This window comes from Clostridium sp. Marseille-QA1073 (assembly GCF_054863625.1).
The window spans coordinates 57,672-105,954 of record NZ_JBSVQM010000015.1; the positions used below are offsets into that span (position 1 = coordinate 57,672).

Here is a 48,283-nt window from a genome sequence, read left to right on the forward strand (position 1 = left end):
GAAGATTGATGACAAATATAAATGGAATTTGGAGGATATTTATAAAGATGTACAAGCGTGGGAAAAGGATATTGAGAAAGTAAGAAAAGAATATTTCCCTAAATATAAAGAATACGAAGGTAAGTTAAAAGATCCTAATAAGCTGCTTGAATTTTTAAAAATGGATGAAGAAGCATCAATTGTTTTAAGTAAAATATATTGGTATGCTGGTTTTAGAGGAGATTTAAATCAAGGAGACAATGAGGCAACAGAACTGATTTCTAAAGCAGATAGTATTGTTGCAGAATATGATCAACTGGTAACCTTTTTTACACCTGAATTGTTATCACAAGATGAAGCTTCATTAAAAAGTCTTATAGCAAATCCAAAATTAAAAAATTATGCTCATTTTATAGAATCTTTAATAAGGCAAAAAGAACATGCCCTTTCAAAAGAAGAGGAAGATATATTAGCAAATGCATCAGAATTTGTAGGTAGTCCACAAGAGATTTTTAACAAATTGAGAATGGCAGATATGAGAAAAGCAATTATAAAAGATAAAAACGGAAAAGACATGGAATTAACTTCAGGAGTATATTCAAATATACTTGATGGAAAAGATAGAGAGCTAAGAAAGAAAGCATTTGAAGCTAATGGTAAAGTAACAGAAGAGCTTCAAAATACTTTTGCTTCTATTTATCTAGCTTCTGTAAAAAAGGATATTTTCTTAGCTAAATCTAGAAAATATAACTCCACTCTTGAAGCATCTCTTGCTAAGGATAATATTCCAAGGGAAGTTTATGATAATTTAATTACAGCAGTTAATAACAATATGGAACCACTTCATAAATATGTAGAATTAAAAAGAAAAATTACAAATCTTGATAAGATACATGCATATGATTTATATGTTCCACTAGTTGATAATTATAAATTAACAATACCTTATGAAGATGCTAAAAAGATGGTTTTAGAAGGACTAAAACCACTTGGAGAAGAATATTTATCTATAGTTAAGAAAGGCTTTGATAATAGATGGTTAGATGTTTATGAATCAAAAAGTAAGAGAACAGGTGGGTATAATCTAGGACTTTATGGTGTACACCCATTTGTACTTTTAAATTATACTGACTCTTTAGATGACATGTTAACAGTAGGACATGAAATGGGGCATGCGGTAAACTCTGTTTATGCAGGAAAAGCTCAATCATATATGAATGCACATACACCTATATTTAATGCGGAAGTAGCTTCAACAACTAATGAATTGATGATAATTAAAAATTTAATAAAAAATGCTAAGAATGATGATGAAAAGCTATATTTATTAAATCAATTAATTGAAAATATAAAAGGTACAGTATATACTCAAGTAATGTTTGCGGAATTTGAAAAAACAGTACATGAAAAGTTAGAAGCAGGAGAACCATTATCAGCTAAATCTCTAAGACAAATATATGGAGAATTAATAAAAAAATACTATGGTAATAGTTTTGCTCCAGATGAGTTAGGAAATTTAGGATGGGCAAAAATAACACATTTCTACAACAACTTCTATGTTTATAAATATGCTACTTCTATGGCAGCTTCTAATGAAATTGTTAAAAATATACTTGATGGAAAAGATAAGGATGCAGTTAATAAGTACTTAGAATTCTTAAAGACTGGATCTTCAGAATATCCTGTTGATGCACTAAAGAAAGCAGGAGTCGACCTAACAAAAACAACTTCAATAGATAATTTATTAGCTGAGTTTGGACAGTATGTAGACGAAATGGAAACTATCCTTAAAAAGCAAGGAAAAATAAAATAATTAAGATAATATATTAGCATAATTATAAAGTTATAAAACCTCTATGGAACAATAAATAAAAGTCCTTAGAGGTTTTTTTATTCTATGTTAGGGACGGTTCATTATATTTGTATTTGTATAAAATAAGTTATCATTGAATTGTAATGAACCGTCCCTTATACACGCCAATTTAAAAAGATGGATGGGTAGGTTTAATTGTGTTGCAACCAAGCATATCAGTAACTATCTTAAATGGTTCAAATGGATAAATACCTTTAGCACAGAAAAAGAAATTGTAAGGACTAAAAACTGGAAAGTTCATAGTAATATACCACATAGTTACACTATGGTAAAGGAATTTAAGACAAGGCAACCTATATTTGTATAAACATCATTTAATTTACATTTTTACTGGAATTATATTGAAATTTCTATGTATAACAAGAATATAAAGTAAAGAACAATGGTATTATGTGGCGAAAGACTAAATAATATTTTAACGTAAAAATTTATGATATAATTAGGCGAAAATATGATGATAATCCGAAGCATTAAAACTAAAGTTTAGAAAGGTGGAATTAAGATGTCAAATAAAATAAAAGCATATTGTCAACATGAGGAAGAGGAAGATAATGAGCAATTCCTAAGGAATTTTGAATATAAAGGAGAAGAAATATTCGCCTGTGATGCTTGCGAAACTGAAATATCAGAAGAGGAATATAAGCGTAATGACGGCATATGTGATGAGTGTAACGCTGATATATATGAGTCTTAGTTACTTTACATTCCAAATAAATTACCTATTAAAAACATTTAAGGGCAGTCCATTGGACTGCCCTTAGTTTATGTATAACATTAAAATAATGTGCAAGTGGAAGGTTAGGAAGTCCAACTTATCTGCATAGTGGAGTTACGCAAGTGCTACTGTACCCAAGCACATCTTAGCATTATACCAATTAATATGTTAGGGGACGGTTCATTATATTTATATAAAATAAGTTATCGTCAAATTGTAATGAACCGTCCCTTAAGTATTGAAAGACATTTTATGTTTTTCACATCGTTGATAAATATATTTTGCCAATAAGTTTTTCAAATTTTTATTTTTTCTTAACCGTAAATTAAGGTTAAAGCTTATAATGGTCTATTTTAATTGCATTAACATTTATATATTAGTAAATTTATACTTGTCCATAAAAAGATGCTTTAATTATATAATATAAGAAATATATAAGAAGTTAAAAATTATTACCACATAAATAAATATATTTATACACATAATAAAGAAAGAAGAGGTTTATATATAAACTATCTTTTAAAGGATAAATTTTAAAAAGAGGAGAGATGAAATTATGAAAAATAAACCAGATGATAGAAGAGATAATGTAGATAGAATTCAATATAACATTAGTAATACTATTGAAAACATTCATCGTGCAGATGAAATGATTGAAAAAACAGATGATGAAAATACGAAAAAAACATTAAGTGAAAAAAATCAGAGAAGAGAAGCAGCTCTTGATTCTATGAGAGAAGAAATTAAAGATGAAGCAATGGATAAACAAAACGGATATAAATAAAAATATTTTTTTATAGTTTATATTATTTAATATTATACATATAGAACGAGTACAAATTTAATATATCTAAAGTAGTAAATTATAGAAACAAAAGTATCATTTTTTTAGTGATACTTTTGCTTTTTTTTATCTATGTACAAATTTATTAATTATCTTTATTAGAAATTTTAGAAAGTGCAGTTGTAGTTCTATAAAAATTTTCAAGTATATTTATGAGATTTAAATTGGGAACTAACCTAGCAAGAATAGAACTAGCTAACATATTATCAATGTGAATTATAATAATAAATATTATGAGAGTTATAAAATGCTTATGTTTAAGGGACGGTTCATTATATTTGTATTTGTAAATTATAAGGTACTTAAATAATTTTAAATTATAAAGTAAATTATTGCTAAATTGTAATGAACCGTCCCTTACATTTAAACTATATCAAAATCCTTTACTAAGCTTGTAATTCTCCATTTTCCATCTTCTTTTGAAACTTCAAGGGTAGCATTCCAAATGTAGATATCTTTAGCAGAAGTTGTAGCTTCAAAAACTATTTTATATTTAAATTTAGAAGGGAAGATTTCCTCTTTTTCTATTTTATGGTCTTTAACCCATGGACTTGAAAACCCAGTTACCCATGAACCACGATCTTCTATTAATTTTTTAAATTCATTTTTTAGAACTTTGCTATAAGTAGCATATTGAAATACTCCATTTCTGTTCTTTATACCTTTTGCCCAAAGTTCAGCTATCTCATCTGCAGCTTTAGGATCATATAAATCTGCAAATTCTTCAAACATTTTACACCTAGCTTTTAACTCAATTTTATTTGTATCATATAGTCTTAGTCTATGTTCTTCTTTGTCATAGAAAGTATTAATATTAAAGTCCCTCATCAATGCTCTATCATTGATATAAATTTTATTATCTTTAATTAAGTAATCTCCATTATTAGGTACTTCCTTATCATTAACTAATACTGTAAAAGAGGATTTTGCATAAATTATGCTGGTAATAAAGAATGTTAAAAATAATGTAATAAATAATATCTTCTTATTCATTTAACTTCTCCTCAATAAAATAATCTTTAAAGCTATTTTGTGTATTAAGCTAGAAATATATAAATTTATTTTATGCTTTTAATAGATTTGCAAATTAAATAAGGAACTTAGATTATTAAAAAATTATTTTATGTAGATATGTTAAGAGTATAAGATTGGATTAAATATTAGAAAATTATGAAAATAATGATATAACTTGAATACATGTAGAACAACTTATCCGTGATTTATTTTGTAAGGAAGAATATAACTATAGTGATTTATAAAAAGGAGTAATGAAAATGAATATTTTAATTCTTGGGGCAAGTGGATTTTTAGGTGGACATATTTATAAAAAAATAAAATCTCAATTAGATTTTAATGTACTGGGAACTTGTTATGGATCAAATAATTGTGGTGACTTAATAAAACTTGATATAACTAATGAGGAAGAAGTTAAGGCATGTGAAAAAAAATAATAGACCAAAGATATTAGGATATTTTTCATCAGACAAGGAGTTAGGTTCTGCTCATAGTGGAGCTATGGGCAGGTTCTGATGACGCAGTATGATGGAAAATAGGCTAATATACTGGTTTATTATTTTTTTGAATGTGCCTCAAGACATAATATATAAATTTAAACCAGATATTGTTTTATGGAGCTTAATGAGTAGAGAAAGTGAAAAATATTTAATAGAAATGGGCCTGAATAATATCTTAAAATACTTATTACATAAGCAGAAGTTAATTTTTATTTCAACAAATGCTGTTTTTAATGGAAAAGGTAATTACAATGAAGAAGATAACCCGAAATATAAAAATAGTGATGAGTCATTAGCACTATATTTAAATGCAAAAATAGATGGTGAGAAAATAATTAAGCATCATGACAATTATATTATCATAAGACCAGGCGCTATTTATGGACAAGATATAAATGGAAATTGGGATAAACGGATATCTGATTTAATTAATAAATTAGAAGAAAAACAAGAAGTTGTAAGAACAGAAAATTTATATAATACTTTTGTAAAAGTAGATGAGTTAGCAGAAGCTATATTAGAATTGATAAAATGTGATTATAAAGGAATTATTCATTTAGGGCCAGAGAAGAAGGAAAGTTATTATAATTATTATAGAAAAATGGCTGCACATTTAAATTTAGATACTAGCTTAATTAAAGGGATTTTATTGATGAAGATTATGCTGCTAAAAATAACCGCTCATTAGATTTATCAATAAATACATCTAAGTGCAGAAAACTATTAGGAAATATGTTTAGTAATATATAGGGATGGTTCATTACTTTTTACAAATTAGAAGATTTTAAAATCTTAATGAACCGTTCCTTATATTTAGTCCTAGAAAGTATTCATAATTTGAGTATTTTCTAGGGCTATTATTTTTTGCTATATAAAATTATATTTCTTTATAAATTCTTTAAACTTTAGTTTTATTATAAGCTTGTATGAATTGAAGGAGGAAATATAGATGAAAGATAAAAAGTTACAAATAATTAATTTAAATAAAAAAATTAAAGGAAGGACTATTATAAGTGATTTGTCTTTTGAAGTTGAAAGTGGAGATATATGTGGATTTCTTGGATCAAATGGTTCGGGAAAAACTACTACAATTAGGATGATTACAGGACTTATTTCTCCTAATAGTGGAGAAATATTAATATCAGATAAAGATGTAAATAAAAATCGTAAAGAGGCTCTTTTAAAACTTGGTGCTATTGTTGAATCTCCTATATTTTTCCCATATATGTCAGGAAGAAAAAATCTTCAAAATCTTGCTAGACTAAATCCAAATATGGATGGCAAAAGTCAATTAAATAAAGTGGAAGAAGTTTTAGAAGTTGTAGGACTAAAGGATAGAGCAAATGATAAGGTTAAGACCTATTCTCTTGGAATGAAGCAGAGGCTAGGAATTGCTCAAGCACTTTTAAATAACCCTGAAGTGATAATTTTAGACGAGCCTGCAAATGGATTAGACCCCATAGGAATGAGGGATTTAAGAAATTTGATTATAAGATTGCAGAAGGAAAGAGGAATTACCTTCCTTATTTCTAGTCATCTTTTAGATGAGCTTCAACAAATGTGTAATAGATTAGTTGTTATAAAGAATGGTAAATTAATATGGCAAGGATTTACAAGTGAGTTATTGGAAAAAGCTAAAGGAAGTAACAGGCTAGAAGATGCATTTATAGAGCTTGTTATAAATAAAGAAGGTGAATAAAAATGAAAGCTTTATTTATAAGTGAGTTAGAAAGACTATGGTCTAAAAAAAGCACGTGGTTGATTTTTATTGCTATTCCATTAGTACTATATGCTTCCTCAAAATATTATTTAAGTCATAATTTATCTGTGCCAGAAATTAGTCCAGAATTTACTTCCTTTGCAAATTTTCCTTCTGCTGCAATACAAGAACAACTTATAGTATTCTTTAACATTGTAGTTGTTTTACTTTTAGTTTTATCAGTAACAGAAGAATATAGAAGTGGACAAATTAGAATGGTCATGATTAGAACAAGATCTTTTACACAATTATTTTTTGCCAAGTTTCTTGCGGTTGCTACTATAATATTGTTACTTCTTATAACATATTATCTTTTAAGCATACCAATAGGATATATATTTATGCCTAAATTAGAAAAGGTTCAAATATTTTATTATAATGGATTATCCACTATAAAGGAGTCATTCTTATACGGGATAAAATATTATGCTATGTCATATTTAACATTAATTGCAATGGTATCAATTATAATGTTTATTGCAGTAATAAGTAAAACTGTTACTGCTGGAGTAGGTATTAGTATGGCTTTCCTATTAGCATCAATGATATATCCACAAATTTTACTTATGTTTTCACCTAATATGACTGAGAGATTGTTTAAGTTTCAACTTTTATCTCTAACTCATATACAACATATGGGAATTGCTATTATGCTGGGGGAACATCCTACTTTTGTATTATATGGATTCATTGTATTAATAACTTACACATTAATTTTTACAATATTATCTTCTGCAATTTTTGCTAAATCAGATAGATATATATAGCTTAGGAGGGGTTTTATGAGACAATTGATTATAAGTGAAATGGAACGAGTTTGGAGTCGTTCAAAAACAAAGACTTTATTAATTATTTTTATACTATTATCTATGTTGTGGAGTATAGCAATGGGAAGTTGGAATGTAGGTTTTTATGATAGCAATATAACTATGCCATTAAATTCTTTAAATTTTTCAGTATTTATTTTAAGAGACATTCATCCACTATTAATGTTTGTGATTTTACCAATGCTTTATACTGATTGCTTTAATGCTGAATATACTTCAGGTAGTTACCGTAATGTGATGACTAGACCTTATAAGAAGACAGAGTTTATATTAGCTAAATTAATAGCTCAGGCTTTTATAACCTTTGTTTTTTTAATGATACTTTTTATAATATCAAGTCTTTTCGGGAAATTTTTCTTAGACACAGTAGAAACAACTAAGTTTTTTAATATTACAAAGGATTTTAATTCAATTGAAGCCTTTATTTATAGCTTTAAATTTTATACTATAGAATTTCTTATATTATTTACTATTTTATCTATTAGCAGTTTAATCTGTGGAATTATCGAAAATTCTGTGCTATCATTTTTAGCAATTATAGCAGTGCTTTTAGGTTCACTATATATATCAGACAGTTTTGTATTCTTTTTAAGCAGTTCAAAGATGATTTTTGATGTATTAGCCAATATTGCACCTATGAGTTTTTTCACTATACTATTTTTTACAACTATAATAGGAATAGGTGGAACAACTACATTATGGAGGCATAAAGATTGGTTATTTTAGAATATAATGTATATTTTAAGCTATAAAAATATTTATTAAAAATATAGAGTATAATATTAACCAATATTTTGCTTATAATACGTATTTGTTATAATAATATAAATATGTATACAAGTATTGAGGTGAAAGTTATGGTAAAGATGATTCAGGCCAAGACTCTTCTTTCAACTATTAAAGAGGATAAACTATTTGGGCTTAAATATAATATGAATCTTTATAGAGGCTGCCAGCATGGATGTATTTATTGTGATTCTAGAAGTAATTGCTATGGCATTGAAAATTTCTCAGAGATACAGATGAAAGAAAATGCTTTAGAACTGCTTGAAAGTGAACTGAGAAAGAAGAAGGTTAAAGGTACAATTGGTACAGGAAGTATGAATGATCCTTATATGCCTGTAGAAAAGAAACTTCTGCTTACTAGAAGAGCTTTGGAGATTATAAATATTTATGGTTTTCCAGTGCATATCCTAACTAAAAGCAATTTAGTGGAAAGAGATATAGATATTTTAAAGAAAATAAACAAGACCTATTGTGCAGTTTCAATTACCATAACTACTGCAGAAGATAGTCTATCATCATTAATTGAACCAGGTGCACCTAAATCTTCTGACAGGTTTAAAACTATAAGAAAGCTTTCAGAAGAGGGGATTTATACAGGAATATTAATGATGCCGATACTTCCTTTTATAAATGATACTGAAGAAAATATAAGACAAATAGTTGAAAAGGGAAAAGTAGCAGGTGCTAAATATATTTTACCTTTTATGGGAATGACATTAAGAGAAGGACAAAGAGAATATTATTATAGAGAATTAGATAAACATTTTCCTACTATGAAAGAAAAATATATTAGAAATTATGGATATGAATATAATTGTTCGTCTCCTAATTCAAAAAGATTATATAATATTCTTTATGAATTATGCAAAAAAGAAGGTATACCTACAAATATGAATTTTTATAAGGCTGATGAATATGAACAATTGCGATTGTGGTAATAAAACTATATTTTTAGAATATATATAGAATAAGCAATAATGCATTTATGAGTAAATGTAAAGTTTTTATGTTTATATAAATTTTGAAAAAATGTAATTAACTGTTGAAATGTTAATTTTTATATGATACAATATTCAAAATTGTGAGAGTGTATCTAGGGTTCCGGTGCTGATAGGATACTATTTTGCATGGCTGGACCAAGCGGTACAGGAGTTATTTCTACACTTTTGGGATAAAAGCCCAGAGGATGAGTCTCTATAGGACTTATTCTTTGGGCTTTTTTTTATTAAAATAATTTAAATAAAGGGGGAGGCTTATGACGGTAATAAGCGTTAATAATTTATGCAAATCATTCAAAATCAAAACAAAAGAACCAGGATTTAAAGGAAGTATTAAGTCTATGATTTCACCTAGGTATAAAGAGATAGAGGCAGTTAGAGATGTATCTTTTAATGTAGAAAAAGGAGAAATTTTAGCTTTTATTGGCCCTAATGGAGCAGGAAAATCTACTACAATAAAAATGCTTACAGGAATACTTTATCCAACTGAAGGAAATATGAAAATATTAGGACTAGATCCTTCCACTGAGAGGAAGAAGTTATCTTATAAAATAGGTACTGTATTTGGGCAAAAGTCGCAGCTATGGTTTCATCTACCACCTATAGATAGCTTTAATCTCTTAGGAAAAATTTATGATATGGAGGAAGTAAGCACTAAGAAAAGGATAAATTTTTTAAAAGAAATTTTTGAGATAGGTGAACTTATGGATATACCTGTTAGAAAGTTATCTCTTGGTCAAAGGATACGGTGTGAGATAGCAGCGTCTTTAATTCATAATCCAGAGATAATATTTTTAGACGAACCTACTATAGGATTGGATGTTATAGTTAAACAAAATATTAGAGATCTTATTTTAAGGATAAATAGAGAAGAAAAAAGAACTATATTTTTAACTTCACATGATGCAGGTGACATAGAACAACTCTGCAAAAGAGCTATAGTAATAAATCATGGTCAAGTGGTTTTAGATGAATCCATTAAAAATCTTAAATATAACTATCTCAATAAAAAAATTATAGAGGTAAAGTTTAAAGAAGAAGTTCATATAGATAAAAACAAATTTAAGGTTTTAAAAAGTAATGGATATGGAGTAAAGATAGAAATAGACACTTTGAAAGAAAATATAGAAGAAGTTTTAACGGAAATTATAAAGTACGGAAGCATTTTAGATATAAATATTCTAGAACCACCTATGGAGGAAATTATATCTTATATATATAAGGAAAGTAAGGTAGGTGATTGTAGTGAGTAAAATCAATAAATATATTCATATATTTAAGATAAGTCTTAGTAATAATTTAGTATATTTTTGGAATTTTATAATTAGAAATTTATTCTTTGTTTTCATAATATATATATTTTTAATGCTTTGGGGAAATATTTATGGACAAAAAGGAGATATAATATCAGGACTAACTTTAAATAAAATCATATGGTATTTAATAGTTACAGAAACTATAACCTTATCTCGATCGAATTTTCATATCCAAATTAGTGAAGATGTCAAAAGTGGGGCTATAGCTTATGGAATAAATAAACCTTATAACTATGTATTATATTGTTTTTTTAACTCACTAGGAGAAATAGCAGTAAAGCTAGGTTGTAATATGATTTTAGGAATAATTATTGGTATATGTTTTGTAGGATTTCTAGAAGGCTTTAATATAGTATATTTGCCATTAATACTACTTTCTATTTTAATAGGATCAACCATCAATTTTTTCATATATATTATTTTAGCACTAACTTCCTTTTGGATTGAGGAGAACAAGCCATTTTTTTGGATATACTCAAAGCTTACATTTACCTTAGGAGGAATGTTAGTACCACTTGATTTATTTCCTAACTGGCTTAAAAATATATCAAGTTATTTACCCTTTGCCTATGTGACATATGTACCTGGAAAGCTAGCAGTAGATTTTTCACTTAAGAAATTCTATGAGGGCTTTAGAATACAAGTTTTATATTTAATTATATTTGTAATACTAGCTTTAGTTATATATAGAAAGGGGGCAGAGAAATTAAATGTTAATGGAGGTTAAAAATATTATAAAACTAATAAGAGCATATTTTAAATTTAACCTATCTTCAGCTATGGAGTATAAAGTAAGTTTTATTATACAGGTGTTAGGTATGATAATAAATAATGCTTCGTTTATATTTTTCTGGTGGATATTATTTAATAATGTAGGCACTATAGGAGGATATGGTTTTAGTGATACACTAATGCTTTTTGCCATTATGTCCACATCTTTTGGAATAGCTTTTATTTTATTTGGAAATATTGGAGAACTTACAAAAATGATTGTAAATGGAGAGCTAGATTCATATTTGATCCAACCTAAGGATACTTTAATGAATATACTATGCTCTAAAAGTGTAATATCAGCCTTTGGTGATGTTATTTATGGAATAATTCTATTTATATTTGTAGGTAATTTTGATTTAATTAACATAGCTTTATTCTTATTTTTTTCTTGTATTTCAGCTATTATACTTTCAAGTGTTATAGTTATTGTAAACTCTTTAAGTTTCTATATAGGCAATGCTGAAGGTCTATCAGCACTTATGTTAGAATTTATGGTAAATTTTAGCTCATACCCGAAGGGGATATTTAAAGGTGCTACAAAATATATAATATATACCATAGTACCAGCAGCCTTTACTGCTCACATACCGATAGCTTTAATAAAATCTTTTAATATATTAGATTTTTCTATATTGATTAGTGTTACAGTTATTTGGGTATTGTCTGCATATAAGATATTTTATAAAGGCCTTAAAAAATATGAATCAGGAAACCTAATTATAGCTAAGTCATAATTTATGAAGATTAGAACAATTGTTTAAATGATTGTGTAATAAAATGAGTAAATTATAATCTATTTTGTCAAATTTTATTTAAAATTGTTATATTGATTAAGTATATATGATATAATAAGGGTAGATAAAAGGTATCAGGCCTTTACGGTTATTTAATAGTTGTTAGAAAATAGTGGGAGAATTTTGTGATACGACCCACTATTTTCTTTTGCTTTCAGAATTTCCTTCTATATCAACAGAAAGTTCAGCTTCTATTTTTCCATTTTGCAAATCTGTATTCATTTTAGTTCTAGTACCTGTTTTAAGTGTTTCATACTTATAAACAAAGCAACCAACAATGGATACTACGCTTATAATAACCAAAGCCAAGGTAATGATTCCAATTATTGCCAAGATTGTATAATCGGTCATCATATCGCCTCCTATGCCCTAAAGGCCCAATACCATCTACCCATATTAAAGCAGCACAGGAAGTTTGAATACTGAAACAACTATAAAATAAATCTCTATTAAACAAGAGGGGACTTGTTTAATTGAGTTTAAATCATTATAACATATTTTGGAATTTAAGTGAATGTAATTTTTCCGTGAATTTAAAGCAATTAAAAAAATTTTACAAGAAGATAAAAAATATATAAATTTTCACTTTATTTAAGACAAATATTTTTTATTTTATAATAAATATAATGTAATCTATAAATAGAATAAGATGAAACTACGCGAAAAATGTCAGTTTTTTTATTTCATAAGAAAATATAAAAGCTAGTAATAAATAAGGTTAGAAAAATATGTTTAAAATAACTCCAAATTTTTTAGTGGTAATTAAAAATAGACATAAATTTTTAAGGTTTATCATATATAAATGATATCTAGAGTATTAGCTTGAATAGATTATTGTATTATATTACAATTAATACAATATAAAGCAAAGAAAGTTAACTATATTAAAAATGCTATTTGGGGGATTGATATGAAAATTTTAAGAAGAATAGGAATAGTAATTCTATGTATAATCCTATTGTTTATAGCCTTTAGAATACCATATCATATAGCTAATACGCCTAAGTACGCTATATATAAGTATTTTCAAAGTTTAACAAATAAAGATTTAGAAGCTTATAATAATGTTAATTTTCATAGTGGAAATAATGAAGAAAAAGATGATATTTTCATATACGATGCTAAATATATATTACTTCATGCCAAAAAAATAAATGTACCAGATTTAGGATTGCAAGAAGAACTGCGTGAACTTAGAAAAATGGATAAGGTATTTGAAAATTATAATAAAGAGGATATTTTAATATATAAAGTATCTGTTCTTACAGATCCTCCGATAACAGATTTTCCGCCTGGATTAATTTTAATTCGGAATAAAGCTGACGATAGTAAACCTAAATGGCTGGTACTACATGATACTATATTTACAAATTATGATAATTTTAAAAAGTAATTAAATAGGGACGGTTTATTAATATCTTTCAATTTGATATATTAATGAACCGTCCCCATTTTGATTTAAAATTTATATTTAATTATTTAATTGATTCCTTAAGTGTATGCCATGCAAGTACCGCACATTTTACTCTTGCAGGCATGTTTGAAATATTTTGAAAGGCTATTGCATCTTCTAATATTTCAAGTTCTTCTTCAGATTTTATTTCTCTTTTTATCATTCCTATAAAAGTTTCTACTAAATTTAATGCCTCTTCCTTTGATTTTCCCTTTATAAGATCAATCATTATGGAAGTAGAAGCTTGGGAGATGGCACATCCACTGCCTGTAAAGGCTGCATCTTTTATAATGTCTCCATCAAATTTCAATTCTAGAGAAATCTCATCTCCACAACTTGGATTGTGTCCAAGTTCCTTAGTATCAGGATTTACTAAATTTCTTTTATTATGAGAGCTTTGATTATGCTCCATTATGAGCTCTGTATATATATCATTAAGATGCATAGCCTAACCACCTCCTTACATTTTTTAAAGCTTCAATAAATATATCTACTTCTTCAAAGGTATTATAAAAATAAAAGCTAGCTCTGGAAGTTGAGTTTACTCCTAAATACTTCATTAAAGGTTGAGCGCAATGGTGACCTGCTCTAACTGCAACACCATAACTATCTAAAATTGTAGCTACGTCATGAGGATGAATATCTTTTATTCCAAAGGATATAACTGAACTCCTATCTTTCATAGTTTGGGGACCGTAAATAGTTATGAAAGGTAGTTCTTTCATTTTTTCTAATGCGTAACTAGTTAATTCTTCTTCTATCTTTTTTATATTATCAAAGCCTATATTTTCTAAATAATCAATGGCCGCAGCAAGTCCAACTGCTCCTTCAACATTTTGAGTTCCTGCTTCTAACTTGTATGGAAGTTCTGCAAAGGTAGCCCTATCTTCCCAAACATACTCTATCATGTCTCCGCCAAATAAAAATGGAGGCATTTTATCTAAAATATGCTCTTTTCCATATAATACTCCAATGCCCATTGGAGCCAGCATTTTATGGCCTGAAAATACCATGAAATCTGCATCTATAGCTTTTACATCTACCTTCATATGAGGTACACTTTGAGATCCATCTAAAATAACTAATGCACCTTTTGAGTGAGCATAACTAATAATTTCATCTACAGGATTTATAGTACCTAGTGCATTTGAAATATGAGTTATACCCACAATTTTAGTTTTTTCAGAAATCTTTGATTTAACCTCTTCCATGGAAAGCTTACCTTCATTGTCAATATACATATATTTGAGTATTGCACCTTTGGCTTTTGCTACTTGTTGCCAAGGGAGTATATTACTATGATGCTCTGCAATGGATAGAACTATTTCATCACCTTCATTTATAAAATTCATACCATAGGAATAGGCTATTAGATTAAGGGCTTCTGTAGCATTTTTAGTAAATATAATTTCACTACTTTTTGAAGCACTAATAAAATTTTTTACCTTTACTCTTGAACTTTCATAGGCGTCTGTAGCAAAAACACTTAGAGCATGAGCACCTCTATGAGGATTTGCATTATATTTTTCATAATATTTATCTATAGCTTCAATGACTTGTTTTGGTTTATGTGTTGTTGCAGCATTATCTAGATACACTAAAGGCTTTCCATTTACACTTTCTAAAAGTATTGGGAAATCTTTTCTTAATTGTTCAAATTTACCCATTTATAAGCCTCCTTTGAATTTCTGTATCAATTTCTTCTTTTATTTCTTCAACTGGAATTAGATCTATAATAGGTCTAAAGTTAGCTTCAATTATAAGCTTTTTAGCCTCTTTTTCACTAAAGCCTCTGCTCATTAAGTAATAAAGTTTATTTTCATCGATTTTTCCTGCGCTAGCAGCATGCATTCCTTCTACATCATCCTCGTCACAAAGTAGTAATGGAATAGCATCTGATTTTACAGTAGAATCTAGAAGGGTTACATATTCTTCTTCAGAACCCTTAGATCGAGCAGAACCTTTTTTAAAGTTTAGAGTTCCTCTAAATATTTTTTTAGAATTATCCATTAATACACCTTTACATATAATGTTGCTATTTGTTCTCATTGCTTTATGTAGAATTTCATAGCTCAAATCAATAACTCTATTTCCATCTCCAAGGTAGATAGAATTTACATTAGTTTCTCCAGAGGTATCTTTTAACTCTGAAATAAAATTAGTAACACTGAATTTGCTGCCTAAGTTAATCTCTATAAAATTAACTTTTGCTCCATATTCACAAATAGCTACGTTTGAATCAAAATTATGACTATCATCATTTAGAGTTTGAATTTTTATTAAGTTAACTTCTGAACCCTTTTTGGCTAAAACTCTTGTAACTCCATTATGAAAAACAGCTTCATTACCTTTATATTGAATAATTATATTTACTTTAGAATCTTCCTCAGCAATAATCAAATTATTATCTATTAAATTATTTTTATCAATTATATGCTCAACTCTAATTGGTTCTTTTTCTTGCCCATTAGCTTTAATAACCATAGAAGAATTATAATTGTTTAAAGCATAATCCTTAACTTCTTTAGATACTCCATAATTTATGGCCTCAAATCCAAAGTCTTCTAAAAGCTCTTTAGCATTGGGGGTAGTGTCTATGAAAATAGCTTTCGGCGATATTATATTTACCTTATTGTATTCTCCAACTGTAGGTAGGGAATAAGTATCAAGTGAGATATCATTAACTTTAAGCCATCTCCAAGTAATGACTGGAAGTGTATTTAAGTTTTTAAATTTAAGTTTCATTTAATTTCCCTCCTAACCTATTGTTCCTTCAAGCTCAAGCTTGATTAAATTATTCATTTCCACAGCATATTCAAGAGGAAGCTCTTTAGATATTGGTTCAACAAATCCACGAACTATCATTGCTTTAGCTTCCGCTTCACTTATACCTCTGCTCATTAGATAGAATATAGCTTCATCACTAATCCTTCCAATTTTAGCTTCATGTCCTAAATCTACTTCATCATTCATAATATCCATAACTGGAACAGTGTCTGATTTAGATATATTGTCAAGCATTAAAGATTCACAAGAAACTGTTGATTTAGAGTGGTGTGCATTAGGTGATATTTTTACAGCACCTCTATATACAGCTATTCCTCCATCCTTTGAAATGGATTTTGTACTTATATTAGAAGATGTATATGGAGCTGCATGAATTACCTTAGCACCTGTATCTAGTTCTTGACCTTTACCTGCAAAAGTAATACCTGTAAATTCGCATTTTGCTCTTTCGCCTTTTAATACACTCATAGGGTAAAGCATAGAAATCCTTGAACCAAAGGAACCTGATACCCATTCAATAGTTCCATCTTTTTCTACTATTGCTCTTTTAGTATTTAAGTTATACATATTTCTTGACCAGTTTTCAATAGTGCTATATCTAAGTTTTGCACCTTCTTTTACAAATAGCTCAACACAACCAGCATGAAGATTATTTACTGAATATTTAGGAGCGGAACAACCTTCTATAAAGTGAAGATTAGCGTCTTTTTCAACAATTATTAGAGTATGTTCAAATTGTCCCGCACCTGGTGCATTTAATCTAAAATAAGATTGAAGTGGAATGTCTACATTAACACCTTCTGGAACGTAAACAAATGAACCGCCAGACCATACAGCACCATGTAGGGCAGCAAATTTATGATCTGATGGGGGAACACATTTCATAAAATATTCTTTAACAATATCTTCATACTCTTTAATAGCTGATTCCATATCAGTGTAAACAACACCTTGTTTTACTAAATCTTCCTTTATACTATGGTAAACTACTTCAGAGTCATATTGTGCTCCAACACCTGCTAGAGAAGCCTTTTCAGCTTCTGGTATTCCTAGAAGATCAAAGGTCATTTTAATATCCTTTGGTACTTCATCCCAGCTTGCCTTCATATCTGTATCTGGTTTTACATATGTTACAATATTCTCAATATCTAGACCAGAAATATCTGGTCCCCATGTAGGAACATCTAATTGATTATAAATTTCTAAAGATTTTAATCTAAATTCAGTCATCCATTCTGGTTCATTTTTTTCTGATGAAATAGAACGAATAATATCTTCAGTTAGTCCACTATCTACTTTATAGCTATATCTAACTTCATTTTTTATATCATATATACCTCTGTCTACATCTTCAACATAGGTTTTATTTCTTTTTTCCAAGCCATCTCACCACCTATTCTATTTATAAGCCTCATAACCATTTGATTGAATTTCATCTATAAGCTCTATTCCACCGGTTTTAACAATTTTACCATCAACTAATATGTGAACAAAATCTGGTTTTAGATGCTCTAAAATATTATTGTGGTGAGTTATTATTAGAATAGATCTATCACCATTTACAAGCATTTTAACACCCTCAGATACAACCTTAACAGCATCCACATCTAATCCTGAGTCAGTTTCATCAAGAATTGCTAGTTTAGGCTCAAGGATTGCCATTTGCAGAATTTCATTTTTTTTCTTTTCACCGCCAGAAAATCCAACATTTAAATATCTACTTGCATAAGATTCATCCATTTTTAACATTGCCATTTTTTCTCTTAGGTCTTTTCTAAAACTCATCATTTTAAGAACTGTACCTGAAACAGCGGCCCTTGAAGTTCTTAAAAAATTTTCAACGGTAATTCCAGGAATCTCTTCTGGATATTGAAAGGATAAGAATATTCCTTTTTTAGCTTTCTCATCTGGGCCAAGTTCATTTATAATTTCCCCTTCAAATTCTATTATTCCTTCAGAAATTTTATATTTTGGATGGCTCATCAATGTGTTAGCAAGGGTAGATTTACCAGCACCATTAGGTCCCATAATTACATGAATCTCACCCTTATTTATTTCTAAGTCTAAGCCTTTTAAAATTTCTTTATCTTCAACTTTGCTGTGTAAATTATTTATTTTAAGTAATTTCTCTGACATTTTTATATCTCCTTTAAATTATATCAGAGTTAAATACTCTGAATTAATATATATTTATATCATACTACTTTGCTCGGAATTAGTCAAAAGCTTTTTAACATATTTTATTACATAAAAATATTAATAAAAATTAGGCTTATAAAGCTATATAAAAGGATAAATTAATAGTAAGCTTTTCGAACTATGGCGGCTTTTATAATGAAATTAAATACATATTTAAATGAAGTTTTACAAAAGTTACTAATTTAATGTTAAAATAGGTCTATATAAAAATGATTTTTCGGAGGTGTTTAATTATGAAAGAAGAAATGTTAAAAAAATATGCGAGATTGGCAGTTAAAACAGGAGTTAACATACAAGAAAATCAAACACTTGTAATAATGTCACCAATAGAGTGTGCTCCTTTTACTAGAATGATTTCTGAAGTTGCTTATAAAGAAGGGGCAAGAGAAGTTATAATTCATTGGTCTGATGAAATATCAGCAAAAATTAGGTACATGAATGCCAGCACTGAGGTTTTAAGTGAAGTAGCGCCTTGGCAGGTGGATTCTTTAATTCATTATGCAAAGGATGGTGCTGCATTTTTAAGCATATCTGCATCAGATCCAGAGCTTATGAAAGAAGTGCCAACTGAAAAAATTTCTACTTCAATGAAAGCAAGACAAATAGCATTAAAAGAATTTAATAAGAGATTGATGACTAATGAAAACCCATGGTCAATCGTTTCAATTCCTACAAGGGCATGGGCTAAAAAGGTATTTCCAAACCTTTCAGAGGAAGAGGCTGTGGAAAAGCTTTGGGAGGCAATATTTAAAATAGTTAGAGTGGATAAGGAAGATCCAGTGGAAGCTTGGAATGAACATAAAAATAATCTTAAAGTAAAAATGGATTTTTTAAACTCAAAGAACTTTAAATCTATTTATTTTAAGAACTCATTAGGAACAGATTTAAAAATGGAGCTTCCAGAAAATCATATTTGGGTTGGAGGAGCAGAGAAAAGTTCTGAGGGAATTGAATTCATAGCTAATATGCCGACAGAAGAAATATTCTCAATGCCGAAAAGAGATGGAGTAAATGGTGTTGTATTTAGTTCAAAACCATTAAACTATGCTGGGAATCTTATAGAAAACTTCTCTTTAACTTTTAAAGATGGAAAAATAGTAGATTTTACAGCTGAAAGAGGATATGAGTCATTAAAAAGTTTAATTGAAACTGATGAAGGTTCTCACTATTTAGGTGAAGTTGCGCTTGTACCTTTTGATTCTCCTATTTCAAACTCAGGAATAATTTTCTTTAATACATTATATGATGAAAATGCTTCTTGCCACTTTGCTATAGGAAGAGCTTATAGTCTATGTGTTAAAGATGGAGATAAAATGACTGAAGAAGAGTTATTAAAGGCTGGAGCAAATAATTCTTTAACTCACGTAGACTTTATGCTAGGTACAGAGGATTTAGATATAGTGGGAACTACTTATGATGGAGAGTCAGTTCAAATATTTAAAAATGGAAACTGGGCATTTTAAATAGGAGTTTATTATTTATATTGATATATAATGCAATAAATATCTATATAGATATTTGGCATTAATACAGTAAAAATGGTCAAGATAGAAGTAGGTTAAGATTTATTTCATCTTGGCTTTTTTCTATTGAATTAAAGAATTTAAAATATGATATAATTTATTTACAGTGGAATAAAGGAGTGAGATTAGTGGAAGTAAATTTTGAAAATATTTACGCTCGTATTCAGAGAAAAGTTTTAAGTGTTAAATGGATTAATAAAGTAAATTTAGATAAGATTATTATAGATTCTCATATAAAATCCGATTATTTTGTGATAAAGCTAAAAGAAATGATTTTTAAAAAGGATTATACAGCAAAGTCTACATTGGTATTATTAAAACCATTGATCTTAGAATTATCCTCTAAAAATATATTAGAAAATTCAGAAAATGAACTACTTTTATACCTATATGAATACTCACTATCAAAAGTTTTTCCCGAAGCAGTAAATATTGAATTAAATCATAACTTGGATCCTATTTGTAATCTTTATTTTAGAGTTCTTAGAATAATTTCAGTCTTTGAAAAACACTGTAATGGAGAAAATTTTATTTCTAAATATCCTATGGAATTTTTAAAAGATGAAGAATTAGAATTTCTTGAATATAGTGACGAGTACTTAAGATTTGTTAAAGCCTTTGAGGATTCCTATATTTATGAAATGATGAAGATAAATGGAGAGATAACAGGATTTAATACTTTAGAACATATTTCTGGAGTTCATTACTTAGCTATGCACATTGCAAGACAAGTTAAACATCAGGGACTTAAGGTAGATTTAGGAAGAGTTTCTGGAAGTGCTGCTGGTCATGATATAGGAAAGTATGGGTGCAAGAAAAATGAAATGAAAAGGGTTCCTTATTTACATTATTATTATTCTGATATTTGGTTTAAAAAGCACGATATAAACTATATAAGAAATATCGCTATCAATCATTCAACTTGGGATCTTGAGTTTGAAAATCTTTCTCTTGAAAGTCTTATTTTAATATATTCAGACTTTAGAGTTAAAAATAGACAAATAAACAATAAAAATGAAATGCACATATTCTCTCTTAAGGAATCTTTTGATGTAATTTTAAGTAAGCTTGATAATGTAGATGAAACCAAGGAAAAGCGTTATAGAAGAGTTTATTCAAAACTTAGAGATTTTGAGAAGTTCTTACAATCAATTAATGTTGAAACTGAAGTCAAAGATATAAATTTAAAGGGTATGAAGAAGATAAAAGAGCCTTTATATTCTCTTAATCAGGGTGAGGAAATCGTTGATAATTTAAAATATATGGCCATAAATCACAATATAAATCTAATGTATATTTTAAGAGATGAGCATTCATTAAATACTATTATTGAAGAAGCTAGAAGCGAAAAAAATTGGAAGAGTTTAAGAGAATACATAAGAATATTTGAGGAGTATTCTACCTATTTAACTCAAAATCAAAAAATCCAGACTATAAATTTCTTATATGAAAATCTTGTTCATCCTGAAGATGATATAAGACGTCACTCTGCTGAAATTATTGGTAAGCTTATTGCTATATTAGATGAAGAATATAGAAAGGAATTACCAGAAGGTGCGGTAGATGATTTTTTTAATATTAATAGTAAAGATGTATTAAGGAAGTATATAGATAAAATATTATTCCCAAGTCATAAAATTATATCAAGTCATAGATATTGGATTGGGTATAGCTTAAGTACATTAATAAAATCTCTATTTGAGAATTGTGGAGAGAATAAAAAAGAAGAATATAAAGAAGTAGTTCTAAGCTATTATGAAACTTTTAAATATAAAAATTCAGATAATTTATTATTTCTAATTGAGAGTGCTAATTATATTCCAATAGATAAAGAGGATAAGCTTTTAGATAAATTATATATTTTTATATTTACTATGTTAAAAAAGAGAAATATAACATTAAGACTTTCCACTTTAGGTTTATGTATTAATTTAATGGAAAATTTAAATGATGAATCGATATTTGTAATTCACTTAAAAGACTATTTATATTCTGTTAGTGCTAAAAGCAGCCATGGTGCTGAAATCTTATTAAGATATCGACTTTCACAAAAATTAAACTTAAAAGATTTAGAATACAACTTAAAAGAAAATTTACAAGTTCAAAAGAAAAATATACAAGAAATTTATTTGAGCAATTTAAAATCTGCTACTGAATGGAGTGTAAAAAAGTATCAGATAGAATTAATTCTGGAATTTGTAAAAAGTCATAAAGAAATCAATGCATTGCAGGCATCAATACATTTTTGTAATTTGCTTAAGGTGAGTGCTGTAGAAGAAGTTAGAGTTAGTGCTGGAAAAGCAATTGTTGAAATAATGAATTTTTTATCCTTTTCTGAAAGAAATGAAGTTGCTATAGAACTTTTAAGGTCACTAGAAATAGAAGGCCATAAGATAACTGAATATATACCAAGATATTTAGGGCAAGTTCTTCTTTATATACCGCCAAAAGAATTTGATGAGATAATTGATGATTTAGCCTTTAAGGTTAAAATAGCAAAGCCTTCAGTAAAGACTTTAATGCTAAAAACTATAGGAGTAGTTTTAGAGTATTATAAATGTTATGATAAAAGATTTAATGAACCAGAAAAAATATTAGATAAGAGAAGAAACACACTTCTTAGCATTCTTTTAAATGGGCTTGGTGACTATATAAATGAGGTTAAAAGAAGTGCCTTTACCACCATTGGAAAGGTTATTTTTGGTTCTAAGATTTTATCCTTGAAAGAAAAGAAGAATTATTTTGATCTTTTAGCTAAAAAGATATTGACTCTTGTTATAAATGATGAGAAGGAAGATTTATTTTTTCTTTCAAATGCAGCAGGATTAGCTCATATATATAGATTTATTGCTGATTATAATTTTTTTATTGGGAAGTTTAATATGGAGATACCAAGGAAAATTGCATTTTTCCCAGGAACATTTGATCCATTTTCCCTCAGTCATAAAGAAATTGCAAAGACAATTAGGAATTTAGGATATGAAGTTTATCTTTCAGTAGATGAATTTTCTTGGTCTAAAAAAACTTTACCCCATTTATTAAGAAGAAATATTCTTAATATGTCCATTGCTAGTGAGTTTGGAATATTTGTATATCCAGAAAGTGAACCTATAAACCTATCTAATAAAGAAGATATTCAAAGTCTTAAAGATAATTTTAAAGAGCAAGAAGTTTTTATAGTAGTTGGAGCAGATGTAATTACTAATGCTTCTAGTTATAAATTGCCTTATAATAAAGGATCCATTCATGATTTTTCTCACATAGTTATTGAGAGAAATAAAAATAATAATTTGTCAGAATATTTAATGGAGATAAAGGGAAATGTCCATATTATTAATTTGCCAAGTAAATATACAGATATAAGTTCAACACAAATTAGAAATTATATTGACAGTAATAGAGATATATCAAGTCTTGTAGATCCGCTAGCTCAACAATATATTTATGATAATGGATTTTATCAAAGAGAGCCATTAGAGAAAGCCACTTTAAATTTATTATCTCTTGAAACAGAAATAATAGAATATAAGGATGAAGAGATTATAAATGCCTTATGTAACATAGCTAATAATGAATTAAGGAAAAAAATTGAAGAACTTTTCTCAAAACCTTCTGGTAGAATAGTAATTTTAAAAGATTGTAATAAGAATGAAATACACGGTTTTTCGTTAATACACTGGGCTCGTTCAAGTATGCTCTACGGTGACATAAAAGATATGGAGATAGCTCAGTATATGAGAGAAGAAAGTCAAGGAAGAATAATTTTATTAGATGGATTTTACATTAAAAATCATGAAAAAAATAAAAATTTACTTTCAATATTGATAACTGAAACTTTAGCTTTTGCTTGTAGTCGCGATTATGAATATGCTCTTTATAGGCAGTGTGAAAAAGATAATCTATCTACTACAATTAAGGATACTTTAGCTCTATATGGATTTAAAGAAATTTTTGATTCTGTTCATCTTGTAAATATGAGTTCACCTTGTGTTTTAAATTTTGATATAGAAAATCTAATAAAAGAGCCTTTTAGAAGTAATAATAAAATAAAAACTGCAATTAATGAAAGTAGAATTAAACTTCAGCAGGCAATATGTAACCTTTTTCCGGGGAACTTAGTGCTTTCTTTTGATTCCAATATGGTTCATCAAGGACTTATAAAAAAGATTTGCAAAGAAAATAAAGTATCAGAATATGAAACAAATCCAAGATCACTAGGAAGTGCAATGTGCGTACCTTATGGGGATATATTAGATAGATATATAATTCCTAACACAGTGACTAAGTCACTTCACACGGAAAAATACTTTAACCCTGATATGAAATCATTTAAGATTGGAGAATTTCCACATTATCTTAGCTTAGAAAATCAGATTAAAATGCTAAAGTCCTTTAATAGACCAATCATATTAGTAGATAACCTCCTTCATAAAGGATATAGAATGAAAGCTATTGAGCCTATATTTAAAAAAGAAAAAATAAATATACAAAAAATTATAGTTGCTATATTATCTGGTCGTGGTAAAGATCTTTTAGATTATCAAGGAGGAGAGGTAGATTGTTTATACTTCATCCCTAGATTAAAAATTTGGTTCAATGAAAATGCATTATATCCGTTCATAGGTGGTGATGCAATTTGGAGAGGGGAATTTCCAGGTAGAAATCTTCTTCCATCAATCAATTTAATTATGCCATATACTTCGCCTAAGTTTATAAGAGGTGCTAATAATAAGGAACGTTATAAATTATCTAAGGTATGTATAGAAAACTCTATAAATATACTTAAAGCTTTAGAAGATGAATATCATTATATAAATGAAAGAAATTTAACACTTTTGTCTTTAGGGCAAGTATTTACTATACCAAGATCTGTAGATAGAGGACTGGATATAAATTATGACTTAAATCACAAACCTTCACATTATTTAGAAAATGACCTTGAGAGTTTAAAGAGATTTGAAGATATGTATATATAGGGAGATGATATGATGAAGTACTATAAATATAAAGACTTATTGCTTATAAGTGAGGAGACTTTATCAAACAAATTTACTAACATAACTGAGGAAGAAGGATTAAATTTAAATAGAAGGGCTTATTATCTTGGAAAAAGGCCGCTTAACAGCTTTCGAAGTTATTTTAAAGTATCTTCAATAAAGGAATTATATAATGAAGATTTAAATGTAATTATAAAAGAAAAAGAAGAAGAAAATAAATTGTGTAAAATATTAAGCAATCTTTCCTTCATAAATTTAAATGTTGATAATTGGGAGGAAATTATAGAAGATAAGCCATCTAAAAAATATAAAATAAATATTGTTGGATTAGGTGATGTTGGAGGAACACTTCTTACAGGATTAAGGCTTTTAGGAGCAGATGTAGCTGAGAATATAGGTATATATGATTTAGATAAAAATAAAGTAGATAGATGGTACTTTGAAGCTAACCAAATATATGATACTAATAACATGGATATGCCAAAGATAATTAAAATAAATGAAGATGAGCTTTTTAATTGTGATTTATTTATATTTTGTGTATCTGTTTTTGTACCTGAAGTTGGTGATGAAAAGAAAGATGTTAGAATGGTTCAATTTGAAGGAAATAAAAAAGTGATAAGTATTTATAGTAAAATGGCACGAGAGGCTAATTTTAAAGGGGATTTTGCAGTGGTGTCAGATCCTGTAGATTTACTTTGTAAAGTAGTATTTAATGAAAGTAATAAAAATGAAAATGGGGATTTTGACTTTAAAGGGCTTAGTTCTCATCAAATAAGAGGTTATGGTCTTGGAGTTATGAATGGGAGAGCAGCTTTTTATGCTGATGAATTTAATATAGATTATGAGAGTGAAGGAAGAGCTTTTGGACCACATGGAGAAGGATTAATCATTGCAAATAGCATAGAAAATTATGATGAGAATATTTCAGATTTTCTTACAGAAAAAACTAAAACTGCAAACTTAGAGGTGAGAGCTTCAGGGTTTAAACCTTATATTGCTCCAGCATTATCTTCTGGAGCAGTGAGTATTCTTGCATATATGAGAGGACAATGGCATTATAGTACTTCTTTTTTAGGTGGTGTTTTTATGGGAATTAAAAATAGAACTACTGAGAGTGGCATAGAACTTGAGAGATACAATATGCCTGAAGAACTTTTAAATAAATTAAAACAAACCTATAATTATTTAAATGCTCTATATAATTAATCCAAGAAAAAAGACTTCTAAGATGCTTCAGGATATGATTTCTCAGTTTACCCATGAGAGCCACAAAATTATTCAAGATGAATTAGTAAATTTAAATAATAAAAAGATATTATTAGCAATAGACGTTGATGAAACACTTTCTGATATAAGTATGTTAAAATTTATGAAAAAACTCATGAAAAAAGATAAAAATGCATTTGCAGATTCTCACTGTGGAATTATTTGTGCATCTACTTCAGAACTTGGCACAAAAGATACCTGTCAAGATATAATATTTCTTGCAAATTCTATGGGGGCAATTTTTATAGGGCATCCAATGGTAGAAGCTACTAAGAACCTTATAAATTTTTCCACATGGCAAAAGGTTCTTAGTATACCTCTTCGTGATATACTTTTAGAAAGATGTAAAAACTTAAATGAGAGACTTAGAAAGTTTGAGTTTAAGAAATATGAAGAGTTAGATATAACAGTTTTATATTCAACTCCTAATAAAATTTCTAACTCTTTAGATTTATGGAAGATAGTAAAATCAAACCTTGATTCTACAATAAATATTAAAGAGATATTAATAGAAAATGGGTCAATACAGGATTGTAAAGGCTGTGGATATAAGGTATGTACTCACTATGGAAAAGATAATAAATGCTTTTATGGTGGACCTATGATAAGTGATGTATTGCCTGCTATAGAGAAATCTAACGTAATAGTTTGGATTTGTCCTAATTACAATGATGCTATAGCTGCAAATTTAACAGCAGTAATGAATAGATTAACAGTACTTTATAATAAAAAGCCTTTTCATGACAAGGTTATATTTGGAATAGTAGTATCAGGAAATTCTGGAGGAGATTCTGTAGCAAAGCAACTAATAGGAGCATTAAATTTAAATAAAGGTTTCATGCTTCCGCCAAAGGCATTCTTACTAGCAACAGCTAATGACCCTAAATCAATATTCAATTATAAAGATGTGGATAAACTTGCTAAGAAATTTAGTGAAGAAATAAAAAGAATTATTGATAAATAGTTATATTACAAGGGGGATAAGTATGTATAAAATATTTACCTCATGATGCTAATACTCTAATTTGTAGATTATATGAATAGCAATCATGAGGTATTTTTTGAATAAAACATTACTTTTAAAATAATTAATGAATATATTTCTTTATTTTTATATATTAAATCATTAGAATATCGTAGCAATTTATCATTTTTAACTAGTTATTTTATCTTGTATTATACAAAATAGTCGATCTTATAATAGCAGCCTTCTCAGATATACTATTTATGGTGATTTTTAAACTATCATAAAAATCTTTTATAGTTACAAGTAACAAATCATTTTTAGCTAATTTAATATTTTCAGCATCATTTATAATTATATTGCAATCACCATCTGCAGCATAAAAACTTTCTAATAAAATTTCATCTTCCTCTTTAGGAATTAAATTATTTTTAGGAACAGAATAGGTATTATTATTTGATAAGAGTATAGAATTTACATAACCTTTGGAGTTTTCCCTAAGCATCAAATTAAAATCTCTTACTTTTCCAAAGCTCTTAGTTTCCCATTCACCACTAAAATTATGTACTTCAAAAGGCTTTAAATTTATAATTTTATTGTTTTCATGTTGAAGCTTTAAAGGATTATCTAAAGAGAGAATAAATCTAGATGTATTAGGTAAATAAGTAAAAGTAGATTCTTCTAATTCAACCTTTGCAGAGCTTAAACGCCATTTAAAATTTAAACTTTTATAATCAGAAGTAATAGGATGTATAGCAAGTTCTGTAGTGGTTCCACCTGACCAGTTAGAAGTTTTATAATCTTCATTATGAATAAGTTCTATGGAATAAGACATTTATATTAACCCCCCATGATTTTAAATATGTTCATAGTTTAATTTGACTATTTTACAATATTATACATCAAATCATAATTCAATATAATCTCAACAGTAAATAAAGTAAGTCATAAAAATAAAGTATATAGATAAATACAATAAATTTTATATGAAAATAATATGAGAATGAGCTAAATTATTGACACATAATAATTTTATGAATACTATATAACTATATTAGTAAATCATGATATGGTTATATAGTATTGGACTTAAGGAGGATATTATATGGAAAATCAAGTGAAAATATTTAAAGCATTAGCTCATCCTATAAGATTAAAAATAATTACAAAGCTAGTTCAAGGTGAGCTTTGTGTTTGTAAGCTCAATGAAGATGTGGATTTTAGTCAATCTAATTTATCTCAACATCTTAGAATATTAAAAGAAGCCAATATCTTAAATGCCCGAAAAGATGGTATGTGGATTTATTATAGTATTAAAAATAATAAAATTTTAGACATTTTAAATATTGCTAAATCTATGAATAATTCTTAAAGTTTAAAGATAAGTTGGAGGTAGATTAAATTGAGTAAAATAAATAGTGATGATATAAGAAAAAGCGTTCGAGAAAGTTATAAAAAATTTGCAATTGAAGATAAGAAATCAGAAAGCTGCTGTAGTGGACTTAATCTGAAAAAATCTGTATTAACTATATCTAAAAATATTGGATATACTAAAGAAGATATATTAGCTGTACCAGAAGGTTCCAATATGGGACTTGGTTGTGGAAATCCACAAACAATAGCTCAGTTAAAAGATGGAGAAGTAGTTTTAGACCTTGGAAGTGGCGGAGGCTTTGACTGTTTCTTAGCTGCTAATAAAGTAGGAGTAAATGGCCATGTTATAGGTGTAGATATGACACCAGAAATGATTACTAAAGCTCGCTTTAATGCTAGAAAAGATAGATATAAAAATGTAGAATTTAGGCTTGGAGAAATTGAAAATTTACCTGTTGCAGATAATACAGTAGATGTTATAATCTCTAATTGTGTTATAAACTTATCCACTGATAAACAAAGAGTATATAATGAAGCTTATCGTGTATTAAAAAAAGGTGGAAGGATTGCTATTTCTGATGTAGTGCTTATGAGGGAGCTTACAGAAGAAATGAAAAGTGATGAAAAACTCTATTGTGGATGAGTGACCGGTGCTTCTTCAGTTGAAGAATTAGAAATATATTTGAAAAATGCAGGTTTTAGAGATATTAATATTAAAGTTAAAGAAGTATCTAAAGAGTATGCAGAAAAATGGGGACATGGATTGAAAGTAGGAGAGTATATTATGTCTGGTGAAATTAAAGCAGTTAAATAATAGGATCTTATTTAATAATTTGTATTCTAAAAAAATACGCTAGTGTTTTTAGATGTTTAAATGTTCAATGCAATTCATAATAAATTCTTTATTACTAATGATAAATTTTATTTATTTCTTTAACATAAAATCTTTTCTCTAGGGCAATCTAAGAAGAAAAGGTGGTTTTTATGAGTAGAGATAATAATTTTAGAGATGATAAGAAAAATATGAAAGCAATAGGGCATTATACTAAAAATGCAATAGAAGAATTTGAAGAAAATATTGTAAGTCAGACAAATTTTTTAGAAAAAGTAAAAGAAAATACTGAAAAGAAGAATTAAGAAAAGTTATTTTAGGTTTATGAAAGTGTTAATTAAGCTTGACTTTCTATAGCCAATCACATTGAAAGTTAAAAGAGAGTGGGAATTTTTTTCATTCTCTTTTATTGATTTAAAATCAAAATTTCTATTTGCTGTAATTAAATAGAACATACATAAATAAAATTATAGTAAAATAATTCTATTTATGATACTATGATGTAATACCTTTTTACATTAGATATATAGAGGAGGTCAATAAAAATGAATTTTAGTGTTAAAAAACCTAATGAAGTGGATATTGAGAAAACATATAATTTCTTTAAAGAATTGGAGATATTGCATAGTAGTAAATTACCTAATATATTTAGAAGACCAGATGAGGTAGAACATATAAAAGAGTATGTTAATAATGCTCTTAATAATCCTAATCAAATATTTTTTATAGCAGAAATAGAGGGAGAACCTATAGGATTAATAGAAACAATTATCATTAAGGATGGTATAAATCCTGTACATGTAGATAGAGAGTATGCAATAATAGATAAATTAATAGTAAAAGATGAATATAGAAAGTTTGGTGTTGCTACATCATTAATAGATACCACTGAAAGTTATTTAAAAGAAAAAGGAATTAAAGAAGTAGAAATCTATGTTTGGGACTTTAATAAAAATGCCTTTAATTTATACCAAAATAAAGGATTTACAACTCTTTGTAGAAGAATGATAAAAGAGATATAGCCTTTAAAAGCGCACTTATGAAGAATATATATTAAAATTACTATAAAGATTAATAAAAAATAAATTGGAGGACTTATGGAAAGAGATTGGACAAATATAGGGTATTTATTAAATGGGAATGCAAAGCAGCAACAATCTTATAATATACTTATGAATGCTAATATTTTTCGTATATTAAAAGAATATACTCCAATTTTAGTTGGAACAATTCCATTAGAAATAGATATTGAAAAAAGTGATCTTGACATTATATGTGAAGTCCATAATTTTTATGAGTTTAAAAAGTTAATTAAAAACTCATTTCAAAAATATGAAAATTTTAATATTAATAAGATTAACGAAAATCAAGTTATAGTAGCAAATTTTTTTATTAAAGAGTTTGAAATAGAGATATATGGACAATCTATACCAACAAAAAAACAATATGGATATAGGCACATGATTATAGAAGATAAAATTTTAAAGCTTGGTGGAGATAAGTTAAAGAAAGAAATTATAAATTTAAAGAGAAATGGTATGAAGACAGAACCTGCCTTTGCTAAGTATTTAAATTTAAATGGAAATCCATATGAAGAATTATTAAAACTAGAAAATATGAGTAATAGAGATATAGAATTGCTTTTATCATAATAATATTATAAATTAACAGTTAATTATAGAGAAATAATAAAGTGTGGGATAAGCAATGCAGTATTGTTTTAGTATATAAAAGTATGAAAAACCATAGCTTTAAATAAAATGTACCCTATAGAGTAGACAATTTTAAAATCTCTACCCGATAGGGTTTTTATACTTTTGGATTATAACAAAGTTTCAATTCCTAATACTATTCATATTTTGGAGTTGTCATTCTTCTAATAAATTCATCCAAGTCATAAAAATCACTCATATATACTCTTGGAATTGAAAATAAATCATCATCTCCAGAAGCCCATCCACTATCAGTAGAAAAGCCCATTTTGTAACCTATTTCTCTTGTAATATTTTTTGTATCATCATTATAAGATCCATATGGATAAGCTACATACTCAACTTTTTCGTTTAATAAATTATTTAAACGGTTTTTAGATTGTTGTAACTCTTCTCTTTGTTTTTCTTTTGGTAGCTTAGCTAAGTCTAAATGATTTGCAGTATGGCTTTCTATATTGATTTTATTTTTTTCCAACTCTTTTAATTGCGATTCTGTTAAAAAATTTGGATTACCAACAAAATCTGAAACCATAAATATTGTTGTATCAAAGTCAAATTCATTAATTATTGGCATAGCATTTGTATAATTATCTATATACCCGTCATCAAAAGTTATAACTACAGATTTTTCAGGGACTGGGGTATTATATTTTATATAATTATAGAATTCTTCCATTGTTAAGGAGGTATAATTATTATCTTTTAACCATTGTAAGTGACTTCTAAAAAGTTCTGGATCCATCATAAGTTCATTTTCACCACTTTTTTGTATGGAATGATAATAGAGTACAGGAACTCCTACTGAATTATCTTTAAGAGGCAATCCATCAAATTTATTACTCTTGTTATCTTCTTTAAGTTGAACTTCTATATTTTGATTTTCTGATTGTGTTATCTTCTCATCTTCATTAGTTGAAGTTACTACACTTTCTTTAGTAGTTTTTTCATTAAGGTAAAATCCTGTTCCTGCTAAAAAAGCTATAATAGTAACAATCAATAAGGTGAAAAATTTTCTTCTAGTATTCATTTCTACCTCCATATTTGTATTAAGTACCCTTAAAAATAATTAGTTAATACGCTAGTCTATTTTATATGAAACTTTGATCATAGAACTTATATATAATCTCTATTAGGAATACCTAAATTTGTATCTAACACAAAATATTACACTTATCTTTGACTAATTATTTTAATGTACATACTTTAGTATAGGTAAATAAGTTGCAGCTACTCTTAATTTATTTAATTTTACACTTTTAGAAAAAAGTTTAAATATGATATGACTATCAATTATAATCTAGATATTAATTAAAATTTAAAAAGGTATTGTAAATGATTTTTATAATATGATTATTTTATTTGAAACTTCAATAATAAAAATATTATAACATATTATTTCGTGCTATAGATTAATTATATGTAAGATAAAATATGGAAAATTTTTATTATATGAAGGATTAAAATAACTCATTAACGAATTTTAGTTAAGAATAGATATTAAGGCATTTTCAAAAAAAGTAACAGGTCAGCATTTAATTTTTTTCAACTGCCTTACATAGTTATAAAATTAAAACTACAATTTTAGGGGGAAGGGCAATGTGTGTAGAACCTATAATATCCGTTAAGGATTTAAAAAAACATTATGGAAGTAAACAGGTTTTAAAAGGGATTAGTTTAGACATTTACCCTGGACAACTTATTGGATACATTGGTCCCAATGGTGCAGGTAAAAGTACTACTATTAAAACTTTTCTTGGAATTATAGAAGATTATGAAGGTGAAGTAAAAATATTTGGTGAGAATATTTCATCTGATAATAAAGAATATAAAAGAAGAATAGGATATGTACCAGAGGTTGGAGAAATTTATGATAATCTCACTGCTAGAGAATATTTAACTTTTATTGGAGAGTTATATGGACTAAATTATGAAATAGCAGATAAAAGAGCAAATAAACTTATGAAGATTTTTGGCATAGGTGATAATTATGATAGTAGAATTGCCTCTTTTTCAAAGGGAATGAGGCAAAAAGTTATGATAATTAGTAGTCTTTTACATGATCCAGATATTTTATTTTTAGATGAACCATTAAGTGGACTTGATGCTAATAGCGTTATTGTGATGAAGGAGATATTAGCACAGTTAATAAAAGAAGGAAAAACCATATTTTATTCATCTCATATAATGGACGTAGTTGAAAAGATAAGTAATAGAATTATTATTATTATTAATGGTGAGGTAGTAGCCGATGGTTCCTTTGATGAATTAAAAAAACAAAGTGAAGAGGGATCACTAGAAAAGATATTTAATGATTTGACTGGATTCAATTCTCAAGAGCAATTAGCAAAAGACTTTATTGCTACACTTAAGGAGGTGTAGTATATGAGGGAACCTTTCCAATTAAAAATAATAGATAAATTAGGTGGAATATTTGAAAGGTTAGGATACGACTACAGTGTTGTTAGAAAGATACTTAAAATAAAACTTATTATGGATAAAAGAAATGTTCCAACTATAATACAAAATCAAAATAAGAAAGAGAAAAAAGAAGGCAATAATTTTAAGACTCAAATGATAACGTATTTAATATTCGGATTTTTTACAGGATTATTGTTAATATTAGATATACCACTATATGTATCTATGAATATGATCTTTGGAATAACTATATTTATAATAGCACTAAGTATGATGAGTGATTTCTCATCGATTCTTTTAGATGTAAAAGATAAAAATATACTTTTACCAAAGCCAATTAAAAGCAAGGATTTAAATTTAGCAAAAGTGCTGCATATAACTATTTATCTGATTACTTTAAGTGTTTGCTTTACAGGAGTAACAATAGTTATAGGAACAATTAAATATGGAGTATTATTTTTATTAACTTTTCTTTTAGTTATGCCACTTTTAGTCGGATTTATAATATTTCTTACATCTTTAATGTATTTATTGATTCTACATTTCTATGATGGGGAAAAACTAAAGGATATTATTAATTATTGTCAAATTATGTTAACCACTATTATGGTTATTTTTTATCAATTATCTGGAAGAGTTTTTAATTTAATGGAGATAATCAATTTAAATTACACTCCAAAACTTTGGCACTATATTTTACCGTCAATGTGGTTTTCTGCTCCATTTGAACTTTTTGTTGGTAAAAATGATAATCCTAGTTTTACCATTTTTACAATACTATTAATAGTGATATCTATTGTATCACTAATCTTATATTTAAAGGTTATTTCGCCATATTTTGAAAAAAATCTTCAAAAATTAAATAATAACTCCTCAAAAAAAGCATCCTTAAGAAAAGGGAAAAGACAAAGAGCTTTAGTAAATATATTGTGTAGAGATAAAATTGAAAGAGCATTTTTAAAATTTGATTTAAATATGCTAAATAGTGAAAGAAAAATAAAACTTACAGTTTATCCCAATATTGCTTTGGGGCTAATACTGCCAGTTTCAATATTGTTAGCTCAAATTTTAAATAAAGGATCTTTTAGCGATGCTATGAGACAGGCAAGCAATAGTAAGACATATCTTTTAATATATGTTACTATTACAATGCTTAGTACTATAATTTCACTAGTACATTTTAGTGAAAAATATGAAGGTGCATGGATTTATAAGGTAGTACCACTAGACTCACCGAGACCAATAATCAAGGGGATATTTAAAGCTATAATATTAAAATATATATTGCCTTTATTTATTGCTATTACAATAATTTTTACCTTCATTTTTGGAATTGAAGTTATACCACATATGATTATAGCCTTTATAAACTATATTTTAATTATGATTGTAGTTTATAAAAGAAACGCTAATCTTCAAATACCTTTTAGTAAAAGAAGTCAAACTGTTAGCAATAGTGGAGGACTTTCAACGTTATTTATTATAATGGGAGTTACAGGATTATTAGCTTTTATTCACTACAGAGCATCTTTAATAAATTATGGCATTTTTATTTATACTATAATAATTATTGTAATAACATATCTACTTGGAAAAAATACTGTTAATGTAAAATGGGATTATACAAAAAAGAATGAAATAAAAGATTCATAAGTAAATAATTAATAACATATTAAAAAGCATCAGAAATTTCTGATGCTTTTATTATTATTTAGCTTTTTTAAAATTAAATTTTTTCCTAAAGATTATTATTACAATTATAATTAATGCAATAACAGCACAGGCAGTACTATATTGTTTCATTAAAGATTCAATAACTATCCAATTTTCACCGACGAAATAGCCTAATGTTATTAGTACTGTATTCCAAAGTGTTATTCCAACTAATGAATATAAAATAAAAATTATAGAATTAAGCTTTGTTGCTCCTGCTATAAAAGAAACATAGGTACGGGTTAAAGGAAGTAATCTTGCAAATAAAACAGCAAGTTTTCCATGTTTTTCAAACCATTTATTTAAGGCAATTGTACTTTTTTTAATTTTGGGGAGTTTTTTTGTTAATGATAAGATCAGTGGATTGCCTCCATAATATCCTATTAAATAACAAATAATTGATCCAAAAATTCCAGCTACAACACTAACTAATATCACTCCTAAATAACTAAAGGAGTTTTGAGAAGCAAGTATTCCTATAAAAGGTAATATAACTTCACTAGGAATGGGAATACAGGCATACTCTAAAGTTACACCTAGGGCAATTCCTATATATCCCCATTGTTCTATTAAATCTATTAGTTTAGATACAAAAGTACTTAAGAACTCCACTTTTATTTATACCTCCTAAGTAAGAAATATTACATTTTATCTACTAGATTTTTATTGAAAGAATAAGAATTTGTTGTAGATTTTCCATCAATAAATAGCTTTGATAATTGAACTAGTAGAAGTGGGATAAATGCAAGAATATAAACTAGTATGTATTCATTAAGTCCAAGTTTACTTAGTTCAAAGATTCTTCTTAATGGTTCAAATGCCAGCACTACATTAAGTAAAATTAATCCAGATAAAAAGGCAAACCAACTATATTTATTGGTAAATACTCCAACTTTAAATATAGAATTCTTAGATCTACAATTAAAGCCATGAAATAATCTTGCAATACATAAAGTTAAAAATGCCATAGTGCTTGCTAGTTGTTTATTTCCACGATTTAATCCAATATGGAAAGCAATCATGGTACAAATTGCAATTATTAACCCTTCAGTTAAAAATTCTTTTAGAAAGGCTTTAGATAAAATAGGAGCATTTATATCTCTAGGTTTTTCATTTAATACATTATTATTTTGTGGTTCAAGGCCTAATGCTATAGCAGGTAAACTATCTGTTAAAAGATTTATGAATAATAGATGGACTGCAGCAAAAGGCATTGGTAGAGCAGCTAGTGAAGCATATAAAACTGAAAGAATTCCAGCTGCATTTCCTGAGATTAAAAATTTTATAGAATTTTTAATATTGGTATATATATTTCTACCATTTGAAATAGCTTTTACAATAGTGGAAAAATTATCGTCAGTTAATACCATAGATGCAGCATCTTTAGCTACTTCAGTTCCAGTAATGCCCATTGCAACACCTATATCTGCCTGTTTTAAAGCTGGAGCATCATTAACCCCATCTCCAGTCATAGCTACAACATTGCCTTTTTCTTGCCAAGCTCTTACAATTCTAATCTTATGCTCTGGAGATACCCTAGCATAAACAGAAATTTTATCAACTTTTTCTTTTAATTCTTCATCACTTAATTTATCTAATTCAACACCTTCAATAGCTTCACAATCTTTTTGTAAAATTCCTATCTTTTTAGCAATTGCAGATGCAGTTATTTTATGATCACCTGTAATCATTACTGGCTTTATACCAGCTTGAATACAATCTTCTACAGCTTTTTTTGATTCCTCTCTAGGTGGATCAATCATTGAAATTAATCCAAGGAAAGTAAGATTATTTTCATCATCTAAACTAATATCATTTGAGCTATCAATTTCTTTATAGCAAAATGCCAAAACTCTAAGACCTTCATTAGAGAAATCTTTATTTACTTTTTCTATTTTAATTTTATCATGATTTGTTAATTTTTTAATGCCATCTTTTGTTTCTATATTTATAGTACGATTTAAAAGTACATCTAAAGCTCCCTTTGTAAGCATAAAGGTCTTACCATTAACTTTATGTACTGTACTCATCAATTTTCTTTCAGAGTCAAAAGGAATTTCACAAAGTCTAGGATAATTCTTTCTAACATCTAATTCCTTTAGCGAATAAGCTTTACCTAAATCTGTTAAGGCAATTTCTGTTGGATCACCTATACCATTTTCATCATTTGAAATTGCGTCATTACATAATAAGCTTGACAATAATAACTTATTATGAAGTTCTTCTTTTAAGTCCATATTTTTAGATGATATTATTTCTTCATTTGTATAAATTTTGCTAATTGTCATCCTATTCTGTGTAAGGGTACCAGTTTTGTCAGAGCAAATTATGGATACACATCCTAAGCTTTCTACCGCTTGAAGTTTTCTAATTATGGCATTTTCACTAGCCATTTTTTGAGTTCCAAGAGCAAGTACTATTGTTACAATAGAACTTAGTGCTTCAGGAATTGCTGCCACAGCTAAAGAAACCGCAAACATTAAAGAATCAACGATTTCATAGCCTCTATACATATTTAATAAAAAAACAACAGCACAGATAACTAATATGCAGCTTGCTAGTTTTTTACCAAAATTATCAAGACTTATTTGTAGAGGTGTTCTTTTTTCTTTTGTATTATCTAAAAGTGTAGCAATTTTTCCGAGTTCAGTAGACATACCTATGGATGTTACTAATACCATTGCTCTACCATAGGTTACTAAACTACCAGCAAAAACCATGTTTTTCTGATCACCAATTGGTATATTATCTTCAGTTATAATATCTATATTTTTAATAACACTTTCTGATTCACCAGTTAATGAACTTTCATTAATTTGAATACTATAATTTTCGATAATACGCCCATCAGCACTTATATAATCTCCAGCCTCTAAGAATAAAATATCCCCAGGAACAACTTCCCGAGATGGACTCTCCATTTTGTTACCTTCTCTTAAAACTCTTGCCATTGGAGCAGATAATGCCTTTAAACTATTTAAAGATTGCTCAGCTTTTATATATTGAACTGTACCTAAAACTGCATTAATTGTTATTACAGCAAAAATAACAATTGTACTTTCAACATTTCCTATAGACATTGAGATTAACGCAGCTGCAACTAATATTAGTACTAATAAATCTTTAAATTGTTCAAGAAATATTTGTAGAATTGACTTTTTCTTACCTTCAGTTAGTTCATTATAGCCATATTCAGACCGTTTTTTTTCTACCTCCTCCTTACTAAGTCCTTTGGAATTAGAATTAAACATATTGAATAATTCTTCTGGTACTCTTTTGTAATAATCTTTCATAAATTTTACTCCTCCTTATAAAAATAAAAAAAGACTTTTAATATAATCCTTAATAAAATAAGAATTATATTAAAAGTCTTGTAACCAAATGATTGGTATATAATACCAGAATAGAAAAGCCTAGTCGGGTATGTTGGTATTATATTTGCTACTACTCCCTCTTAATATAGAGAATTGTATATTCAATTTAAATTAATGATATAGCATGTACAAAAACATGTCAAGTAGGATTTTAAATATTTAACAAAAGAATGCAAGGTTACCAAATTATATTTAGAAATTAATCTTTTATAAAATAAGAATTCTTTTTTATTTTTAGCATATCAAACTTAAGATTATCTTAAGACTATCTTTAGTCAGCCTAAAGATTATCAATGTATCATTAGTACTAGAAAGGAGGAAAGCTATATATTTTCAAGTGTTATAACATCTATTTTATAGAATACATTTATTCCTACAACTATTTAAAAGCTATATTTAAAAACACTTAATAAAATAAATTACTGAAATGTTATAATATTTTCATAATCATTAATAATAATACAGAAATTTTTATAATTAGCTTTTAATATTGAGGAGGAAGAATTATGGCATATAAAATTTTAATTGCTGATGATGATGAAGATATATTAGAGATACTTGAGCTTTATCTTGAGAAAGATGGATTTGAAGTAATTAAAGCAATAAATGGACAAAAGGCATGGGAAATTATAGAAAAGGGTAAAATAGATATGGCAATTATAGATGTAATGATGCCTATAATAGATGGATTTAAATTAGTTAAGAAAATAAGAGAAGAACATAATCTTCCTGTTATTATTCTTTCAGCTAAAAATCAAGACACAGATAAGATATTAGGACTAGGATTAGGAGCAGATGATTATGTTGTAAAGCCATTTAATCCTTTAGAAGTGGTAGCAAGAGTAGAAGCTCAGCTTAGAAGATTTTATAATTTAAATTCTGATAGTAAAAATGTACAGAAGATAATAAAAATTGGAGAGATAGAGCTTGATATATTTAGTAACACTCTTAAGAAAAAGGAAAATGAAGTAATCTTAACATCAGTAGAATATAAAATTATAAAACTTTTAATGGAGAACGCGGGAAGAGTGTTCACTAAGAAGGAAATATTTGAAACTGTTTGGGAGGACTATTTTATGGGAGATGATAACACTATAATGGTTCACATGAGCAATTTAAGAGAAAAAATTGAAGAGGATTCAAGGAAACCTATATATTTAAAAACTGTAAGAGGGCTTGGTTATAAGTTTGAAAAGAAGGTAATAAGCAATGAGGAATAAGAATAAAAAAATATTTACTTCGCTTATTATAAATTATAGTATGTTTGTATTCATTCTCGCATTATTGTTTGTTGTAATTGCAGGTGTTTTATCATGGAGATTAGAAAAAGTCATTGGTAGTGGAACTGGCAGTGTAGAGGAGATTTCTAGTGCTAATTTAACTATATTTTATAATATGTTAACAAAAGCTGGAATACTCTTTTTATTAACATTTATAATAAATGTTATTCTCTTTAGTTTATGGACATCAAAAAAAATAAGTAAGCCATTAGGAAAAATAACTGAGGGAATGAGTAAAATGATTGAGGGAAATTATGATACAAAGATTGAATTTTATGCAGAAAGGGAATTTGCAGTAATAAGAGATACCTTTAATTTTATGGCAGAAAAATTAAAGGTTATGGAAAGGGAAAAAAAAGAATTTGAGGACAGAAAAACCAGAATGCTTGTAGACTTATCTCATGATATTAAAACACCAATAACCACTATTCAAGGGTATTCTAAGGCGCTAAGCGAAGGGCTTATTGAAGATGAAGAGAAAAAATTAAGATATTATAATACTATTTTTAATAAAGCTGGTAGAGTAAGCGAACTTACAGATGATCTCTTTGAATTTGTCAAATTGGAAAGTGTTGATTATAAGCTTTTAATAACAAAAACTGATTATGTAGAATTTGTACGGAAAATTATAGTAGACCACTATGAAGAAATTGAAGAAAAGGGATTTGAATTGGACTTAAGGTTTCCTGAAAAAGAAATTTTATTGGGTTTTGATACTAAACTTATATCTAGGGCAATATCAAATATAATTGAGAATGCATTAAAATATAATCCAGATGGTATAAAATTACGAATGGAAATAATTGAAGAATATGACAAAGTTATACTTGAAATTGGAGACAACGGAATAGGTATACCTGAGAATATTAAAAATAGAATTTTTGATGCCTTTGTTAGAGGAGAAGAATCAAGAAAAGATGATGGAGGAACTGGTCTTGGACTAGCAATATCAAAAATGATAATTGAAAGACATGGAGGTAAGTTAATACTTAAAAATCAGGTTACAGAAGAAAAAAGTGTTTTTTCAATAATTTTAAATAAATAGAAATGTGAACTGGAGGTTATGATGAATAAAATAAAGAATAAATTTATAGACTTATTTAAAAAGTTAAGATATAAAATAAAAAATATTAAACCACTAAGTGATGGCTGGAAAGGTGCATCCATTGGCTTAATTATTATAACCTTATTTTTGTATATAATGCAGAGCTATTATTTATTCGTATCACACGGTTTTTGGGATTTTATTAAAGGAGCATTTGTACTTCTATTAGCAATATTATTAATAGGAAGTATAATATCTATTTTAATCCACTATATGAAAAAGGTTCCTAGTGGCTATATTCTAGTTTTTATTAGTTCATTTATTTTGATTTTCATAAGTTTTCTTGCACCTATACAGGCTAATATTATAGTTACAATGTTCACAATAATAAGTTTTTCTTTATTAGGATCTTTAATATATAAATTTACAAAAGGGAGTTATAAAAATGTAAATAGTCTAAAAAAGGTTACAACTATAGCTTTATCAGTAGTTATAATAGTATCTATAGGCTTAGGGGGATACTGGATAGTTAATGATGGGAATAAAAGGGATTTAAATGCTATAAAAGAAAATATAAAAGAAAATAAAAGAGAAAGAAAATATAGTACAAGCGTTCAAAATCCTTCCTTAGAAGGACCTTATAAAGTAAAAAAGCTATCCTATGGCAGTGAGAAAAGTTATCGTAAAGAATTCAATGAAAAGAATTCTATAATCACTAATACTGTTGATGGGTCAGCATTTCTTGAAAAATCCTTATCAAAATGGTCATCTTCAAGAAGAAAATTTTTAGGTTTTGGACCAGAGAACATGCCTCTTAATGGACTAGTTTGGTACCCAGAGGGGGAAGGACCATTTCCTTTAGTTGTAATTGCACACGGAAATCATATAATGACTGACTACTCAGACCCAGGATATGAATATTTAGGACAACTTTTAGCAAGTCGTGGATACATTGTAGCTTCAATAGATGAGAATTTTTTAAACTTTTCTCCATATGATGACAAATTCATGTTAAGTGTTTTAGAAGGTGAAAATCCTGCAAGAGGATTTTTGATGTTAGAACATCTTAAGGTTTGGAAAGAATGGAACGAAGATGTAGAAAAAGATTTTTATAATAAAGTGGATATGGATAATATTGCCCTTATAGGTCATTCAAGAGGTGGAGAAGCAATAACTATTGCTGCAGCTTTTAATAGATTAAAGTCTTATCCTGAGAATGGTAATGTGAAATTTGATTATAATTTTAATATACGTTCAATTATTGCTATTGCATCAACTGATAAACAATATAAACCTTCAGGAAACTCTCTTCCATTAAAAGATGTTAATTATCTAGCTTTACATGGAGCTCATGATATGGATGTAAGTTCTTTCAGCAGTTCAGACCAATATAATAGAATAGATTTTACCGATGGCGGTGATTATTTTAAGTCTTCTATTTATATATATGGAGCAAATCATGGCCAGTTTAACAGTAGTTGGGGAAGGGAAGATGCTGCTGGTTTAGGGAACAGATTTTATAATACCAAGCAGCTTATAAGTGAAGAAGAGCAGCAGAAAATATCAAAGGTATTGATAACATCATTTTTAGAAACCACTCTAAAGAATAATACGGAGTATAGAGAAGTATTTAAGGATATAGAATATGCTAGGAAATGGCTTCCAGACACTTTATATGTAAATAACTACTTTGATTCAAATACTAAAATAATTTGTTCATATAATGACGATATAGATGTGAATAGTACTACCATCGATGGAGGGAAGATAACTGGAGAAAATTTAAGTCAATGGAAAGAAGAGAAAGTTAAATTGAAATACGCTGAAGGAGAGTATAGCGCAGTTCGCTTAGGATGGGACATGAATAAGAATCCTAATGATGCTATGTATAATATAATATTACCTAATAAAGATTTAAACATTAAAGAAAATAGTAAAATAGTATTTTCTTTAGCTGATGGTGATGATGAGAAAAATGATGATGACAAAAATCTATTGATAGATTTAACAATAAAAGTTGAAGATATGAATGGAAATAAGTCAAGTCTTCCACTAAGTCATTTTTCTTATTTACCACCAATGATCCAAAGCAAAATATTAAAGGCACCATTTAGTAGTTTCTTACCAATAAAAGAACCTGTTTTTAAAAGCTTTGAGTTCAATTTAGAAGATTTTAAAAAGGCTAATGCAAATTTTAATCCAGAGCAATTAGCCAAAATAAGTTTTCAATTTGATAAAACCGAAAGAGGTACTGTATTATTAAATGATGTAGGAATTAGATATTAGTAATCACATAAATAATTTGTATTAAAAAATAACTAGTAAGTATGATAATATATTTTTAATCATAATCCGTCGTTAGAGCTATATGATAACCGATTATCATGAGATATTATTGGCCGGTATGATGTAAATACATTACTCATCTTTCACTAGTTATTTTTTTATATGTCTTAAACCATATAGAAACTTTTAATAATTTTTAACATAAGATTATAATAACTTTACACTATAATGAAAATAAAAATATTTTTTACCTTAAATATATTATATAGCTTAAAAATAATCATAAATAAATAGCATTATAAGTATGTTAATTAAATAATAAGATAGATATTTACAATTTAACAAGAAATTATTATAAGAAAGTAATATGTACACCATAATGTATTGTAGCTATTATACGATAATAATTAAGGATATTATTTAATATGAATAAAAATAATCTTAAATATAAAGTCAAAGAAAGTAAATGGAGGAGATGAAATGTTTTTTGATAAATCGAACAAATTAAAAGAAATAATAGACTGTATTGAGAATGGAGATTGTGAAAAAGTAGTCGATAAAAAATGTTCAATAAAAAAAGAATTAAAAGATAAAATAGGTTATTTATGTGTAAGATTAAATAAAGGTAAAGACGTTTTTGGAGAAATAGTCAATAATACATTAAATGCAGTTATGCAAGTAAGTAACTTTGATTTAAGGTTAAAGTTTTATGGAGAAAAAGTGAATAGAGTAAGTGAAGAAATCAATGGTATGATTAAAGAACTTCATGTAGCATCACAAGCTACAGTAGCGTCAACAGAAGAAATAACTTGTGCTAATACAGAACTAGTAAATTTAATGGAGGAAATCTCAAATAAGGCTGACTTCATGAGTGAAAATTTTAAAAGCAGTGAAAATATGGCTAATCAAATTGAAGCATCAATGGAAAATGCCATTAATTTTTCAGAAAATATGAAGGGCGATATAAATAATTTACTTGAAACATTAAATAAAATTAAAGAAATAGTTAGCTCAATCAATAGTATATCTGATCAGACAAATCTATTAGCACTTAATGCTTCTATCGAAGCCGCTAGAGCTGGAGAGATGGGAAAAGGCTTTTCGGTTGTAGCAGAAGAAATTAGAAAACTTTCAAGTAATACAAAAGGGCTTATGGGAAATATGGAAAGCTTGCTACTTGAAATAGGAGAAGCATCTCAAAAAAGTAGTAATAGTGTAAATAATACAGTAAATTCTCTACATGAAATTGATTCAGCAGTAAAAGGTATTGTAGAATCTACAACTTCAAATAATGAGGCAATTCAAGAAATGGCTTTAAATCTATTTGATATAAAATCTACCACTGAGGAAATAAATGCTACTATGGAAGAAGAAGCTTCATCAGTAAGTATTATTGGAAATAAAATAGAAGATTTACATCACTATTCAGAAGAGCTAAAGGAATCTAGTAATGATATACAGGGATTGTCTGGAGAGTTACAAATAGTAGAAGAGGTCTTAGACAAAACAGCTAAAATAGGTGGAGAGCTTACTTTAGATAACTTTTATACGATTCCTAACGAAATTTTTATAGAGTTAATGGATAATGCTATCGATAAACATAAAGCTTGGGTTAACAACTTAAAATACATAGTAGAGAATATGGAAATATTACCTCTTCAAACTGATCATCATAAATGTGGGTTTGGACATTTTTATTACTCTTTAAAGCCTAAACATGAAAATATTATTGAATTATGGAGCCAAGTTGAAGAATACCATGCTAGATTTCATAAAATAGGAGATAATGTTTTTGAAAGAATAGATAATGGAGAAAAGAGAGAAGCAGAACTACTTTTAAGAGAAGCAGAAGAACTTTCATCAACACTTATAGAAACATTTAGCAACATGATTTCTATAAGTAAAAACTTAAGTGAAAAAAATGAGACTGTTTTTTAAAAATAAATACTAAATTTATTAATGAAACAAAAGGATAGATTAAATCATAAATTTAAAAATTTATGATTTTTAGAAACTGTAGATAAATCTAAGTAGAAATAGATTTATCTACAGTTTTATTTTAAATATAATATTACAAATAGGTTTTATAAAGTAATATATTAAATAGAGTTCAGCATACTATTATATTGAAAATTCTCTTTTACAAGAGAATTTTTGAATTCATTTCTTTTAAAAGTGACGCAGTCACTTTTATTAAAAAATCTATTTAAAGAAATTAATTTGTAAGAATTAATTTCCACCTCAATTGTCCATCGTCAATTCTCCATTGATTTTGGATATGGGTACGGTTCATTACAAATTATAAAATGAAAATTATTAAAAAGAATGAAAGTGCATTAGAGTAGATTATAATATCTATTCTAATGCATTTTTTATTATAAAATATAAAGACCTTAAATCACACTACAAATAAGTATATTTTAATCAGTATTAAATAATACTACATTATGTATAGATTAAATAATGTATTGTAGCTAATGATAGTAATAAAAAAATATAAATCTATATTTTCTTGAATAATCACTTGTAAAAATTAGTTATTCAACAATTTATAAATAATAAAACAAGGAGGGAAAGGTATGGATAAATTTATAAACGTTACGTCTGAAATTGGAAAACTCAATAAAGTAATGTTACATAGACCAGGAAAAGAAATAGAAAATTTAGTTCCTGAATATCTAGAAAGATTACTCTTTGATGATATTCCATATTTAGAAGTAGCTAAAAGTGAACATGACAGATTTGCTGAAATATTAAAGGAAAATGGTGTAGAAGTATTATATTTAGAAAACTTAGTAGCAGAAGTTTTGGAAGATAAAAAAGTAAAGGATGAATTCTTAAATGAGTTTTTAAAAGAAAGCTATATTAATAATAATGAAATATATGAAGCCTTATATGAGCATTTGATTTTTCACTCAGCTAAAGATATGGTTGATGTCCTTATGGCTGGAGTAAGAAAAGAACAAGTGCAAATAAAAACAAGACGTTCTCTAAGAGAACTTATGGAAGATAAATATCCATTTTATTTAGATCCTATGCCAAACTTATACTTTACAAGAGATCCAGCAGCAGCGGTAGGAAATGGACTAATAATGAATACTATGAAAACCCTAACAAGAAGAAGAGAAACTTTATTTATGAAATATATTCATAAATACCATAAAGATTTTAAACTTTATGATATTCCACTATGGTACGATAGAGAATTTCAATATAGTGCAGAAGGTGGAGATGAATTAGTGTTGTCGGATAAAATCATTGCTATAGGATGCAGTGAGAGAACTTCGCCAGAAGCAATTGAATCTATAGCAAAAAATTTATTTGATAATAATACTTCTTTCGAAAAAGTATTAGTTTTTGAAATACCAGTACGTAGAGCATTTATGCACCTTGATACGGTATTTACTATGGTTGATTATGATAAGTTTACTATACATCCAGGAATAGAAGGGCCACTAAATGTTTTTGAAATTACAAGAGGAAAAAATGAAACATTAAATATTACTCATAATAAAAATACATTAGATAATATCTTAAAAGATGCATTAAACTTATCAGCTATAGAGTTAATAAGATGTGGAAATGGTGATGAAATAATATCTGCAAGAGAACAATGGAATGATGGTTCCAACACTTTAGCAATATCTCCAGGTAAAGTTTTAACCTATGAAAGAAACTATGTAACAAATGAAGTTTTAAGTAAACATGGAGTTAATGTTATAACAATGCCAAGTTCAGAACTTTCAAGAGGTAGAGGCGGCCCAAGATGTATGAGTATGCCTTTAAATAGAACTAACTTAGAGTAAAAGATACTTATATAAAAAATTTAGGAGGAAAAATTATGTTTAACTTAAGAAACAAACATTTTTTAACTTTAATGGATTTTACACCAAAGGAAATAAAATATTTTCTTGACTTATCAAGAGATCTTAAAAGAGCAAAATATGCAGGAACAGAAGAACAAAAACTAAAAGGAAAAAATATAGTACTACTTTTTGAAAAAGATTCAACAAGAACAAGATGTGCATTTGAAGTTGCAGCATATGATCAAGGTGCGCATGTAACATATCTTGGACCAACAGGAAGTCAAATGGGTAAAAAAGAGTCGATAGCTGATACAGCAAGGGTACTTGGAAGAATGTATGATGGTATTGAATACAGGGGCTTTGGTCAAGAAGTAGTTGAAGAGTTAGCTAAGTATTCAGGAGTACCAGTTTGGAATGGATTAACTAATGAGGATCATCCAACTCAAATTTTAGCAGACTTTTTAACAATAACTGAACATTTTGATAAACCATTAAATAAAGTTATATTTGTTTACAGTGGTGATGGAAGAAATAACATGGCAAATGCTCTAATGATTGGTGCAGCTAAAATGGGTATGGATTTTAGAATTGTATCTCCAAAGAGTCTATTCCCGGAAGAGCATCTAGTATCTAAATGTAAAGAAATAGCAAAAGAAACTAATGCCAAAATTACTATAACAGATAATATTGATGAAGGCGTTAAAGATGCAGATGTTATCTATACTGACGTTTGGGTATCTATGGGAGAAGCACCAGAGGTTTGGGAAGAAAGAATAAACTTATTAAAGCCATATCAAGTAAATATGGAAATGTTGAATAAGACAGGTAATGAAAATGTTAAATTCATGCATTGTTTACCATCATTTCACGATTTAAAAACTACTGTGGGAAAAGAGATAAACGAAAAATTCGGTTTAGAAGCTATGGAAGTTACAGATGAAGTTTTCGAAAGTAAACATTCAATAGTGTTTGATGAGGCTGAAAACAGAATGCATACTATTAAAGCAGTAATGGTTGCTACATTAGGCCAATAAATTAAAACATATAGATATATAGGGTTTCTTAATGAAAG

41 protein-coding genes and 1 pseudogene (1 of these 42 running past the window's edge) are annotated in these 48,283 nt (G+C 27.6%); 31 read left to right on the forward strand and 11 right to left on the reverse strand.

All coding sequences use genetic code 11. The features are described from left to right. The 4 genes and pseudogenes from pepF to tlp form a co-directional block, all read left to right on the forward strand. Positions 1-1,792: the 3' portion of an oligoendopeptidase F gene (gene pepF, locus ACY1IQ_RS13830; protein WP_461614493.1), read on the forward strand. Its footprint begins 173 nt before the window's first position; only the last 1,792 of its 1,965 coding nucleotides appear in the window; its start codon lies off the left edge, out of view; the stop codon is at positions 1,790-1,792. Between the two features lie 160 nt (positions 1,793-1,952). Then, positions 1,953-2,159: pseudogene (locus ACY1IQ_RS13835) on the forward strand (IS1595 family transposase); the annotation flags it as partial. Between the two features lie 195 nt (positions 2,160-2,354). Next, positions 2,355-2,546 (forward strand): hypothetical protein, encoded by a 192-nt coding sequence (locus ACY1IQ_RS13840; protein ID WP_461614494.1) that lies wholly within the window; start codon positions 2,355-2,357, stop codon positions 2,544-2,546. Between the two features lie 577 nt (positions 2,547-3,123). Further along, the gene (gene tlp / locus ACY1IQ_RS13845) at positions 3,124-3,351 is read left to right on the forward strand and encodes a small acid-soluble spore protein Tlp (protein ID WP_461614495.1); all 228 of its coding nucleotides are present in this window, start codon (positions 3,124-3,126) and stop codon (positions 3,349-3,351) included. A 423-nt stretch (positions 3,352-3,774) separates the two neighbouring features. Here the strand turns inward: tlp and ACY1IQ_RS13850 are convergent, their stop codons facing one another. Beyond that, positions 3,775-4,404 carry a hypothetical protein gene (locus ACY1IQ_RS13850; RefSeq protein ID WP_461614496.1) on the reverse strand — a complete coding sequence of 210 codons (630 nt, stop codon included), beginning with the start codon at positions 4,402-4,404 and terminating at the stop codon, positions 3,775-3,777. 281 nt (positions 4,405-4,685) lie between these two features. Between ACY1IQ_RS13850 and ACY1IQ_RS13855 the strand changes: the two genes are divergently transcribed. The 9 genes from ACY1IQ_RS13855 to ACY1IQ_RS13895 all read left to right on the forward strand — a co-directional run bounded on the left by ACY1IQ_RS13855 (position 4,686) and on the right by ACY1IQ_RS13895 (position 12,119). Next, entirely contained in the window at positions 4,686-4,862 is a 177-nt protein-coding gene (locus tag ACY1IQ_RS13855) for a hypothetical protein (protein WP_461614497.1), read from the forward strand. Positions 4,863-4,953: 91 nt separating this feature from the next. Continuing rightward, the gene (locus tag ACY1IQ_RS13860) at positions 4,954-5,613 is read left to right on the forward strand and encodes a sugar nucleotide-binding protein (RefSeq protein ID WP_461614498.1); all 660 of its coding nucleotides are present in this window, start codon (positions 4,954-4,956) and stop codon (positions 5,611-5,613) included. A gap of 261 nt (positions 5,614-5,874) precedes the next feature. Further along, complete coding sequence (locus ACY1IQ_RS13865; RefSeq protein WP_461614499.1) at positions 5,875-6,624, forward strand: ABC transporter ATP-binding protein; 750 nt, start codon at positions 5,875-5,877, stop codon at positions 6,622-6,624. Between the two features lie 2 nt (positions 6,625-6,626). After that, a complete protein-coding gene (locus tag ACY1IQ_RS13870; RefSeq protein ID WP_461614500.1) occupies positions 6,627-7,451 on the forward strand; it encodes an ABC transporter permease in 825 nt (274 codons plus the stop codon). Between the two features lie 15 nt (positions 7,452-7,466). Beyond that, a complete protein-coding gene (locus tag ACY1IQ_RS13875) occupies positions 7,467-8,237 on the forward strand; it encodes an ABC transporter permease (RefSeq protein ID WP_461614501.1) in 771 nt (256 codons plus the stop codon). Between the two features lie 131 nt (positions 8,238-8,368). Continuing rightward, the gene (locus tag ACY1IQ_RS13880) at positions 8,369-9,235 is read left to right on the forward strand and encodes an SPL family radical SAM protein (protein WP_461614502.1); all 867 of its coding nucleotides are present in this window, start codon (positions 8,369-8,371) and stop codon (positions 9,233-9,235) included. Positions 9,236-9,552: 317 nt separating this feature from the next. Beyond that, positions 9,553-10,548: an ABC transporter ATP-binding protein gene (locus tag ACY1IQ_RS13885; RefSeq protein WP_461614503.1), complete on the forward strand. Its 996-nt coding sequence runs from the start codon at positions 9,553-9,555 to the stop codon at positions 10,546-10,548. Continuing rightward, a complete protein-coding gene (locus ACY1IQ_RS13890; protein WP_461614504.1) occupies positions 10,541-11,338 on the forward strand; it encodes an ABC transporter permease in 798 nt (265 codons plus the stop codon). Before ACY1IQ_RS13885 ends, ACY1IQ_RS13890 begins: the two co-directional genes overlap by 8 nt. Further along, positions 11,328-12,119, forward strand: coding sequence for an ABC transporter permease (locus tag ACY1IQ_RS13895; protein ID WP_461614505.1), 792 nt, complete (start codon positions 11,328-11,330; stop codon positions 12,117-12,119). The genes ACY1IQ_RS13890 and ACY1IQ_RS13895 overlap by 11 nt, the downstream gene beginning before the upstream one ends. A 198-nt stretch (positions 12,120-12,317) precedes the next feature. Here the strand turns inward: ACY1IQ_RS13895 and ACY1IQ_RS13900 are convergent, their stop codons facing one another. Continuing rightward, positions 12,318-12,530 (reverse strand): hypothetical protein, encoded by a 213-nt coding sequence (locus tag ACY1IQ_RS13900; RefSeq protein WP_039636072.1) that lies wholly within the window; start codon positions 12,528-12,530, stop codon positions 12,318-12,320. Positions 12,531-13,089: 559 nt separating this feature from the next. On the opposite strand from ACY1IQ_RS13900, the gene ACY1IQ_RS13905 reads away from it, so the two are divergent. After that, a complete protein-coding gene (locus tag ACY1IQ_RS13905; protein WP_461614506.1) occupies positions 13,090-13,572 on the forward strand; it encodes a hypothetical protein in 483 nt (160 codons plus the stop codon). A gap of 82 nt (positions 13,573-13,654) precedes the next feature. Here the strand turns inward: ACY1IQ_RS13905 and sufU are convergent, their stop codons facing one another. From sufU to sufC, 5 genes are read right to left on the reverse strand one after another with little or no spacing between them, the layout of a single operon-like run. Continuing rightward, positions 13,655-14,077, reverse strand: a complete 423-nt coding sequence (gene sufU / locus ACY1IQ_RS13910; RefSeq protein ID WP_454052722.1) for a Fe-S cluster assembly sulfur transfer protein SufU — start codon at positions 14,075-14,077, stop codon at positions 13,655-13,657. Further along, on the reverse strand, positions 14,067-15,299 hold the full coding sequence (locus ACY1IQ_RS13915; protein WP_461614507.1) for a cysteine desulfurase: 1,233 nt from the start codon (positions 15,297-15,299) through the stop codon (positions 14,067-14,069). Before ACY1IQ_RS13915 ends, sufU begins: the two co-directional genes overlap by 11 nt. Further along, positions 15,292-16,377, reverse strand: coding sequence for a Fe-S cluster assembly protein SufD (sufD, locus tag ACY1IQ_RS13920; protein WP_461614508.1), 1,086 nt, complete (start codon positions 16,375-16,377; stop codon positions 15,292-15,294). The genes ACY1IQ_RS13915 and sufD overlap by 8 nt, the downstream gene beginning before the upstream one ends. 12 nt (positions 16,378-16,389) lie before the next feature. Continuing rightward, positions 16,390-17,799 (reverse strand): Fe-S cluster assembly protein SufB, encoded by a 1,410-nt coding sequence (gene sufB, locus ACY1IQ_RS13925; RefSeq protein ID WP_461614509.1) that lies wholly within the window; start codon positions 17,797-17,799, stop codon positions 16,390-16,392. Between the two features lie 18 nt (positions 17,800-17,817). Then, the gene (sufC, locus tag ACY1IQ_RS13930; protein WP_454052726.1) at positions 17,818-18,555 is read right to left on the reverse strand and encodes a Fe-S cluster assembly ATPase SufC; all 738 of its coding nucleotides are present in this window, start codon (positions 18,553-18,555) and stop codon (positions 17,818-17,820) included. Between the two features lie 296 nt (positions 18,556-18,851). Here sufC and ACY1IQ_RS13935 point away from each other — a divergent pair, with 296 nt between their 5' ends. The 4 genes from ACY1IQ_RS13935 to ACY1IQ_RS13950 all read left to right on the forward strand — a co-directional run bounded on the left by ACY1IQ_RS13935 (position 18,852) and on the right by ACY1IQ_RS13950 (position 27,371). Further along, positions 18,852-20,081: an aminopeptidase gene (locus ACY1IQ_RS13935; protein WP_461614510.1), complete on the forward strand. Its 1,230-nt coding sequence runs from the start codon at positions 18,852-18,854 to the stop codon at positions 20,079-20,081. A gap of 188 nt (positions 20,082-20,269) precedes the next feature. Further along, complete coding sequence (locus tag ACY1IQ_RS13940) at positions 20,270-25,117, forward strand: cytidyltransferase (protein WP_461614511.1); 4,848 nt, start codon at positions 20,270-20,272, stop codon at positions 25,115-25,117. A gap of 12 nt (positions 25,118-25,129) precedes the next feature. Next, positions 25,130-26,347, forward strand: coding sequence for a lactate/malate family dehydrogenase (locus ACY1IQ_RS13945; RefSeq protein ID WP_461614512.1), 1,218 nt, complete (start codon positions 25,130-25,132; stop codon positions 26,345-26,347). Beyond that, the gene (locus tag ACY1IQ_RS13950; protein WP_461614513.1) at positions 26,331-27,371 is read left to right on the forward strand and encodes an NAD(P)H-dependent oxidoreductase; all 1,041 of its coding nucleotides are present in this window, start codon (positions 26,331-26,333) and stop codon (positions 27,369-27,371) included. The genes ACY1IQ_RS13945 and ACY1IQ_RS13950 overlap by 17 nt, the downstream gene beginning before the upstream one ends. 202 nt (positions 27,372-27,573) lie before the next feature. On the opposite strand, the gene ACY1IQ_RS13955 is transcribed toward ACY1IQ_RS13950, so the two are convergent. Continuing rightward, on the reverse strand, positions 27,574-28,206 hold the full coding sequence (locus tag ACY1IQ_RS13955) for a HutD family protein (RefSeq protein ID WP_461614514.1): 633 nt from the start codon (positions 28,204-28,206) through the stop codon (positions 27,574-27,576). A gap of 270 nt (positions 28,207-28,476) precedes the next feature. On the opposite strand from ACY1IQ_RS13955, the gene ACY1IQ_RS13960 reads away from it, so the two are divergent. From ACY1IQ_RS13960 to ACY1IQ_RS13980, 5 genes are all read left to right on the forward strand, one after another. Then, positions 28,477-28,743, forward strand: a complete 267-nt coding sequence (locus ACY1IQ_RS13960; protein WP_461614515.1) for an ArsR/SmtB family transcription factor — start codon at positions 28,477-28,479, stop codon at positions 28,741-28,743. 24 nt (positions 28,744-28,767) lie between these two features. Beyond that, a complete protein-coding gene (gene arsM, locus ACY1IQ_RS13965) occupies positions 28,768-29,559 on the forward strand; it encodes an arsenite methyltransferase (RefSeq protein ID WP_461614531.1) in 792 nt (263 codons plus the stop codon). A 170-nt stretch (positions 29,560-29,729) separates the two neighbouring features. Beyond that, positions 29,730-29,882: a hypothetical protein gene (locus ACY1IQ_RS13970; protein WP_461614516.1), complete on the forward strand. Its 153-nt coding sequence runs from the start codon at positions 29,730-29,732 to the stop codon at positions 29,880-29,882. A gap of 240 nt (positions 29,883-30,122) precedes the next feature. Then, positions 30,123-30,599, forward strand: coding sequence for a GNAT family N-acetyltransferase (locus ACY1IQ_RS13975; protein ID WP_461614517.1), 477 nt, complete (start codon positions 30,123-30,125; stop codon positions 30,597-30,599). A 75-nt stretch (positions 30,600-30,674) separates the two neighbouring features. Further along, positions 30,675-31,229, forward strand: coding sequence for a DUF4269 domain-containing protein (locus tag ACY1IQ_RS13980; RefSeq protein WP_461614518.1), 555 nt, complete (start codon positions 30,675-30,677; stop codon positions 31,227-31,229). A gap of 196 nt (positions 31,230-31,425) precedes the next feature. Here the strand turns inward: ACY1IQ_RS13980 and ACY1IQ_RS13985 are convergent, their stop codons facing one another. Further along, a complete protein-coding gene (locus tag ACY1IQ_RS13985) occupies positions 31,426-32,316 on the reverse strand; it encodes a polysaccharide deacetylase family protein (protein ID WP_461614519.1) in 891 nt (296 codons plus the stop codon). Between the two features lie 569 nt (positions 32,317-32,885). Here ACY1IQ_RS13985 and ACY1IQ_RS13990 point away from each other — a divergent pair. Together ACY1IQ_RS13990 and ACY1IQ_RS13995 are read left to right on the forward strand one after the other, a co-directional pair. Further along, positions 32,886-33,668 carry an ABC transporter ATP-binding protein gene (locus ACY1IQ_RS13990; protein ID WP_461614520.1) on the forward strand — a complete coding sequence of 261 codons (783 nt, stop codon included), beginning with the start codon at positions 32,886-32,888 and terminating at the stop codon, positions 33,666-33,668. Between the two features lie 3 nt (positions 33,669-33,671). Further along, the gene (locus tag ACY1IQ_RS13995; RefSeq protein WP_461614521.1) at positions 33,672-35,360 is read left to right on the forward strand and encodes a hypothetical protein; all 1,689 of its coding nucleotides are present in this window, start codon (positions 33,672-33,674) and stop codon (positions 35,358-35,360) included. A 54-nt stretch (positions 35,361-35,414) separates the two neighbouring features. Here the strand turns inward: ACY1IQ_RS13995 and ACY1IQ_RS14000 are convergent, their stop codons facing one another. Further along, positions 35,415-36,032: a DedA family protein gene (locus ACY1IQ_RS14000; protein ID WP_461614522.1), complete on the reverse strand. Its 618-nt coding sequence runs from the start codon at positions 36,030-36,032 to the stop codon at positions 35,415-35,417. Positions 36,033-36,061: 29 nt separating this feature from the next. Next, positions 36,062-38,713 (reverse strand): cation-translocating P-type ATPase, encoded by a 2,652-nt coding sequence (locus ACY1IQ_RS14005; protein ID WP_461614523.1) that lies wholly within the window; start codon positions 38,711-38,713, stop codon positions 36,062-36,064. A gap of 587 nt (positions 38,714-39,300) precedes the next feature. Between ACY1IQ_RS14005 and ACY1IQ_RS14010 the strand changes: the two genes are divergently transcribed. From ACY1IQ_RS14010 to argF, 6 genes are all read left to right on the forward strand, one after another. After that, positions 39,301-40,014, forward strand: coding sequence for a response regulator transcription factor (locus ACY1IQ_RS14010; RefSeq protein ID WP_461614524.1), 714 nt, complete (start codon positions 39,301-39,303; stop codon positions 40,012-40,014). Continuing rightward, positions 40,004-41,119: a sensor histidine kinase gene (locus tag ACY1IQ_RS14015; RefSeq protein WP_461614525.1), complete on the forward strand. Its 1,116-nt coding sequence runs from the start codon at positions 40,004-40,006 to the stop codon at positions 41,117-41,119. The genes ACY1IQ_RS14010 and ACY1IQ_RS14015 overlap by 11 nt, the downstream gene beginning before the upstream one ends. 21 nt (positions 41,120-41,140) lie before the next feature. Then, positions 41,141-43,405, forward strand: a complete 2,265-nt coding sequence (locus ACY1IQ_RS14020; RefSeq protein WP_461614526.1) for an alpha/beta hydrolase family protein — start codon at positions 41,141-41,143, stop codon at positions 43,403-43,405. 480 nt (positions 43,406-43,885) lie between these two features. Continuing rightward, positions 43,886-45,343, forward strand: coding sequence for a methyl-accepting chemotaxis protein (locus ACY1IQ_RS14025; protein ID WP_461614527.1), 1,458 nt, complete (start codon positions 43,886-43,888; stop codon positions 45,341-45,343). 641 nt (positions 45,344-45,984) lie between these two features. Further along, positions 45,985-47,211 (forward strand): arginine deiminase, encoded by a 1,227-nt coding sequence (arcA, locus tag ACY1IQ_RS14030; RefSeq protein WP_461614528.1) that lies wholly within the window; start codon positions 45,985-45,987, stop codon positions 47,209-47,211. Positions 47,212-47,246: 35 nt separating this feature from the next. Further along, positions 47,247-48,245 carry an ornithine carbamoyltransferase gene (gene argF, locus ACY1IQ_RS14035; RefSeq protein ID WP_461614529.1) on the forward strand — a complete coding sequence of 333 codons (999 nt, stop codon included), beginning with the start codon at positions 47,247-47,249 and terminating at the stop codon, positions 48,243-48,245. The last annotated feature ends 38 nt before the right edge of the window (positions 48,246-48,283 follow it).

Excerpts from the sequence above, each read along its gene's own strand:
- ACY1IQ_RS13840 (WP_461614494.1), top strand. The coding sequence starts at position 2,355 with ATGTCAAATAAAATAAAAGCATATTGTCAACATGAGGAAGAGGAAGAT.
- tlp (WP_461614495.1), top strand. The coding sequence starts at position 3,124 with ATGAAAAATAAACCAGATGATAGAAGAGATAATGTAGATAGAATTCAA.
- ACY1IQ_RS13850 (WP_461614496.1), bottom strand. The coding sequence starts at position 4,404 with ATGAATAAGAAGATATTATTTATTACATTATTTTTAACATTCTTTATT.
- ACY1IQ_RS13855 (WP_461614497.1), top strand. The coding sequence starts at position 4,686 with ATGAATATTTTAATTCTTGGGGCAAGTGGATTTTTAGGTGGACATATT.
- ACY1IQ_RS13860 (WP_461614498.1), top strand. The coding sequence starts at position 4,954 with ATGGAAAATAGGCTAATATACTGGTTTATTATTTTTTTGAATGTGCCT.
- ACY1IQ_RS13865 (WP_461614499.1), top strand. The coding sequence starts at position 5,875 with ATGAAAGATAAAAAGTTACAAATAATTAATTTAAATAAAAAAATTAAA.
- ACY1IQ_RS13870 (WP_461614500.1), top strand. The coding sequence starts at position 6,627 with ATGAAAGCTTTATTTATAAGTGAGTTAGAAAGACTATGGTCTAAAAAA.
- ACY1IQ_RS13875 (WP_461614501.1), top strand. The coding sequence starts at position 7,467 with ATGAGACAATTGATTATAAGTGAAATGGAACGAGTTTGGAGTCGTTCA.
- ACY1IQ_RS13880 (WP_461614502.1), top strand. The coding sequence starts at position 8,369 with ATGGTAAAGATGATTCAGGCCAAGACTCTTCTTTCAACTATTAAAGAG.
- ACY1IQ_RS13885 (WP_461614503.1), top strand. The coding sequence starts at position 9,553 with ATGACGGTAATAAGCGTTAATAATTTATGCAAATCATTCAAAATCAAA.
- ACY1IQ_RS13895 (WP_461614505.1), top strand. The coding sequence starts at position 11,328 with ATGGAGGTTAAAAATATTATAAAACTAATAAGAGCATATTTTAAATTT.
- ACY1IQ_RS13900 (WP_039636072.1), bottom strand. The coding sequence starts at position 12,530 with ATGACCGATTATACAATCTTGGCAATAATTGGAATCATTACCTTGGCT.
- ACY1IQ_RS13905 (WP_461614506.1), top strand. The coding sequence starts at position 13,090 with ATGAAAATTTTAAGAAGAATAGGAATAGTAATTCTATGTATAATCCTA.
- sufU (WP_454052722.1), bottom strand. The coding sequence starts at position 14,077 with ATGCATCTTAATGATATATATACAGAGCTCATAATGGAGCATAATCAA.
- ACY1IQ_RS13915 (WP_461614507.1), bottom strand. The coding sequence starts at position 15,299 with ATGGGTAAATTTGAACAATTAAGAAAAGATTTCCCAATACTTTTAGAA.
- sufD (WP_461614508.1), bottom strand. The coding sequence starts at position 16,377 with ATGAAACTTAAATTTAAAAACTTAAATACACTTCCAGTCATTACTTGG.
- sufC (WP_454052726.1), bottom strand. The coding sequence starts at position 18,555 with ATGTCAGAGAAATTACTTAAAATAAATAATTTACACAGCAAAGTTGAA.
- ACY1IQ_RS13935 (WP_461614510.1), top strand. The coding sequence starts at position 18,852 with ATGAAAGAAGAAATGTTAAAAAAATATGCGAGATTGGCAGTTAAAACA.
- ACY1IQ_RS13945 (WP_461614512.1), top strand. The coding sequence starts at position 25,130 with ATGAAGTACTATAAATATAAAGACTTATTGCTTATAAGTGAGGAGACT.
- ACY1IQ_RS13950 (WP_461614513.1), top strand. The coding sequence starts at position 26,331 with ATGCTCTATATAATTAATCCAAGAAAAAAGACTTCTAAGATGCTTCAG.
- ACY1IQ_RS13955 (WP_461614514.1), bottom strand. The coding sequence starts at position 28,206 with ATGTCTTATTCCATAGAACTTATTCATAATGAAGATTATAAAACTTCT.
- ACY1IQ_RS13960 (WP_461614515.1), top strand. The coding sequence starts at position 28,477 with ATGGAAAATCAAGTGAAAATATTTAAAGCATTAGCTCATCCTATAAGA.
- ACY1IQ_RS13970 (WP_461614516.1), top strand. The coding sequence starts at position 29,730 with ATGAGTAGAGATAATAATTTTAGAGATGATAAGAAAAATATGAAAGCA.
- ACY1IQ_RS13975 (WP_461614517.1), top strand. The coding sequence starts at position 30,123 with ATGAATTTTAGTGTTAAAAAACCTAATGAAGTGGATATTGAGAAAACA.
- ACY1IQ_RS13980 (WP_461614518.1), top strand. The coding sequence starts at position 30,675 with ATGGAAAGAGATTGGACAAATATAGGGTATTTATTAAATGGGAATGCA.
- ACY1IQ_RS13985 (WP_461614519.1), bottom strand. The coding sequence starts at position 32,316 with ATGAATACTAGAAGAAAATTTTTCACCTTATTGATTGTTACTATTATA.
- ACY1IQ_RS13990 (WP_461614520.1), top strand. The coding sequence starts at position 32,886 with ATGTGTGTAGAACCTATAATATCCGTTAAGGATTTAAAAAAACATTAT.
- ACY1IQ_RS13995 (WP_461614521.1), top strand. The coding sequence starts at position 33,672 with ATGAGGGAACCTTTCCAATTAAAAATAATAGATAAATTAGGTGGAATA.
- ACY1IQ_RS14005 (WP_461614523.1), bottom strand. The coding sequence starts at position 38,713 with ATGAAAGATTATTACAAAAGAGTACCAGAAGAATTATTCAATATGTTT.
- ACY1IQ_RS14010 (WP_461614524.1), top strand. The coding sequence starts at position 39,301 with ATGGCATATAAAATTTTAATTGCTGATGATGATGAAGATATATTAGAG.
- ACY1IQ_RS14015 (WP_461614525.1), top strand. The coding sequence starts at position 40,004 with ATGAGGAATAAGAATAAAAAAATATTTACTTCGCTTATTATAAATTAT.
- ACY1IQ_RS14020 (WP_461614526.1), top strand. The coding sequence starts at position 41,141 with ATGAATAAAATAAAGAATAAATTTATAGACTTATTTAAAAAGTTAAGA.
- ACY1IQ_RS14025 (WP_461614527.1), top strand. The coding sequence starts at position 43,886 with ATGTTTTTTGATAAATCGAACAAATTAAAAGAAATAATAGACTGTATT.
- arcA (WP_461614528.1), top strand. The coding sequence starts at position 45,985 with ATGGATAAATTTATAAACGTTACGTCTGAAATTGGAAAACTCAATAAA.
- argF (WP_461614529.1), top strand. The coding sequence starts at position 47,247 with ATGTTTAACTTAAGAAACAAACATTTTTTAACTTTAATGGATTTTACA.